57 protein-coding genes, 1 tRNA gene and 4 pseudogenes (1 of these 62 cut by a window edge) are annotated in these 55,573 nt (G+C 61.5%); 35 read left to right on the forward strand and 27 right to left on the reverse strand.

Going from position 1 to position 55,573, the window contains the following annotated elements:
* From CIT31_RS24045 to CIT31_RS24075, 7 genes and pseudogenes are all read left to right on the forward strand, one after another.
* A partial coding sequence (locus CIT31_RS24045) for an alpha/beta hydrolase (RefSeq protein ID WP_133116202.1) occupies positions 1–795 on the forward strand: 795 nt, incomplete at its 5' end.
* A 162-nt stretch (positions 796–957) separates the two neighbouring features.
* Complete coding sequence (locus CIT31_RS24050; RefSeq protein ID WP_095520662.1) at positions 958–1,833, forward strand: peptidyl-prolyl cis-trans isomerase; 876 nt, start codon at positions 958–960, stop codon at positions 1,831–1,833.
* 47 nt (positions 1,834–1,880) lie between these two features.
* The gene (locus CIT31_RS24055; protein ID WP_095520783.1) at positions 1,881–2,873 is read left to right on the forward strand and encodes a HupE/UreJ family protein; all 993 of its coding nucleotides are present in this window, start codon (positions 1,881–1,883) and stop codon (positions 2,871–2,873) included.
* 21 nt (positions 2,874–2,894) lie between these two features.
* Positions 2,895–4,010: a hypothetical protein gene (locus CIT31_RS24060; protein WP_095520663.1), complete on the forward strand. Its 1,116-nt coding sequence runs from the start codon at positions 2,895–2,897 to the stop codon at positions 4,008–4,010.
* A 56-nt stretch (positions 4,011–4,066) separates the two neighbouring features.
* On the forward strand, positions 4,067–6,010 hold the full coding sequence (locus CIT31_RS24065; protein ID WP_425350645.1) for a DUF3604 domain-containing protein: 1,944 nt from the start codon (positions 4,067–4,069) through the stop codon (positions 6,008–6,010).
* Between the two features lie 140 nt (positions 6,011–6,150).
* Positions 6,151–6,939 (forward strand): porin family protein, encoded by a 789-nt coding sequence (locus tag CIT31_RS24070; RefSeq protein ID WP_095520664.1) that lies wholly within the window; start codon positions 6,151–6,153, stop codon positions 6,937–6,939.
* 229 nt (positions 6,940–7,168) lie between these two features.
* Positions 7,169–8,319 (forward strand): annotated as a pseudogene (locus CIT31_RS24075) (IS5 family transposase); the annotation flags it as partial.
* Positions 8,320–8,364: 45 nt separating this feature from the next.
* On the opposite strand, the gene CIT31_RS24080 reads toward CIT31_RS24075, so the two are convergent.
* The 8 genes from CIT31_RS24080 to CIT31_RS24115 form a co-directional block, all read right to left on the reverse strand.
* Complete coding sequence (locus tag CIT31_RS24080; RefSeq protein WP_095520665.1) at positions 8,365–9,432, reverse strand: BMP family ABC transporter substrate-binding protein; 1,068 nt, start codon at positions 9,430–9,432, stop codon at positions 8,365–8,367.
* Between the two features lie 51 nt (positions 9,433–9,483).
* Positions 9,484–10,404 carry an ABC transporter permease gene (locus CIT31_RS24085; RefSeq protein ID WP_077377988.1) on the reverse strand — a complete coding sequence of 307 codons (921 nt, stop codon included), beginning with the start codon at positions 10,402–10,404 and terminating at the stop codon, positions 9,484–9,486.
* The gene (locus CIT31_RS24090; protein WP_095520666.1) at positions 10,404–11,516 is read right to left on the reverse strand and encodes an ABC transporter permease; all 1,113 of its coding nucleotides are present in this window, start codon (positions 11,514–11,516) and stop codon (positions 10,404–10,406) included. Before CIT31_RS24090 ends, CIT31_RS24085 begins: the two co-directional genes overlap by 1 nt.
* Positions 11,513–13,090: an ABC transporter ATP-binding protein gene (locus CIT31_RS24095; protein WP_165778540.1), complete on the reverse strand. Its 1,578-nt coding sequence runs from the start codon at positions 13,088–13,090 to the stop codon at positions 11,513–11,515. The genes CIT31_RS24090 and CIT31_RS24095 overlap by 4 nt, the downstream gene beginning before the upstream one ends.
* A gap of 219 nt (positions 13,091–13,309) precedes the next feature.
* Positions 13,310–14,287 (reverse strand): quinone oxidoreductase family protein, encoded by a 978-nt coding sequence (locus CIT31_RS24100; RefSeq protein WP_095520667.1) that lies wholly within the window; start codon positions 14,285–14,287, stop codon positions 13,310–13,312.
* A gap of 51 nt (positions 14,288–14,338) precedes the next feature.
* The gene (gene pcsA, locus CIT31_RS24105; protein WP_095520668.1) at positions 14,339–15,175 is read right to left on the reverse strand and encodes a phosphatidylcholine synthase; all 837 of its coding nucleotides are present in this window, start codon (positions 15,173–15,175) and stop codon (positions 14,339–14,341) included.
* Positions 15,172–15,786: a DUF1326 domain-containing protein gene (locus CIT31_RS24110; protein WP_095520669.1), complete on the reverse strand. Its 615-nt coding sequence runs from the start codon at positions 15,784–15,786 to the stop codon at positions 15,172–15,174. The genes pcsA and CIT31_RS24110 overlap by 4 nt, the downstream gene beginning before the upstream one ends.
* 12 nt (positions 15,787–15,798) lie before the next feature.
* Entirely contained in the window at positions 15,799–16,695 is an 897-nt protein-coding gene (locus tag CIT31_RS24115) for a DUF2182 domain-containing protein (RefSeq protein ID WP_165778541.1), read from the reverse strand.
* Positions 16,696–16,799: 104 nt separating this feature from the next.
* Here CIT31_RS24115 and CIT31_RS24120 point away from each other — a divergent pair, with 104 nt between their 5' ends.
* Both CIT31_RS24120 and hspQ read left to right on the forward strand, forming a co-directional pair.
* A complete protein-coding gene (locus CIT31_RS24120; RefSeq protein ID WP_095520670.1) occupies positions 16,800–18,011 on the forward strand; it encodes a UbiH/UbiF family hydroxylase in 1,212 nt (403 codons plus the stop codon).
* A 228-nt stretch (positions 18,012–18,239) separates the two neighbouring features.
* A complete protein-coding gene (gene hspQ, locus CIT31_RS24125; protein WP_065010060.1) occupies positions 18,240–18,563 on the forward strand; it encodes a heat shock protein HspQ in 324 nt (107 codons plus the stop codon).
* 117 nt (positions 18,564–18,680) lie between these two features.
* Here hspQ and CIT31_RS24130 read toward each other — a convergent pair whose 3' ends face one another.
* Entirely contained in the window at positions 18,681–19,310 is a 630-nt protein-coding gene (locus CIT31_RS24130; protein ID WP_065010031.1) for an invasion associated locus B family protein, read from the reverse strand.
* Between the two features lie 229 nt (positions 19,311–19,539).
* Between CIT31_RS24130 and CIT31_RS24135 the strand changes: the two genes are divergently transcribed.
* The 3 genes from CIT31_RS24135 (at position 19,540) to CIT31_RS24145 (ending at position 24,615) form a co-directional block, all read left to right on the forward strand.
* The gene (locus tag CIT31_RS24135; protein ID WP_095520671.1) at positions 19,540–21,360 is read left to right on the forward strand and encodes an extracellular solute-binding protein; all 1,821 of its coding nucleotides are present in this window, start codon (positions 19,540–19,542) and stop codon (positions 21,358–21,360) included.
* Positions 21,361–21,383: 23 nt separating this feature from the next.
* Entirely contained in the window at positions 21,384–22,064 is a 681-nt protein-coding gene (locus CIT31_RS24140) for a DsbA family oxidoreductase (protein WP_095520787.1), read from the forward strand.
* A 664-nt stretch (positions 22,065–22,728) separates the two neighbouring features.
* On the forward strand, positions 22,729–24,615 hold the full coding sequence (locus tag CIT31_RS24145; protein ID WP_165778542.1) for an ABC transporter ATP-binding protein/permease: 1,887 nt from the start codon (positions 22,729–22,731) through the stop codon (positions 24,613–24,615).
* 153 nt (positions 24,616–24,768) lie between these two features.
* Here the strand turns inward: CIT31_RS24145 and gor are convergent, their stop codons facing one another.
* The 3 genes from gor to rpiA form a co-directional block, all read right to left on the reverse strand.
* Positions 24,769–26,157, reverse strand: a complete 1,389-nt coding sequence (gor, locus tag CIT31_RS24150; RefSeq protein ID WP_095520672.1) for a glutathione-disulfide reductase — start codon at positions 26,155–26,157, stop codon at positions 24,769–24,771.
* Between the two features lie 150 nt (positions 26,158–26,307).
* Positions 26,308–26,883 carry a DUF2059 domain-containing protein gene (locus CIT31_RS24155; protein ID WP_095520673.1) on the reverse strand — a complete coding sequence of 192 codons (576 nt, stop codon included), beginning with the start codon at positions 26,881–26,883 and terminating at the stop codon, positions 26,308–26,310.
* Positions 26,870–27,598, reverse strand: coding sequence for a ribose-5-phosphate isomerase RpiA (rpiA, locus tag CIT31_RS24160; RefSeq protein ID WP_095520674.1), 729 nt, complete (start codon positions 27,596–27,598; stop codon positions 26,870–26,872). The genes CIT31_RS24155 and rpiA overlap by 14 nt, the downstream gene beginning before the upstream one ends.
* A 150-nt stretch (positions 27,599–27,748) precedes the next feature.
* Between rpiA and CIT31_RS24165 the strand changes: the two genes are divergently transcribed.
* The 4 genes from CIT31_RS24165 to CIT31_RS24180 all read left to right on the forward strand — a co-directional run bounded on the left by CIT31_RS24165 (position 27,749) and on the right by CIT31_RS24180 (position 29,719).
* Positions 27,749–28,432, forward strand: coding sequence for a phosphoglycolate phosphatase (locus CIT31_RS24165; protein ID WP_029352490.1), 684 nt, complete (start codon positions 27,749–27,751; stop codon positions 28,430–28,432).
* Between the two features lie 124 nt (positions 28,433–28,556).
* Positions 28,557–28,631 (forward strand) — tRNA-Val (locus tag CIT31_RS24170).
* A gap of 149 nt (positions 28,632–28,780) precedes the next feature.
* The gene (locus tag CIT31_RS24175; RefSeq protein WP_065010026.1) at positions 28,781–29,038 is read left to right on the forward strand and encodes a PepSY domain-containing protein; all 258 of its coding nucleotides are present in this window, start codon (positions 28,781–28,783) and stop codon (positions 29,036–29,038) included.
* Positions 29,039–29,242: 204 nt separating this feature from the next.
* Entirely contained in the window at positions 29,243–29,719 is a 477-nt protein-coding gene (locus tag CIT31_RS24180; protein ID WP_095520675.1) for a hypothetical protein, read from the forward strand.
* A gap of 5 nt (positions 29,720–29,724) precedes the next feature.
* Here CIT31_RS24180 and CIT31_RS24185 read toward each other — a convergent pair whose 3' ends face one another.
* Positions 29,725–31,605: a L,D-transpeptidase family protein gene (locus tag CIT31_RS24185; protein WP_095520676.1), complete on the reverse strand. Its 1,881-nt coding sequence runs from the start codon at positions 31,603–31,605 to the stop codon at positions 29,725–29,727.
* A gap of 213 nt (positions 31,606–31,818) precedes the next feature.
* Complete coding sequence (locus CIT31_RS24190; RefSeq protein ID WP_095520677.1) at positions 31,819–32,565, reverse strand: 3-oxoacyl-ACP reductase family protein; 747 nt, start codon at positions 32,563–32,565, stop codon at positions 31,819–31,821.
* Between the two features lie 99 nt (positions 32,566–32,664).
* Between CIT31_RS24190 and CIT31_RS24195 the strand changes: the two genes are divergently transcribed.
* Positions 32,665–33,279, forward strand: a complete 615-nt coding sequence (locus tag CIT31_RS24195; RefSeq protein ID WP_095520678.1) for a TetR/AcrR family transcriptional regulator — start codon at positions 32,665–32,667, stop codon at positions 33,277–33,279.
* A gap of 53 nt (positions 33,280–33,332) precedes the next feature.
* Here the strand turns inward: CIT31_RS24195 and CIT31_RS24200 are convergent, their stop codons facing one another.
* A complete protein-coding gene (locus CIT31_RS24200; RefSeq protein WP_095520679.1) occupies positions 33,333–34,244 on the reverse strand; it encodes an alpha/beta hydrolase in 912 nt (303 codons plus the stop codon).
* A 47-nt stretch (positions 34,245–34,291) separates the two neighbouring features.
* Between CIT31_RS24200 and CIT31_RS24205 the strand changes: the two genes are divergently transcribed.
* Positions 34,292–34,744: a MarR family winged helix-turn-helix transcriptional regulator gene (locus tag CIT31_RS24205; protein ID WP_029352506.1), complete on the forward strand. Its 453-nt coding sequence runs from the start codon at positions 34,292–34,294 to the stop codon at positions 34,742–34,744.
* Positions 34,745–34,829: 85 nt separating this feature from the next.
* Here the strand turns inward: CIT31_RS24205 and CIT31_RS24210 are convergent, their stop codons facing one another.
* Positions 34,830–35,441 (reverse strand): pyridoxamine 5'-phosphate oxidase family protein, encoded by a 612-nt coding sequence (locus CIT31_RS24210; protein WP_095520680.1) that lies wholly within the window; start codon positions 35,439–35,441, stop codon positions 34,830–34,832.
* 70 nt (positions 35,442–35,511) lie between these two features.
* Positions 35,512–35,865 (reverse strand): gamma-butyrobetaine hydroxylase family protein, encoded by a 354-nt coding sequence (locus CIT31_RS24215; RefSeq protein WP_095520681.1) that lies wholly within the window; start codon positions 35,863–35,865, stop codon positions 35,512–35,514.
* Between the two features lie 199 nt (positions 35,866–36,064).
* On the opposite strand from CIT31_RS24215, the gene moaA reads away from it, so the two are divergent.
* From moaA to CIT31_RS24275, 12 genes and pseudogenes are all read left to right on the forward strand, one after another.
* Complete coding sequence (gene moaA / locus CIT31_RS24220) at positions 36,065–37,060, forward strand: GTP 3',8-cyclase MoaA (RefSeq protein ID WP_065010019.1); 996 nt, start codon at positions 36,065–36,067, stop codon at positions 37,058–37,060.
* 118 nt (positions 37,061–37,178) lie between these two features.
* Positions 37,179–37,524: pseudogene (locus tag CIT31_RS24225) on the forward strand (hypothetical protein).
* Between the two features lie 125 nt (positions 37,525–37,649).
* Positions 37,650–38,570, forward strand: coding sequence for a DMT family transporter (locus CIT31_RS24230; RefSeq protein WP_095520789.1), 921 nt, complete (start codon positions 37,650–37,652; stop codon positions 38,568–38,570).
* A gap of 40 nt (positions 38,571–38,610) precedes the next feature.
* Positions 38,611–39,243 (forward strand): molybdenum cofactor guanylyltransferase MobA, encoded by a 633-nt coding sequence (gene mobA / locus CIT31_RS24235; protein ID WP_095520682.1) that lies wholly within the window; start codon positions 38,611–38,613, stop codon positions 39,241–39,243.
* Positions 39,240–39,749 (forward strand): molybdopterin-guanine dinucleotide biosynthesis protein B, encoded by a 510-nt coding sequence (mobB, locus tag CIT31_RS24240; RefSeq protein WP_095520683.1) that lies wholly within the window; start codon positions 39,240–39,242, stop codon positions 39,747–39,749. The genes mobA and mobB overlap by 4 nt, the downstream gene beginning before the upstream one ends.
* Positions 39,750–39,963: 214 nt before the next feature.
* The gene (locus CIT31_RS24245) at positions 39,964–40,746 is read left to right on the forward strand and encodes an ABC transporter substrate-binding protein (RefSeq protein WP_095520684.1); all 783 of its coding nucleotides are present in this window, start codon (positions 39,964–39,966) and stop codon (positions 40,744–40,746) included.
* 116 nt (positions 40,747–40,862) lie between these two features.
* Positions 40,863–41,576: an ABC transporter permease gene (locus tag CIT31_RS24250; protein WP_095520685.1), complete on the forward strand. Its 714-nt coding sequence runs from the start codon at positions 40,863–40,865 to the stop codon at positions 41,574–41,576.
* Positions 41,573–42,406: an ABC transporter permease gene (locus CIT31_RS24255; protein ID WP_029352525.1), complete on the forward strand. Its 834-nt coding sequence runs from the start codon at positions 41,573–41,575 to the stop codon at positions 42,404–42,406. The genes CIT31_RS24250 and CIT31_RS24255 overlap by 4 nt, the downstream gene beginning before the upstream one ends.
* A gap of 64 nt (positions 42,407–42,470) precedes the next feature.
* A complete protein-coding gene (locus CIT31_RS24260) occupies positions 42,471–43,340 on the forward strand; it encodes an NAD(P)-dependent oxidoreductase (RefSeq protein WP_095520790.1) in 870 nt (289 codons plus the stop codon).
* 8 nt (positions 43,341–43,348) lie between these two features.
* Complete coding sequence (locus tag CIT31_RS24265; protein ID WP_065010013.1) at positions 43,349–44,050, forward strand: DNA alkylation repair protein; 702 nt, start codon at positions 43,349–43,351, stop codon at positions 44,048–44,050.
* Positions 44,013–44,591, forward strand: coding sequence for a GNAT family N-acetyltransferase (locus CIT31_RS24270; protein WP_095520686.1), 579 nt, complete (start codon positions 44,013–44,015; stop codon positions 44,589–44,591). The genes CIT31_RS24265 and CIT31_RS24270 overlap by 38 nt, the downstream gene beginning before the upstream one ends.
* 47 nt (positions 44,592–44,638) lie before the next feature.
* Complete coding sequence (locus CIT31_RS24275; RefSeq protein ID WP_095520687.1) at positions 44,639–45,208, forward strand: DUF3299 domain-containing protein; 570 nt, start codon at positions 44,639–44,641, stop codon at positions 45,206–45,208.
* Between the two features lie 11 nt (positions 45,209–45,219).
* On the opposite strand, the gene CIT31_RS24280 is transcribed toward CIT31_RS24275, so the two are convergent.
* The 4 genes from CIT31_RS24280 to CIT31_RS24295 form a co-directional block, all read right to left on the reverse strand.
* Entirely contained in the window at positions 45,220–45,711 is a 492-nt protein-coding gene (locus tag CIT31_RS24280) for an Lrp/AsnC family transcriptional regulator (protein WP_006333679.1), read from the reverse strand.
* A 119-nt stretch (positions 45,712–45,830) separates the two neighbouring features.
* The gene (locus CIT31_RS24285) at positions 45,831–46,448 is read right to left on the reverse strand and encodes a uracil-DNA glycosylase family protein (RefSeq protein WP_065010010.1); all 618 of its coding nucleotides are present in this window, start codon (positions 46,446–46,448) and stop codon (positions 45,831–45,833) included.
* Between the two features lie 16 nt (positions 46,449–46,464).
* Positions 46,465–47,076, reverse strand: coding sequence for a glutathione S-transferase (locus CIT31_RS24290; RefSeq protein WP_095520688.1), 612 nt, complete (start codon positions 47,074–47,076; stop codon positions 46,465–46,467).
* Positions 47,077–47,176: 100 nt separating this feature from the next.
* Positions 47,177–47,800, reverse strand: coding sequence for a thermonuclease family protein (locus tag CIT31_RS24295; protein ID WP_095520689.1), 624 nt, complete (start codon positions 47,798–47,800; stop codon positions 47,177–47,179).
* 75 nt (positions 47,801–47,875) lie between these two features.
* On the opposite strand from CIT31_RS24295, the gene CIT31_RS24300 reads away from it, so the two are divergent.
* Entirely contained in the window at positions 47,876–49,396 is a 1,521-nt protein-coding gene (locus CIT31_RS24300) for a sensor histidine kinase (protein ID WP_095520690.1), read from the forward strand.
* Between the two features lie 4 nt (positions 49,397–49,400).
* Here CIT31_RS24300 and CIT31_RS24305 read toward each other — a convergent pair whose 3' ends face one another.
* Positions 49,401–50,396 (reverse strand): nicotinate-nucleotide--dimethylbenzimidazole phosphoribosyltransferase, encoded by a 996-nt coding sequence (locus tag CIT31_RS24305; protein ID WP_095520691.1) that lies wholly within the window; start codon positions 50,394–50,396, stop codon positions 49,401–49,403.
* A gap of 182 nt (positions 50,397–50,578) precedes the next feature.
* On the opposite strand from CIT31_RS24305, the gene CIT31_RS24310 reads away from it, so the two are divergent.
* Positions 50,579–50,812: a DUF1289 domain-containing protein gene (locus tag CIT31_RS24310; protein WP_095520692.1), complete on the forward strand. Its 234-nt coding sequence runs from the start codon at positions 50,579–50,581 to the stop codon at positions 50,810–50,812.
* A gap of 7 nt (positions 50,813–50,819) precedes the next feature.
* Positions 50,820–51,524, forward strand: a complete 705-nt coding sequence (locus CIT31_RS24315; RefSeq protein ID WP_095520693.1) for a TIGR02281 family clan AA aspartic protease — start codon at positions 50,820–50,822, stop codon at positions 51,522–51,524.
* A gap of 24 nt (positions 51,525–51,548) precedes the next feature.
* Here the strand turns inward: CIT31_RS24315 and CIT31_RS24320 are convergent.
* A pseudogene (locus CIT31_RS24320) lies at positions 51,549–52,287 on the reverse strand (SDR family oxidoreductase).
* A gap of 33 nt (positions 52,288–52,320) precedes the next feature.
* Positions 52,321–52,503, reverse strand: coding sequence for an SDR family oxidoreductase (locus CIT31_RS35320; RefSeq protein WP_245316439.1), 183 nt, complete (start codon positions 52,501–52,503; stop codon positions 52,321–52,323).
* Positions 52,504–52,777: 274 nt separating this feature from the next.
* Between CIT31_RS35320 and CIT31_RS24330 the strand changes: the two genes are divergently transcribed.
* On the forward strand, positions 52,778–53,791 hold the full coding sequence (locus CIT31_RS24330; RefSeq protein WP_245316440.1) for an AraC family transcriptional regulator: 1,014 nt from the start codon (positions 52,778–52,780) through the stop codon (positions 53,789–53,791).
* Positions 53,792–53,809: 18 nt separating this feature from the next.
* Here CIT31_RS24330 and dusA read toward each other — a convergent pair whose 3' ends face one another.
* A complete protein-coding gene (dusA, locus tag CIT31_RS24335) occupies positions 53,810–54,805 on the reverse strand; it encodes a tRNA dihydrouridine(20/20a) synthase DusA (protein WP_206073407.1) in 996 nt (331 codons plus the stop codon).
* Positions 54,806–54,907: 102 nt separating this feature from the next.
* Between dusA and CIT31_RS24340 the strand changes: the two genes are divergently transcribed.
* Positions 54,908–55,189, forward strand: a complete 282-nt coding sequence (locus CIT31_RS24340) for a pyocin activator PrtN family protein (protein WP_095520694.1) — start codon at positions 54,908–54,910, stop codon at positions 55,187–55,189.
* 177 nt (positions 55,190–55,366) lie between these two features.
* Here CIT31_RS24340 and CIT31_RS35915 read toward each other — a convergent pair.
* Positions 55,367–55,517: pseudogene (locus CIT31_RS35915) on the reverse strand (short-chain dehydrogenase); the annotation flags it as partial.
* Between the two features lie 16 nt (positions 55,518–55,533).
* Positions 55,534–55,573, reverse strand: partial view of a proline racemase family protein gene (locus tag CIT31_RS24350; RefSeq protein WP_095520695.1) — the end only. The gene runs 995 nt beyond the window's last position; only the last 40 of its 1,035 coding nucleotides appear in the window; the start codon falls outside the window, past its right edge — the gene reads right to left on this strand; it ends in the stop codon at positions 55,534–55,536.

A 55,573-nucleotide genomic window follows, 5' to 3' on the forward strand; every position in this document is an offset into this window, starting at 1 on the left:
ATCCTGGTCACATGGCCCTCCCGAGGCAGTGCGCTGGCCTATGGCTATGATCGCGAAAGCACCAACTACACGCGAAATGCCCTCGAACTGCTGTTCCAATATCTCGCACGCGATCCCCAGATAAAGGAAGTTTCGATCCTCGCCCATTCGATGGGCAACTGGCTGGCGTTGGAAGGCTTGCGCCAGATGGCCATCCGCAATGGCGGCCTGCCGGCGAAGTTCAAAAACGTCATGCTGGCGGCGCCTGATGTCGATGTCGACGTGTTTCGCACCCAGATTGCCGACATGGGCAAGCAGCACCCGCAGTTCACCCTCTTTGTCTCGCAGGACGATCGCGCGCTCAAAGTGTCGCGACGGGTCTGGGGCAATATCCCCCGGCTCGGATCGATCGATCCGGAACAAGCTCCATACAAGGAGGAACTCGCCAGCAACAACATAACCGTCATCGATCTGACGAAAATCAAATCCGGGGATCGTTTGCATCACGGCAAGTTCGCGTCGTCACCGCAGATCGTGCAACTGATCGGGGCGCGTATGGCCGGCGGCCAGACGTTGACCGACAACAGGGTAGGCCTGGGCGACACGATCATTCAGGCAACGACCGGTGCGGCGGCAGCGGCGGGCAGCGCGGCAGGGCTGGTGATTGCGGCACCCGTTGCAGCGGTCGATCAAAACAGCAGAGAAAATTTAGGCAATCACATTGGCGCCTTGACGGGTTCCCAGACCAGCCAGAAACCGAGTGCTGGCAAGGAATGTGCCCTGTCGGCACCGTCGACGAAGAAGTGCGAGAGGTAGTGCTTTGAAGGGGCACCCGCAGATCTATGTCGCCGTTACACCGTTGTTGCGCTGTTACGTGCTTGCCCACGTAACTTACATTCCGTCCCGGTTCTTTGGGACCTACCATCCATGCAGGAGCGAAGGAAGAGGTATGCGGCGGCGGGGGAAGCAGGAAAGCGTATGATGTTGCTCAGGGAACCTCTCCTGCATTTCGCCGTCATCGGCGCGATGTTGTTTGGCGGCTATTCCTGGCTGAACGACAAGGAAGCTGAAGCCACAATCGTCGAACCGGTCCGGATCGGCGAAGGCGACGTGCGCTGGCTCAAGCAGACCTGGGCGAGCCAGTGGCTGCGCGAGCCGACAGCCGATGAGCTCAAGGGTCTTGTCGACGATCTGCTGAGCGAGAAACTGATGGCGCGCGAAGCGCAGCAGATGGGTCTCGAACAGGATGACACCATCGTTCGCCGCCGCCTGGCGCAAAAGCTGAAATTCCTCGTCGAGGACACGGCCCGGCTTGCCGAGCCGATCGAAGCGGAGCTGCGGCAGTTCTATGGCCTCAATCTTGCGCACTTCGAGACGCCCGGAAGACTCTCGTTCCGGCAGGTCTATTTCAACCCGGAGCATCGCAAGGATGCTGCGGCGGACGCGACCGCCGCGCTGGGTGCGCTGTCAGCGAATACAAAGGACGGTTCGACCGCGGGCGACCGGCTGCTGTTCGGCGACAGCTTCGCCGATACCGACGAGTTGGCACTGTCCGGAATGTTCGGTGCCGATTTTGCGCGCGAGGTGTTTGCACTCGAACCGGGCGGATGGCGGGGCCCGGTGAAATCCGGCTATGGCTTCCATCTGGTCCTCGTCACGCAACGCACCGCGACTGCGCCGAAGCCCTTCGAGACGGTCAGGGATGCCGTCCTCGCTGAGTGGCGCTCTGCGAAGCAGACCGAGTTCAGCCGAGATTATCTGATCGCGCTGCGCAACAAGTATGGCGTGGAGCTGGACGACAGCACGAAAGCGACGCTCGGCCCAGAGACCACTCCGAAGGTGGCCGCGCAATGAACCCGCTGACCAAATGGTCTGCGCTGGCGCGTGGTGCCCGCGCCGCGATGGAGTGCGTTCGGCTGGTCGTGCTGGCAGCGGCCGTCGCCATGCTGTTCCCGGAGGTTGCCTCGGCGCATGAGGTGCGCCCCGCCTACCTCAGCGTTCAGGAACAGGCGCCGAACGAGTTCAGCGTGCTGTTCAAGACACCGATGCAGGGTGACGCGCGTCTGGCGCTGTCGGCAGCATTCTCGGGCAAGGTCGAGAACCTCACGCCGGTCGTCTCGCGCCCGACCGGCGACGCAATGGTGCAGACCTGGCAGATGCGCGCGGTCGAGCCGTTGGAAGGCCAGGTGGTATCGATTGACGGGCTGCAAAACACGATGACGGATGCGCTCGTGCGCGTCGAGTTCGCCAGCGGCGACGTGTGGATCGAGCGGCTGACGCCCGGCGCCCCGGAAGCGACGATACCTGCAACTCCAAGCCGCTGGTTTACGGCGGCCATCTATCTCAAACTTGGCGTCGAGCACATTCTGCTCGGCTTCGATCACCTCCTCTTCGTGCTAGCCCTGCTCATCATCACCGCGGGTACGTGGCGGCTTATCAAGACGATCACCGCCTTTACCGTCGCGCATAGCATCACGCTCGCGCTGGCGACGCTCGGCTTTGTTCACATCCCCTCGCCGCCGGTCGAGGCCGTAATCGCGTTGTCGATCGCGTTCGTTGCCGTCGAGATCGTCCACGTGCGCCAAGGGCGCAGAAGTTTAGCCGCCCGCGCACCCTGGCTGGTAGCCTTCGCATTCGGGCTTCTCCACGGTTTCGGCTTTGCCGGGGCCCTGAGCGAGATCGGATTGCCGCCCGGGCAGATTCCGGTGGCGCTGCTGTTCTTCAACCTCGGCGTTGAAATCGGACAGCTTCTTTTTGTCGGAGCCGTACTCGCCCTGGTTGCACTGATCCGGGTCCGCAGGCGGTCGCTGCCGACCTGGCTGGATCTTGTACCGCCATACGCTATCGGCACGATTGCAATGTTCTGGGTGATCGAACGTGTCGCGACCTTTTAAGATTGTCAGGAAGGACGGCATATGAACACCTCGCGCAGGGATTGGCGAACCAGGCTGACAAGCGCAGCACTGGCATCGCTGATATGCATGATTGCCGCGGCGCTTCTACTGACCGCGACGCCGGCGCATGCCTGCGAGCTCTGTATGCCCTATCCTCAAGTGACGAATGCCGACCAGGTCGTCGGGAGCGGCACGGCGGTCTTCGCGCGCGAGAATCCGGCAAGACCTTTCTCTTACGTGGTGCTGGAAACATTCAAGGGACGCTACGACGGCAGCGCCATCCCTCTGTTCCTCGATTCGACGACGGCCCGCGCCCTCCAGCTGTATCCGGCTCTCCAGGTTATTCTTGTCCAGAACGGTCCCGGCGGGACCTGGAGGGCGCTTGGCATGGCGGGGCGCGAGTATCAAAGTGTAATGCGCCAGGTGGCCCAATGGGACAAGAGCTCGAAGACGCCGGCCGAACGCGCGGTGTTCTTCGCCACTTACCTACGGCACGAAGATCGCAGGCTCGCCGAACTGGCCTTCCTCGAGGTCGCGCGCGCGCCCTACGCAACGCTGCGCGATCTCAAAACAAGAGTTGTGCGTGACGACATCTATCGAATCGTCAACGACTTGTTTCATGTCGAATGGCATGGGCTCTACATCCTCATGCTCGGCATGTCGGACCGCCCGGACGACATCGCCTTCGTTCGCGGAAAACTGAAGACCGCGGCGAAGTATGGGCTGACGATCAACCTCGGTGCCTATGCCACTGCTCTCATCGAAATGACGGGCGCGGACGGGGTGACGCAGCTCACGGAAGAATACTTCGTCGAGCCGGCCCGAAGTAATGCTGAGCTGCTCGAAATCGTGAAAGCACTGTCGGTACAGGGGACGGGCGGGGCCGTCGAACTGCGGTCCGCGATCGTCGAAGCTTACGGTCGCCTGCTCGCACACCACCCCGAGCTTGCCGGGAATGTCGCAAATGACCTGTCCGATTGGAAAGTGGTTCGTTTCGTGCCCCGGCTGCGTGAAATTCTGAATGCGGGCGTTGGCCTGGACGAAGCATCGCATTTCGCGATCGCTATGTACCTTTCAAGCGCTGATCAAGGCGGGAGTTCCAAGGCCGTGTTCACGCGGTGCGGCGGTCTCCGATGACCAGTTTTCCAGGGAATAATTCGCTTTGGCATGCGCCAAACAGTTGGAGGAGGACTATGATGAGAACGCTCGGACTTTTGTACTTTGTCTCGGTTGCCGCTCTTGGAGCTGCCAGCGTGATAGGTGCGCTGCCAGCAGCAGCGCAGGATTCCGGCACCCTGGACAAGGAAGCGGCAGAGAAGGTCTTTCCCGCCAAAAAGCCCTATTCGCCGGCGGCCGGCCGAAATTTCCCGACGCGGCCGCTGTTCGGGGACACTCACCTCCACACCTCATTCTCCATGGATGCCGGCGCCTTCGGTGCGCGTCTCAGCCCTCGCGACGCCTATCGTTTCGGCAGGGGCGAGGAGGTTACGGCATCCTCCGGGCAACTGACGAAGCTGTCGCGGCCACTCGATTTTCTGGTCGTCGCCGACCATTCGGACAATATGGGCTTTTTCCCGGATCTGCTTGCGGGAAAGCCCGGACTTCTCGCCGATCCGCTCGGCCGGAAATGGTACGACATGATCCAGTCGGGCAAAGGCGCGGAAGCTGCGATCGACATCATCGTCTCCTTTGGCGCCGGCAAGTTCAAGGGACCGATCCTCTATTCCCCCGACTCCGCCCCCTATCGCTCGGCATGGCAGGAGACCATCGACGCAGCGGAGGAAGCAAACGAGCCGGGACGCTTTACGGCGATCATCGGCTACGAGTGGACGTCCAACACGGGCGGCAACAATCTGCATCGCAACGTCCTGTTCCGCGACAATGGGGACCGCGCCGGACAGGTCGTCCCATATACGGTTCTTCCCCCTGGTAGCGACAATCCGCGCGACCTGTGGAAATGGATGTCGGCCTATGAGGAAAAAACCGGCGGCGACGTACTGGCGATCGCGCACAACGGCAATCTCTCCAACGGTATCATGTTCCCGATCGTGGAACCGGGCGTTAACAAGCCCATCGACCGGGAATATGCCGAGACCCGCGCCAGATGGGAGCGGCTTTACGAAGCCACCCAGATCAAGGGCGATGGAGAGGCGCATCCTTTCCTGTCGCCGAACGACGAGTTCGCGAATTTTGAGACGTGGGACAAAGGCAACCTCGACCTGACGGTCGTCAAGACGCCCGATATGCTGGAGTTCGAATATGCACGCTCGGCGCTGAAGAATGGGCTCAAGTTGGAGAAGGAACTCGGCATCAATCCATACAAGTTCGGCATGATCGGCTCGACTGATGCGCACACCGGGCTGGCTGCCGTCGAGGAGGACAATTTCTTCGGTAAGACCTCGAGCAGCGAGCCCAGCGCCGAGCGGGCTACGCACCCGTTCGTCAAGACCGAGAAGGCTACCATCATGGGCTGGGAGCAGACATCGTCCGGCTATGCCGCGGTGTGGGCCACCGAGAACACGCGTCATGCCATTTTCGACGCGATGGAACGCCGAGAGACCTATGCGACAACGGGTCCGCGCATGGCAGTCCGCTTCTTTGCCGGTTTCGATTTCGTCGCCGCGGATGCCAATTCGCGGAGTCCGGCAGTCGTCGGCTACTCAAAAGGCGTGCCGATGGGCGGCGATCTCACAGCCGCGCCGGAAGGCAAGGCGCCGACCTTCCTGGTTGCGGCGCTGAAGGATCCAATCGGCGCAAACCTCGATCGCTACCAAATCGTCAAGGGATGGCTCGATGCCGCCGGCGAAGTGCAGGAAAAGGTCTATGACGTTGCGTGGTCGGGCGACCGCAAGCCGGGCGCTAACGGCAAGGTGCCTTCGGTCGGAAGCACTGTCGATGTCGCCAATGCCACCTGGACCAACACGATAGGGGCGCCGGAACTGGTCGCCGTCTGGGTCGATCCCGAGTTCGATCCGACCCAGCGGGCGTTCTATTACGGCCGCGTGCTGGAAATCCCGACGCCGCGCTGGACCGCCTACGACGCCAAATATTTCGGCGTAAAAATGCCGCCGGAAGCGACGATGGAGATGCAGGAGCGCGCGTACACCTCGCCGATCTGGTACAGTCCGGCGGGCTGATCGAGACGAATCGTACAGGCAGCAGCATCCGGGCTCGCTTCGTCGAATCCCCGGGCCGCGCCGGTTGTCTAGCAGTGCATCTGGATTCGATGCGGGGAGCGAGCAATAATGAGTTTCGTTGACAACACGAGGAGGGGAAATTGAAATTGAACGTGCTCGCGGCTGCTGGTTGCAGCCTGGCTATTTCGATCAGCGTGGCTGCTGCTGCCGATGCGGTCTATCCCGGGGCCGAGACGGTCGAATATCAGGCCCCATCGGGCTGGACATTCTCGGTCGCCGGCTATGGTTGGCTGGCTGGGCTTGAGGGCACAGTAGGGGCGGGCGGCCGGACAGCCCATGTCGACGCCAGCATCGGCGACATACTTTCGAACTTCGACATAGCAGTCATGGGACTGGCCGAGGCGCGATACGAGCGGTTCGGCATCTTCACTGACTTCAACTATGTGCGGCTGTCGGGCTCCTCGGATACCCCATTCGGCATTCTGGCCAGCAGTGCGGACGTCACGAGCCAAAGCCTGATGTGGACGACTGCGGCAGAGTATCGGCTTGTCGATGCGCCTGAGGTGAGTCTCGATGTGTTAGCAGGCTTCCGGCTCTACTCGCTCAAGAACGAGATCGATTTCAATGGCCCCGGCCTGCTCGCCGGCGTCTCCTTGTCGGACCAGCAAACCTGGGCCGATCCCATCGTAGGTCTGAAGGCCCGCTACTCTTTCACCCCGCAATTGTACCTTACGGGTTGGGGATTCCTGGGGGGTGGCGTCTCCGCCGACGTGACCTGGGACGTCATGGCTGGCGCTGGCTATCAATTCACCGACTCGTTCTCTGCCGTGCTCGGTTACCGCGCCTCGGGCGTCGACTACGAGAATGACGGCTTTGTCTACGACACCGTGCAGCAGGGTCCGATACTCGGTGCAGTGTTTCGCTTTTGACGCATCAAGGGAAGCGCTCCTTCGGTTGAGTGCTGGACGTCAGGACCTGGCGCTACTTGCCCGTCAGCCGTGAAGAACTCGGAATGCTTTGATTTCGTTTAACAATTTCCCCTGATTTCGGGTTTCAGATTGCCGAATTTCGTGGCTTTGCGTGGCGATTTCCGGCAAATTGTAATCGTGTCTGTACGCGTGATTCGACTGTTCTTGCGAAGCAGCGAAGGAGCTAGCGATGCGGCCGAAGGAACGGCGCGAGAGCGGCCAGACGGACCTGTTGCGATCCCGGCTCGACCACATCCTCAATATGGATCATGCGCTGGTGAAGCTGGCCAAGACGATCGACTGGCGCTTCCTGGAAGAGCGGCTCGGCGAGGTCTATGGCGACGATCCTGGCCGGCCGCCTTTGCCGACCCGGCTAATGGCGGGATTGGCCATTCTCAAGTCGATGCACAACCTGTCCGACGAAAGCCTGTGCGAACGCTGGCTGGAGAATCCCTACTACCAGCTGTTCTGCGGCGAGGAGTTCTTCCAGCACCGCCTCGCTTTCGACCGCAGCTCGCTGACGCGCTGGCGGCTGCGCATGGGCGAGGAGCGGCTGATGGCGCTGCTCCAGGAAAGTCTTGCAGCGGCGGCCAGGCTGGAGGCGGCCAAGCCGTCGGACTTCCGCGCGGTGATCGTCGACACCACCGTGCAGGAAAAGGCCATCACCTTTCCCACCGACGCCAAGCTGATGCATCGCGCCCGCGAGCGGCTGGTGAAGCTGGCCAAGAGGCAAGGCATTGCCCTGCGCCAATCCTATGTGCGGGTCGGCAAGATCGCGCTGATCAAGCATCAGCGCTATGCCCATGCCAAGCAGTTCAAGCGGGCCAACCGGCAGCTCAAGCGCCTGCGCACCATGCTGGGAGCGGTGATCCGCGACATCACCCGCAAGCTCGTCGGGCGGCCGGAACTGATGCAGGCCTTTGCCCTGCCGGGCGCGTCAGGGATCAGCGCCAGCGCGAGCGGGGCAAGAAGGTGTATTCCCTGCACGCTCCGGAGGTCGAGTGCATCGGCAAGGGCAAGCCCCACAAGCCCTACGAGTTCGGCGTCAAGGTCTCCGTCGCCACCCCGCTGCAGCGCAGCCGCGGCGGCCAGTTCGTCGCCCATGTCAACGCGCTGCCCGGCAATCCTTATGATGGCCACACGCTGGCCACCATCATCCCCGCAATCGAGGACACCATCGGCGTCAGCCTCGGCAAGATCGTCACCGATGCCGGCTATCGCGGCCACAACGCTCCGAAGGGCAAGATGTTCAAGGTCCATGTCGCCGGCTACAAGCGCGGCCTCACCAAGGCCGTCAAACGGGCGCTGCGACGATTTCGGGCTGTTGCTAAAACGAAAGGGCGCTGTGCGGCGCCCTTCCTGTCAAGATTTCGGCCCAGCTTGCGCTTACTGCGGCAGCTTGTCGTCGACGCCCTTGACGTAGAAGTTCATGCCGAGCAGCGTCGGATCGTCGGCGACTTCGCCTTCCTTCAGCCACGGCGTGCCGTCCTGCTTGGCGATCGGCCCGGTGAACGGGTTCCATCCTTCGACGATCTTCTTCTCGGTGGCTTCCGCCATCGCCTTCACGTCGTCGGGCATGTTGGTGTAAGGGGCCATCTTAACGGCGCCGTCCTTGATGCCCAGCCAAACATTGCCGGGTTTCCAGGTGCCGTCGAGTGCAGCCTTCACCCGGCCGATATAATACGGGCCCCAATCGTCGACGATCGAGGTCAACTGCGCCTTGGGGGCGAACTTGATCATGTCCGAAGACTGGCCGAAGCCCTGCAGTCCGCGCTCTTCGGCGACTTGCAGGGGAGCGGTCGAGTCGGTGTGCTGGACGATGATGTCGGCACCCTGGTCGAACAGAGCCTTGGCGGCATCGGCTTCCTTGCCCGGATCGAACCATGAATTGATCCAGACGATCTTCGCCTTGAAATCCGGCTTGATCGACTGGGCTCCGAGCATGAAGGAATTGATACCCATCACCACTTCGGGAATCGGGAACGAAACGATGTAGCCGGCGACGCCCGACTTCGATTGCTTGGCGGCGATCTGGCCGAGGATGTAGCGGCCTTCGTAGAAGCGTGCGTTGTAGATGCCGAGATTTTCGGCCGTCTTGTAGCCGGTCGCGTGCTCGAACATCACGTCGGGGAATTTTTTGGCGACCTTCACTTCGGGGTCCATGAAGCCGAAGGAGGTGCCGAAAATGATCTTGCATCCTTCGCGCGCCAGGCGCTCGAAGGCACGATCGGCATCGGGACCCTCGGAGACGTTCTCCAGATAAGCGGTCTCGACCTTGTCGCCGAGTGCCTTCTCTACGTCCAGGCGGCCCTGGTCATGCTGGTAGGAATAGCCAAAATCGCCGATCGGGCCGGTATAGACCCAACAGGCTTTCAGCTTTTCCTGCGCTTCGGCGGTCGCCGCCAGCGACAATGCCGCCGCCGCGGCCATCAGCGCAATAAGCAGTTTTTTCATCGTGTTACCTCTCTGAGTTAAGCCTTGGAGCTTCCCGTTTGTCTTTTATCGTCAACGATCCGGAACGAATGGCTGCCCCAAGGAAGCCGGTGTGTTCATCATCGTCAAACGCTTGTTGCGTGAGATTAGAACGAGAACCACGATGGTTGCCAGATAGGGCAACGAAGAAAGCAGTTGCGAGGGAACCGGAATGCCAAAAGCCTGTGCATGAAGCTGGCCGATCCAGACCGCGCCGAAGATATAGGCGCCAGCCAGCACCCGCCATGGCCGCCATGATGCGAACACGACCAGCGCCAGCGCGATCCAGCCGCGTCCGGCGGTCATGTTCTCCACCCATTGCGGCGTATAGACCAGCGACAAGTGCCCCCCGGCAAGGCCCGCACAGGCGCCGCCGAAGATCACCGCCAGGTAGCGGTATCGGATGACCTTGATGCCAAGCGCATGGGCCGATGTGTGGCTGTCGCCGATCGAGCGCAGCGTCAGTCCGGTGCGGGTCTTGAACAGGAACCACATGACGGCGGCGGTCAATGCAATCGAGATGTAGAAGATCGGGTCCTGGCCGAACAACAACCTGCCGATGACGGGCATCGCTGTCAGGCCGGGAATGTCGAGGTTTGGCAGCCTCGCGCCGGGCTGGCCGACAAAGCTGGTGCCCATCATGCCGGAAAGGCCGAGGCCGAGCAATGTCAGCGACAGGCCGGTCGCCACCTGGTTGGTGGCCAGCGACAACGTCATGACGGCGAACAGCAGTGAAAACACCGCACCCAGGGCGATCGCCGCCAACAACCCGATCCATGGCGATCCGGTGAGATAGCCGGCGCCGAAACCGCCGACCGCCCCCATGATCATCATGCCTTCGACGCCGAGATTGAGCACGCCGGAACGTTCGACCACCAGCTCGCCGATCGCCGCGATCAGCAAAGGCGTCGCCGCGGTTGCGATGGTCAAAAGAATGTTGACGGTGATGTCCATCAGCGGGCCTCCTCCAGCTTCGGCGCGGATTCAAGCGTCGGCGCAGCCAAGCCGATCAGGCGAATGCGGTAGTGAATGAGCGTGTCGCAGCCGAGCACGAAGAACAGGAGCATGCCCTGGAACACGCGCGCCACCTTGTCGGAGATGCCGACCGCGCTTTGCACTGCCTCGCCGCCGAGATAGGTCAGCGCCAGCACCAGGCCCGCCGCGACAATGCCTAATGGATTGAGCCGGCCGAGGAACGCCACGATGATGGCGGCAAAGCCGTAGCCGGGCGAAATCACCGGCTGCAGCTGGCCGATGGCGCCGGAGACTTCCGAGATGCCGGCAAGTCCGGCCAGTGCCCCCGACAGCATGAAGGCGAAGAACACCATCCGGTTGATGCCGAAGCCGGCGAAGCGCCCTGCCCTGGGGCTAGAGCCGAGCACGCGGACCTCAAAGCCTTTCAGCATGCGGCTCATCAGGATCCAGACCAGCACCGCCGCGACCAGCGCGAACACGAAGCCCCAATTGGCCCGGCCGGAGGCCGGCATCAGTTCCGGCAATATCGCCGAGTCGTTGAACTGTATCGTCTGCGGGAAATTGAAGCCCTTCGGATCGCGCCACGGCCCGCGCACCAGCCAGTCGAGGAACAGCTGCGCGACATAGACCAGCATCAGGCTGGTCAGGATCTCGTTGGTGTTGAAGCGCGCCTTGAGCAGGGCGGGAATGGCGGCGTAGGCCGCACCGCCGACCATGCCGAACAGCAGCATCAGCGGCAGCACCAGCGGGCCTTCAAACTGCGGAAACAGCACCGGAATGCTCGAGCCGACGATGCCGCCCAGGATGAACTGGCCTTCCGCGCCGATGTTCCAGATGTTGGCTCTGTAGCAAACCGACAGGCCGACCCCGATCAGGATGAGCGGTGCCGCCTTGATCGCCAGCTCGTGCAGCTGCCAGACCTGACTGACAGGCTCGAGGAAGTAGATTTGGAACGCCTTCAAGGGATTGACGCCAAGCAGCGCGAACAGGATGGCGCCGGCAATGATCGTCAGCACGAACGCAATGAAGGGCGACAGCGCCGAGAACAGCATCGAGCGCTGCGGCCGTTTGACGAGTTCGAGGCGCATCATGACGTCTCCAGAGCGTGTTCGGCGTGGCCCGGCTCGGCCCCGCCCATCAGCAGTCCGATCTTTTCGAACGTGGCCTCGGCGATCGGCAAAGGCTTCGACAACTCGCCATTGTGCATCACCGCGATCGCGTCGGATATCTCGAACAATTCGTCGAGATCCTGGCTGATGACCAGCACTGCCGAGCCGCTGCGCGCCAATTCGATCAGCGTTTGCCGAATGTGGGCGGCCGCACCGGCGTCGACGCCCCAGGTCGGCTGATTGACGACCATGACGCTTGGCCTGCGGTCGAGTTCGCGGCCGACAATGAATTTCTGCAGATTGCCGCCTGAAAGCGCTGCCGCTTCCGGGTCCGGAGCGCTCTTGCGCACATCCATCGCCTTGATGATGCGTTGGGCAGCGGCATAGATCGCATCGCTTTTGACCATTCCGCCGGCGCCGACAAACACCTTGCCGTCGGTGGCATGGCGCGACAGCAGCAGGTTTTCCGAAAGCTTCATGCGGGGTGCTGCACCGTGGCCGAGCCGCTCTTCCGGCACGAAGGCAGCGCCCATCAGCCGCCTGCCGGTGATGCTGAGGCCGCCGGCGTCCTTGCCGCGGATGCGTACCGAGGCGGCATCCTGCTGCGACACCTCGCCGGAAACGGATTCGAAGAACTCGCCCTGGCCGTTGCCGGCGACGCCTGCAATGCCGATCACTTCGCCGGCGCGTACGGTCAAGTTGATGTTTCTGAGCGGGATCGAGAACGGCGTTGCCGGCTTGCGGCTGAGCGCGCGGATTTCAAGCAGCGGCTGCGCGGTCTCGATACCCTGGGCCGGCGCGCGCACCACGGCCTGCACGTCGTTGCCGACCATCATGCGGGCCAGCGATGCCGCGGTCTCCTTGCGCGGATTGCAATGGCCAACCACCTTGCCGTGGCGCAGCACAGTGGCGCGGTCGCAGATACGCTTGACCTCTTCCAGCCGGTGCGAAATGTAGAGGATGGACTTTCCTTCCGATCGCAGCCGTTCGAGCGTCTCGAACAGCTTGTCGGCTTCCTGTGGCGTCAGCACCGAGGTCGGCTCGTCGAGGATGATGAGTTGCGGCGTCTGCAGAAGACAGCGGATGATCTCGATGCGCTGGCGCTCACCGACCGAGAGGTCGCCGACCAGCGATTGCGGATCGAGCGGCAGGCCGTAGCTATAGGAAAGCGCCCTCGCCTTCGCGGCAATCGTGCTGATCGGCGAACCGTCGTCCAGCGACAGCGCGATGTTCTCGGCCGCCGTCAGTGCCTCGAACAGCGAAAAATGCTGGAACACCATGCCGATGCCAAGCTTCTTCGCAAAGCCGGGATTGGTGATCGTGACCGCCTGGCCGTTCCAGAAAATCTCGCCCGAATTGGGCTCCAGCGTTCCGAACAGCATTTTGACGAGCGTCGACTTGCCGGCGCCGTTCTCGCCGAGCAACGCATGGATCTCGCCTTTTGCGACGGTGAGATCGACATGGTCGCACGCTGTCAGTGTGCCGAACGTCTTGGTAAGGCCACGAACCTCAAGCAGGTTTGCGTCGTCCTGATTTGCACTCACAGTGCCTCCCATCTGGTTTGCCAGATATGTTCTGTGTTCCCGCAGGCATGGTATGCGCGGCCTGCTGTCGTCGCAAAGCGGCACCCGTCTTGAAAGAGCTTCAAGAATTTCAGCGGAAACCTAACGCATCGGCCCGAAAATCGAAATCGATTTTCGGAAAGCACGATGCGTAGATTCAAAATCTTGGAGCGCGCTTTTGTGCGTCCAAGTGGACACACGTCGCCCCAAGGCTCAGGGGATAAGAATGGTTGTCCCGGTCGTCCTGCGGCCTTCAAGGTCGGAATGCGCTTTGCCGGCGTCCTGGAGCGCGTAACGCTGATTGATCTTGATCTTGACCGCGCCGCTGAGCACGATTTCGAAGAGTGCGGCGGCGGACGCCTCCAGATCTTCGCGCCTGGCGTTGTAGACGAACAGCGTTGGACGGGTTGCGAACAGCGAACCTTTTTGCGCCAGCAAGGACATGCTGAACGGCGGGACCGGTCCCGACGATTGACCGAAGCTGGCGAACATGCCGAGCGGCTTCAGGCAGTCGAGCGAGGCCGGAAAGGTGTCGTTGCCGACCGAATCATAGACGACGTCACACTTCTTGCCGCCGGTGATGGCGAGGACGCCGGCGACGAAGTCCTGCTCGCGGTAGTTGATGACGTGGTCGAAGCCATGCGCCTTGGCGAGCTCGATCTTGTCGGCGGAGCTGGCGGTGCCGATCACGGTTGCGCCAAGATGCTTGGCCCATTGGCCGAGGATCAGCCCGACACCGCCGGCCGCCGCGTGAAACAGGACCGTGTCGCCCGCCTTCACCTTGAAGGTACGGCGCAGCAGATATTCCGCCGTCATCCCTTTCAGCATCATGGCGGCCGCCTGTTCGTCGCTGATGCCGTCCGGCACCTTGACGACGCGATCGGCGGCGATCACGCGCTGTTCGGCATAGGCGCCAGTCGTCACGGCGTAGGCGATGCGATCGCCCGGCTTCAGCCAGTCGATATCCGCGCCCACTTCCATCACCACCCCGGCCGCCTCGCCGCCGGGTATCAGCGGGAAACCGCCTGGCGGCGGGTAAAGGCCGGAGCGATGATAGACGTCGATGAAATTGAGGCCGATCGCCGTGTGCTTGACCAAGATCTGCCCCGAGCCGAGTTGGCCCGGATCGGCGTCCTCATAGGTCAGGACTTCCGGACCGCCATGGGCGTAGATGCGTATTGCTTTGGACATTGATGAGGCTCTCTTGGGACCAGATTTTCTTGGGACCAGACTCTCTTGGGATCAGGTTTTCTTGGCGCCGAGCGTTGGAAAGAGCTGCATGATACCGCCGATGCATGCGAGGTAAAGTCCGGTGACCGTGATGCCGATCTTGGTGAAGACACTCACCTGCTCGCCCAATACGCCGATCTGGTCGTAGAAGGCGGCAAGAGCTGCCTGCGCCAGCGCCAGCGCTCCGAAAGCGCACCATAGCAGCGTCATGCCAAGGTTGATCGGCCGCAGCCGCACCACCCGCACCGGGTGGATGAAATTGATCGGCACAAAGGTCAGGATGCCGGCCACCACGACCACGGCGAAGGAAACCCATTGTCCCGGCTCGATGACGAACAGCGTGAACACCACCATGTTCCAGACCACGGGAAACCCCTTGAAGAAATTTTCCTTGGTCTTCATCCCGGTGTCGGCATAGTAGATCGCGCTCGACACGACGATGATCGCCGCCGACAGGAACGACAGGCCCTCACCCATGAAGCCGCGCTGGTAAAGCGCGAAGGCCGGTATCAGCACATAGGTGACGTAATCGATGATGTTGTCGAGGAGTTCGCCCGACCACGTCGGCAGGATTTCCTTGACCTCGAGTTTCCTGGCGATCGGCCCGTCGATGCCGTCGACGAACAGCGCCAGCCCCAGCCACCAGAACATCGCCGTCCAGCGCTGCTCGCTCGCCGCCACCAGCGACAGGAACGCCAGGAACGAGCCCGACGCGGTCAGCAGATGGACCGAAAACGCGCGCGCCTGCGGCCATGTGACTTTCTTCTTCGGCCGCGGAATCCTGTCAGCGATTTTCCTGGCCGTGATTTTTCCGGCCGTGATTTTTCTGGCCGTTGTTTTTTTGCTCACGGGCCCCGCCAGTCCAGCTTGCAGATTTCGGCCGAGCGGCCGGCAAAATTCCAGTTGCGGCCGAAGGCCCGCATCTTGCTCTTGTCGGACCTGGCGACGATGATTTCCGGTGCGATCCAGTACTCCGAATTGCTGATCACCGTATCCTTGTCGCGGTCCTTGCCGGAAATCGGCGTTACGGCTCCATCGATGATCTTCGGGATCTGGAAGATCCGCGTCCTGTCGCGCGTCTCATAGGTGATCGGCGCCTGCTCGACGCCGAGGAACTTTCCGACCAGGATGGAGAGCAGCGAGGTGGTTCCGCCAGCCTTGCCAGTGAAAATCCTGGTCAGCGCCTTTACCGCGTAGACTGAGGCGCGCTTGTCGATGAACAGTCCGGCGGTCCAGTTGCCGCGGCTCATATAGCCGGGGATTTCCATGACCAGCCCAAGGTTGAGGCCGGATAGGTCGACCTCGCCGAAATGGCCGGCATCGATGCGGAACCCCGCCCAGGTCTGACAATAGCCCTCGGTCGGCGGGTGACTGCCAAGGGACAGCACGCAAGGGCAAAAAACCGTGCAATTGCAGGAGAGCACCAGCTCTCCTTTCATTGCCCAGCCTTGATCCGCCATCGAATTCTCTCCCTATGCCGAGACTACTAGCAGGGCGGTTGCCCAGACAAGCAGTATCGCACCGGCGACCCGGGTTGGCAGCCTGCCCGCCGTCTGTTTTTCGATCAAGGTGAACAGGCCGATCAACGCCAACCAGAACACGTTCATCACACCGACGGCGAACATCACCAGCATCAGCGCCCAGCAGCAGCCGAGGCACCAGACGCCCTGCTCCATGCCGAGCCGGAAAATGCGGCCGGGCCTCGCGCTCCAGTTCGAAAACAGGATCGAGAACGGGCTTTTGCATTTTGTCAGGCAGGCTTCCTTCAGGCCGCTGAACTGATAGAGGCCAGCAACCAAAAGCGCAGCCGCTCCTGTCGCTCCGACCACCGGATCGAGCATCTGCACAGATGAGGCGAAGGCGTGAACGATGAGTGTCAGCGCCGCAAACACTGCCGACGCAGCCAACCACACGCTGAGGTAGCCGGCGACCAGGATCAGCGGATGGACGACCGCTTCGCCCTTGATCCGCGCGGTATCGGCGATCTCGCAATAGGTGCGGATCATCGGCGCCGCCGAAGGCAGCATGGTGGCGACCGCCATCAGGAACCACATGACGATGAGCGCTCCGGCCTGCGCGCCGACGCCCCCGTCGAGCGGCGCAGGTGCAAGACAAAGGCTGAAGAAGCGCTCGAGAAGGTCCGGCAGCGGCAGCCCCGGCAGATGCCTGAGCATCGTGTCGCCGGGTGCATCGATGCCCGGAACCCGGCTTTCGGCGCCACGTATGGCCATGGCGCCAAGAAGCAGCCATGCCAGGACGACGCCTGCGCCCAAAACGATGTTCACCGCCAGTCGAGGATTGCGCGAGACGCTCGCCGCGGCCCGGCCGAAACGGTCGAGATGACTGAAATCATGGTCTTGGCCGATCATGGCAATCGAATGGGCCGAATCGCCGCGTTGATCAAGCCGTATGATCTGACCTATATGCTTATCAGGTCGGACCGACCGCCTCGCATCACAATCCGGAAGCGAACTTGGACCATCAGCAGACAGCACGGATACTGGTTGCCGGCAGTGGCCCGGCAGGGCTGATCGCAGCGCTTGGTTTTGCGGATGCCGGCTTTCCCGTGACGCTCGTCGGACCTGAGGCAAATGGCCAAGACGGCCGAACGACGGCCTTGATGAACCCAGCCCTGAATATCCTCGAACGGTTGGGCGTACTCGATGAGGTGAGGTCCAAAGCCGCACCGCTGAAGGTTATGCGCATCGTCGATGCAACCAGCCGGCTGATCCGCAGCCCGGTGGTCATTTTTCGTGCCAGCGAAATCGGCGAGGAGCAGTTCGGGCTGAACTTACCCAACAGCGCTCTCAACCCCGCACTTGCCGGGGCTGTAGTCGCGCATTCCGGCATCGAATGGCGAAAATCGATGGTGGAGACCTGGCGCCTCGACGCCGATCGTGCCCATGCGATCCTGTCTGACGGCAGCGAGGTTGCAGCATCGCTGGCGGTCGCTGCCGATGGCCGTCTGTCGCCGGCCCGCGAGGCTGCCGGCATCTCGACGTCCGCCCGGTCCTATCGGCAGGCGGCACTGATTCTCAATTTCGGCCACCGCAGCGACCACGCTTTCACCTCGACCGAATTCCACACCGAGACCGGCCCGTTCACCCAGGTTCCCCTGCCCGGCAACCGGTCCAGCCTTGTCTGGGTGGTAGAGCCGGAAACGGCGAAGGAACTTGTGGCGCTGAACGATGCGACGCTTTCAATGCGGGTCGAACAGCGGATGCAATCGATGCTGGGCCGGGTGTCTGTCGAGCGCGGCCGGCAGATCTACGCGCTTTCGGGCGTGACGCCGCGGTGCTTCGCGCGCAACCGGGTGGCACTTGTCGGCGAAGCCGCCCATGTGTTCCCGCCGATCGGCGCGCAAGGTCTCAATCTTGGTATCAGGGATATCGATGATCTGATTGGAATTACTTGCGAAAACAGGGTTGACCCCGGCGCCGTCAAGGCACTCGCAGCCTATGATTTCAAGCGCCGGCCCGACATCCTGGCGCGCAGCAATGCGGTCAACCTGCTCAACAAGTCGCTGCTCTCGGACATGCTGCCAGCACAGATGGCGCGCAGCGCTGGTCTCGGCGTGCTCGGCGGCTTCGCGCCGCTTCGCGCCTTTTTCATGCGCGAGGGGCTGCGGCCCGGCAGTGGTTTTGCGGCGCTCGCCGGTGGCTTAAGGAAACGAGTCCGGCAGTAGCACGCCCCTCGGGCGGGCTGGCCCGTAGCTTGACGTGGCGTCAAGCGCTTCGGCATTGATCAGGCACTTCGGTATTGAATTGATGCGGCGTCTGCGTGAAGGAGGGTCAGGCATCAGCCATAAGTCGGGCTCGATTTTTTGAAGCGTAATGCGTAAATTCAAAGTCTTAGAGAGTCTTTGCGCAGTCCAAGGATGCGGCACTCCTAGGACTTAGTGGTGAGTACGATGATGAAAACAGCCAAATTCTCGATCGGACAGGTGGTTCGCCACCGGCTGTTTCCGTTCCGCGGCATCATTTTCGATGTCGACCCGCAATTCGCCAACACCGACGAATGGTACGAGGCGATCCCTGCGGACGTGCGGCCGGCCAAGGACCAGCCCTTCTACCATTTGCTCGCCGAGAATTCGGAAACGGAATACATCGCCTATGTGTCTGAGCAGAATCTCCTCGAGGATCAGTCTGGCGAACCGGTGCGGCATCCGGAGATCGGCGAGATGTTCGACAAGAGGCCGGACGGCCGCTACGAGCCAAGACGCCAGTCAAGACATTGACCTGACGGGATTGCGGGCCTGCTAGGATCAAGAAATGGCCGGCCGGAACAAAAAAGCGGGGCATGACCCCGCTTTTTCCTTGGCTCGAGAAATTGTCTTATTTGCTCTGAGGGGCGATCAGTTTGAGGTCTTCGCCTTGTCCTGCTCTTCCTTGAGCTTCTTGGCGAAGTCCTGATTGTTCTTGGCTACGAAATCCTGAAGCTTCTTCTGCCGATCCTCGATGTCCGACTGCTGCAGCGGCGGCCCGTCGAAGGCGCCGCTGAAGCCGGTCAGCGCGATCTTGATCGGGTTCGGCTGGTTCTGGAAATTGACCGAGGTCAGCGTCAGGTTCGAACCCTTCTTGAAGGAGGCGACGAGCTGGTCGGTCAGCGGCACTTCCGCCACGCAGCGGTCGGGGAAGCAGATCACATAATCGAGCTTCTGCGCCTTCCCCGTATCGATTTGAAGGCCAATGCCGGGAGGAACCAGGCGACCGGTCGGAACCGTCACCTGGAACACCTTGCGGTTTATCTTGCCCTTCAATTCGATCAGGCTGACGCCGGTAACGAGCTGGCCGTTACCGGCAGTGGTGATGTTCTGGACATTGCAGATGTCGACGTCTTCCTGCTTGGTGCAGGCTTTGAACCAGCCCTGCGGAATCTGCTGTTGCTGCTGCGCAAGAGCTGCTGGAAGTTGTGCGCCCAGAAAGCCGACCACGCCAGCGGCCAGGACCGACAGGCGGTACGCGTTGCTGTTCAGGCTCGTCATCGTGAACTTCCTCTCAAATGATCCCAGGACCGGCTTCTTCGCGCCGTGTGGTCCAGCTACCTGTTGCCGAAATGAGGCAACAGAATGACTCGGACGGCGTGTTACACTGCAAGCGGTGGCGAATCCAGCCCGATACTCGCAATTCTTGAACGCGCGATTGACCGGGAGGCGGCCGGCTCATGTTAGGGTGCGCTCCGAATCATCAAGCCGACCCAGTAAGGAGACGGTCATGGGCCGCGTTCTTGTTTGGCTGATCGCCGCGATCTCGTCTATCACACTTTCGCTTCAGCCAGGTGTATCGGAGCCGAAACACGCGATCGCCATGCAAGGCGAGCCGGCGCTGCCGGCCGACTATACGCATTTCAACTACGTCAATCCCGATGCGCCGAAGGGCGGCAGCATCACCTATTGCGTCGTCGGTAGCTTCGACAATCTCAACCCGTTCATCCTGAAAAGCCTGCGCACGACGGCACGCGGCATGATCGATAGGATCTTCGGCAATCTCGTCTTCGAGCCGTTGATGCAGCGCAATGACGATGAAGCCTTCAGTCTTTATGGCCTGCTTGCCGACACCGCGGACATGGATCCGGAGCGCAGGAGCATCGAATTCCACCTCGATCCGAGGGCCAAGTGGTCTGATGGCCAACCGATGACTGCGGAAGACGTGCTGTTCACTTACGACGTCTTTACCGAGAAAGGCCGGCCACCCTACAGCGCCCGAATGAGCATGGTCGCCAAACTCGAAAAAATCGGCGACCGCAGCGTGCGCTTTACATTCAATGACAAGGCGAACCGCGAGACTCCGTTGGTTATCGCGATGACGCCAATCGTACCGAAGCACGCTTTCGACAAGGAGACCTTCGACCGAACCACGTTGAAACCTGTGATCGGCAGCGGCCCGTACACCGTGGCGCACGTGGCGCCTGGCCAGCGCATCGTGTTCAAGCGCAACCCAAATTATTGGGGCAAGGACATCCCCGCCAAGCGCGGTTTCGACAATTACGACCAGATCACCATCGAATATTTCCTCAATGCCAACGCCAAGCTGGAAGCTTTCAAGAAAGGCATCTGCGCCATCGCTGACGACAGCGATCCGGTCAAGCGCGAGCGCGATCTCGACTTCCCGGCCTTCCACAAGGGCGACGTGATCGCCGAAACGTTCGACACCGGCATCCCGCCAGTGGTGACCGGGTTCCTGTTCAACACAAGACTGGAGAAGTTTTCCAATCCGGTGGTTCGACGCGCGCTCGGCATGCTCTACGACTTCGAATGGGCCAACAAGAACTTGTTTGGCGGCAAGTACATGCGCACCATGAGCTATTGGCAGAATTCCGAGCTTTCCGCGCTCGGCCATCCGGCCGACGACAGGGAAAAAGCGCTTCTGGCACCTTACCCCGGCCGTGTGCCAGCCGATGTCATGGACGGCACCTGGCGGCCACCCGTCACCGACGGCTCGGGCCAGGACCGCAAGGTGCTGAAAGCTGCCTTCGACATATTGAAGGGCGCGGGCTATGCCTTGCAGGATGGAGTGATGCTCGATCCCGAGGGGAAACCCTTCGGCTTCGAGATCCTGACCGCCTCGCAGAACGAGGAGCGCCTTGCCGCCATCTACCAGCGCACGCTGGCGAAGATCGGCATCGCTGTCACCATCCGCAGCCTTGACGGCGACCAGATCCAGTCGCGCAAGCAACGTTTCGATTTCGATGTGCTGATCGGCACCAGCGGCTTCGAGAACTCGCTGTCGCCGGGCATCGAGCAGCTCGGTCGCTGGGGATCAGCTGCCGCCAATGCCGAAGGGTCATTCAACCTTGCCGGCGTCGCCGATCCGGCGATAGATGCCGCACTAGAGGCGATGCTCGACGCCCGCAGCCGCGAAGATTATGTTGCCGCCGTCCGCGTCCTCGACAGGTTGTTGATCTCCGGCAACTACATGGTTCCGATGCAGCACAACACGCAGCAATGGCTCGCCTACTGGAGCTATCTGGAACATCCGCAAAAGACGCCCATATCAGGTTATCGGCTGCCGACATGGTGGCGCAAGCCGAAATGACCTCTTCGGAACAGGAGATCAAGATGAGCGACGAGAAGTCGATTACCGTCGATGTGGTCTCCGACGTCGTCTGCCCCTGGTGCTTCATCGGCCAGAAGCGGCTCGACAAGACGATCGCCGCGGCAACCGATGTCGAGGTGCACATTCGCTGGCGGCCGTTCCAGCTCGATCCGACCATCCCGCCCGAAGGCAAAGATCGCCGCGAATACCTGGTGGCCAAATTCGGCAGTGACGAACGCATTCGCGAGATCCACGCCCGCATCGAGCCACTGGGAGAGGCCGAAGGGATCAACTTTGCCTTCGCCGCCATCAAGGTCGCGCCCAACACGCTTGACGCGCACCGCGTCATCCGCTGGGCTGGTGCCGCCGGCGAGGTCGTGCAGAACCGGCTGGTGCGACGTCTGTTCCAGTTGAATTTCGAGGAAGGCGCCAATCTCGGCGATCATGTGGTGCTGATCAACGCCGCCCGCGAGGCCGGCATGGATGCATCCGTGGTCGAGACGCTTTTGCCGACGGACGCCGATGTCGAGGCGGTGCGCACAGAAATCGCCACTGCTTCGCGCATGGGGATCACGGGCGTGCCGTGCTTCCTGCTTGAGGGCAGGTATGCGGTGATGGGCACACAAGACGCCGACACGCTCAGCGACGCCATTCGCCAGGTTGCGGCGGCCAAGGCGCGGGGCGAGTTGGAGAAAGCGAACTGAATAGGCGCTACTCCACCGTTACCTTGGCGCGGCCGACGAATAATCAGTGCCCGTTGCTGCTGGTGCGGGTCAATCCCTTGGTTGACGACTTCCCCTTGCTTGGCGGCTTGCGGCTTGCAAGAAAGCGACCCCTTGCTGCAGCTGTTCCCATAGGCAAGCTTGGCGGCATCGATGCATTGCGCTGCAGACAACGCGATTCCGGTTACTTTCCGGGCGCCGCCAGGTCCGACATGGCCAACAAAGACGTGTCGAAGACGGCACGTTCTTGCGCGCATCCGTCTTCCGCAGCATAAAGTCGGCTGATCGACCACGCTCTTGCCTTCACAAAACTGTGGAAAGAGCTTCCCTAAGGGAAGATGCCGGCCTTCGCATGCGTGGATCAGCAACCCATTGAATTTACGCAAACAATATTCCTTTGGGAACGACAGGCCATGACATTGCAGTCCTGAATTCTGTTGCTTAATGGCAACGGCGAGCGGATCAATTCTCCGCAGGCAGAGAAAAGATAATGGAAAATGATCAATTGGTGTTACTCTCTGTAACAATAACTAAAAGAGGTTTGGGCGGGATAGTGATTCGGGTCGGTAGACCAGAGCGACATTCAATATCGGAAAAATGGCTCCGCGGTGCCGCAAGGCCGCCGCTCCTGACACCGGTTTCCTCGATGCGCAGCTTCTGGGGACTGATGCGGGCCTACTGGTTTTCAGAACGCTGGGTGGAGGCCTGGACGCTGACCCTGGTGATTGCCCTGGTCACCGCGCTGTCCAGCAAAGCCGACGTCTGGTTTACAGTGGCTGCAGCAGAGCTGGCGACGTCGATCGCCTTTTTCCACAATGCCGCGAATACCACGCCAATCAAGACAGTGCTGACCAACGCCGGTTTGCTCGTGTTGCTGGTCGTGCTCAAGGACTTGGTTATTGCCGGCGTTCGCAACCTTGTTTCTAAAACATTGCATCGCAAATGGCGTGGCTGGTTGGACGGCCGCTTCAATGAGTCCCTGCTCGACACCAATCATACGCATTTCCATGCCCAGCATGGGTCTTCCGGGAACGCAGCTCCCGATAACATTGACCAGCGCGTGCAGGAATCCATTAAGGCCATGACCGGCGGAGCCATCGGGCTTGCTATGGGTGTGCTCGGCGTCTTCACTTCGCTCTACTTTGTCGGCGGAGAATTGCTGAGAAACTCCGTGGAGGTGAAAGGGCTGGAGTTTCTCGGTAGCTACGGCAGCGCCATCCTTGCTCTCTTGGCAATCGCTATCTACGTGCCGTTCAACACCTGGATCGCGGTGAAACTCGGCCGAATGCTGGAGTGGCTCAACGTCAGAATGCAGCAGGCTGAAGGCAACTACCGCGGCGAGTTGATCACGTTCCTGCGCCGCAGTTTTCACGTGGCCGCATCGCAAGGCGAGAATGTACAGAAGACTGTGCACAGCCAGCGCTATGCCGACATTGACCGTACCTGGGCAAGATTGAACGTCGTCAACACCGGCTACGCTTCTTTCGAGCTGATCTACAATTTCATCGGCGCCAAGATTGTCGCTTACGGCCCTGGACTAGTGCCCTTCATTTACAACGGCCTCGACCTCAAGGGTTATTTAACAGCTTCCGAACAGGTCAATGCGCTGATTAGCAAGTGTTCATGGTTCATTCATGTGATGCCGGAGATCGCCACCTTGCGCGCCAACAGCCAGCGCGTCATCGAACTTGCGCAGGCAATCGAGAACGTCCAGCACCCGCAAGAATTCTACAGCCTGACCGGCCGCTCCGAGTTCCGCTACGACCGCCAGAACCCGGTGTTCGGCCTGACGATCCAGAAGCTGGAACTGGCGCATGGAGGCGAGGACGCAACGCCATTCCTGAGTGCTGCGAATTTGCGCTTCCGGCGTGGCGAGTGGACGTTCCTGAAGGGCGAATCGGGCTGCGGCAAAACCTCGCTGATCAAGGCGATCAACGGTCTGTGGCCCTATGGCCGCGGTACCATCGTCTTCCCGGAAGGGGTTGAAAGTTTTTATGCCGCCCAGGAGGTCAAGCTGCAGCAGGTCTCGCTGAAGCAACTGGTCTGCCTGCCCGCCTCAGAGCACGACCACACCGACGCGCAGGTTGCATCGGCTCTGCACAGAGCGGGCCTTGGCGATTTCATCGGACACATGGCCGATGAAAGCCGCGAGGGAATGAGCTGGGACCAGGTGCTTTCGGGCGGCCAGAAACAGAAGCTGGTTGTCGCTCGCATCGTGCTGCAGCAGCCGGGGCTGCTGTTTCTCGATGAAGCGACCGGCGCGCTCGACCCCGAAGCGAAGATCGCCTTCCATCAAGCGATCAAGGACAATTGTCCAGACGTCACGGTGATCTCGATCATGCACGAGGCCGTGCCGCCAAGGTCGCTTTCAGGCGCCGAATTCTATCACAGCATCGTTGCCATCGCCGATGGCGTCGCGACCAAAAAGCCGCTGGCGCCGAGCTTGCCGGTCGAGCTCACCACCATCCTCGAGCACCCAAGGCCGGTCGAGGAAAGATGGCTGCGCTTCCCTCGCCGCATGAGGCAGAAATAGCCGCGAAACAACATCGCTGCCCAGTGTCGCCGGTGATCCTGCCTGCCCGCTGAAGCCGGCAGTGTCGGGGCGATCACCGGCTCGCCCCCGGTTAGCAGTGTTTCGAGGAGCTTAAGGACATCGGCGGCTGTTCCGTCCGGGCGAAAGCAAACGTCAGACGCGCTCGCCGTCCTTCACCCGGTAGGTCGGCTTGTACATGGTGACGAGTTCTTCCGCCGCGGTCGGATGCACGGCCATCGTGCGATCGAAATCATCCTTGGTCAGCCCCGCCTTCAGCGGAATGCCGAGAAGCTGCGCCATCTCGCCGGCATCCGGCCCGAGGATATGGACACCGAGCACTCTTTTCGAGGTGCCGTCGACCACCAGCTTAATCAGCATCTTTTCGTCGCGGCCGGACAGTGTGTGCCGCATCGGCCGGAAGGTGGCGCGGTAGATCTCAACGTCGGAAAAACGCTTTATCGCCTCATCTTCCGACAGGCCGACTGTGCCGATCTCGGGCTGCGAAAACACTGCGGTGGCGATCGTATCATGGTCGGGCGCGGTCGGGTTGCCCTTGAAGGCGGTCTCGACGAAACACATCGCCTCGTGGATCGCCACCGGCGTCAATTGCACGCGGTTGGTCACGTCGCCGATCGCCCAGATGTTGTCGATGTTGGTGCGCGAATATTGGTCGACATTGATAGCGCCGGTCTTGGTCATCTCGATGCCGACGCCCTCAAGACCCATGTTTTCGGTGTTGGGGAGACGCCCGATGGCGAGCATGACCTGATCGACAGTCAGTATCTTGTCGCCAGTGACGACAGCGTCGAGGCGCCCGTCTGGGCGCTTCCTGACCCATTCGGATACGGCATGGCAGAGGATTTTTATCCCCTTCTTTTCCATCGTTTCGTGCAGCATACGCCGGAGATCCATGTCGAAGCGCGAGAGAATCTCCTTGCCGCGATAGACCAGCGTTGTGTCGACGCCGAGGCCGTGAAAGATGTTGGCGAATTCGACGGCAATATAGCCGCCGCCCTCGATCATGATCGCCTTCGGTAATTCCTTGAGGTCCAAGGCCTCATTGGAAAAGATGCAGTGCTCGTGGCCGGGCAGAGCCGGGTGCGGCGCTGGGCGGCCGCCGGTGGCGATGAGAATCTGGTCGGCGGTGACGGTGCGGTCGTTGCCGAGAAGATGCACCACATGCGGATCGACCAGCATGGCGCGCGACTGGAACGTCTCGCCGCCGACGCCTTGGACATTCTTCCTGTAGATGGCTTCCAGCCGGCTGATCTCGCGATCCTTGTTGGCAACCAATGTCTGCCAGTCGAAGCTCGCCTGCGGCACGGTCCAGCCATAACCTGCGGCGTCGGCAAAATGTTCGGGAAATTGCGACGCATAGACATAGAGCTTCTTCGGCACGCAGCCGCGAATGACGCAGGTGCCGCCATAGCGGTATTCCTCGGCAATGCCGACGCGCTTGCCGAGTGCCGCCGCCATGCGCGCCGCCCTCACCCCGCCGGAGCCGCCGCCGATGACGAAAAGATCGTAGTCATAGACGGCCATGATGCGGCTCCTTGCCCTTCAAATGTCTGAGACAGGTAGGCTGCAAACCGCCAAAAGAAAAGCCCGGACCATCACGCCGCGCACGCTGTCGGACGCGCAATGGAGGCCGGGCTTTCCGGTCCGCAGCGATAACGCCGCCGGACAATATTCTCAGTTCTTCGGTGCTTCCGGTTCCGTACCAGCCGCAGGAGCCGCGGCATTCGCCGGTGCCGCCGGCGCTGTAGCCTTCGCTGCCGCGGCCAGCGTTTCGCCGACCTGTTGTGCGAGATCGCGAGCGACGCCGTTCTGCCAGATGTCGGCGGCCTTGAGCAGGTCACGCGTCACGGCCGGGCCGCTGTCGAGCAGCTTCTTGCCGGAATCGGAACTGTAGAAAGCGGCGATTTCGGTAAGCTCTTTTTCGGAAAATACCTTGGCATAGGCTAAGGCCGCTTCCTTCTCGAGATCGGCGCGGCGCGAGGCCAGCGCCAGAGCCTTTTCGCTAACCGTTCTGCCGATCAGCTCCTGCATGTCCGGGTTCTTTTGGATAAGCTGCTGCTGAAGCGCGGCGGCGGCCTGCGGCAGGATGTTGTCGAACGGGTCCGTTGCGTGGATCGCCGCGACCGCAGCGCGGGCCGCCTTCAGATGCCCGTCGGTGACGTCCTGCGAGAACGCCGGCGATGAAAACGCAAAGACGGCTGAAGCTGCCAGAACGGCAGAAAAACGGCGAACCCGGTTATGCAACGTCATGATCGGTAGAACTCCCTGGTTTTCGGGCGGCATGGACGGTTTGGACGCCGTCGCCGGCTATGATGGCCGCTGATGCCAGCCCGATGAAAAGACCATGCTCGACCACGCCCGGAATGGCATGGAGAGCATTCGAAAGCGCTCTTGTATCCGGAATGCGGCCAAAAGATGCATCGAGGATAAAATGGCCGCCGTCTGTAACAAAAGGCTGGCCCCCCGTCATCCTCAATGTGACGGGACCGGAAAGACCGAGCTTTCCGGCCGCCGCGGCGACGGCGATTTCCGTGGCACGCAGACCGAACGGGTTGACCTCGATGGGCAGTGGAAAACGGCCGAGCGTCTCGACCATCTTCGAACGGTCGGCAATGACGATCATGCGGGCGGAAGCCGCCGCCACGATCTTTTCGCGCAGCAGCGCGCCGCCGCCGCCCTTGATCAATGTCAGCGCCGGATCGATCTCGTCGGCGCCGTCGACGGTAAGGTCGAGTTCCGGCGTTTCCTCCAGCGTCGACAGCGGCACGCCAAGCTCGCCGCAAAGGATGGCGGTGCGCTCCGAGGTCGGCACGCCGATAATGGTGAGGCCGTTGGCGACCTTCTCGGCAAGCAGCCGAACGAACTCCTCGGCCGTCGAGCCGGTGCCGATGCCGAGCCGCATGCCATCAGTCACATGGGCAAGTGCCGCCCGTGCGGCTTCGACCTTCAGTTGCCTCGCATCCATGCCTGCCCCGGATTTCGCTTGTTTCGGCGCTCCTAGCATCTTTGCCCGTCCGGTCAAAGGCTTTGCCCTGTGGATTGACCAAGCACCGCTTGCCTGGATGGGCTGCAGCGGCTATCGCCTGCCGGCAGCGTAATCGTCACAGGACAGGCCATGACCCGACCGATCATCGTGTTCGACCTCGACGGGACGCTGATCGATACAGCGCCGGACCTGCTCGACAGCCTCAACCACAGCCTTGCCGCCAGCGAACTCGCAGCCGTCGATGAGGCCGGCTTCAAGCGCTTCGTCGGCCATGGTGGACGGGTGATGATCGAGCGCGCGCATGCCGCGCAGCAGAGGTCGCTGGAAAGCCAGGAGCATGATCGCTTGCTGAAACTGTTTCTCGATCATTACACCGACAACATCCCGGGTAAATCGCGCCCCTACCCCGGCGTCGTCGAGACGATCGCCCGATTCGAAGCAGCCGGTTATCTCCTGGCCGTCTGCACCAACAAATACGCAGCCAACTCGGTGGCGCTGATCGAGGCGCTCGGCCTGGCGAAGCATTTCGCGGCGATTTGCGGCCAGGACACGTTTGCGTTCCGCAAGCCCGATCCGCGCCATCTGACCCAAACAATCGTGCTGGCCGGCGGCGATCCGCACCGCGCACTGATGGTCGGTGATTCGCAGACCGACATCGATACGGCGAAAGCCGCCGGCATTCCCGTGGTCGCGGTCGATTTCGGTTATACCGACCGCCATGTGCGCGAATTCGAACCGTCGGCGGTGATCTCGCATTTCGACGCACTGACGCTTGGTCTGGCCGAACGCCTGATCGCCGCTGCGGGGCGCTGAGCGAGGCGACCGGGTCGCTCCCGGCGGGATTGCATTCGGTCTTCGTCGGAACGCCAGGGCATCGCCTTGACTTCCCCGGCCGGCCTCCCTTATATCGCGGCGCGCTTGGCCTTCGGGCAAGAGCGGGCGATTAGCTCAGCGGGAGAGCACACCCTTCACACGGGTGGGGTCGCAGGTTCAATCCCTGCATCGCCCACCAACCTCACAGCTTTCGAGGCTGCATCCGATTCCGTTCAGGGGACAACAATGCGGCGCGTCGGCACGGCGCTAGATGTCACGCCCCTTGCCCAATCCGGAACAAACCTGCATGGCCGCGAGTTTCTACTCCTCGAAGAGTGAGGGAAAGCCATGTCCAGACTTGTTTTGGCGACAGGTGTCGCAGTCCTCCTTCTCGGCGGACCGGCCTTTGCCGCAGACGGCAGCCCGTTGCCGCCGCAGAATGCCAGGAAACTGTCGGAAATAATCGCCAAGGTCGAGCAGCGCGACGACTTTCGCTACGTCGACGAGGTCGGCTGGGACAGCGGCGCCTACACCGTCACCTATTACACGACCGATAAGGCGAAGGTTGAAATCACCTACGATCCGGTGACAGCCGAGCCGAAATAGATCGCGGCCACCCTTCCTCCGGGCGATACGTGCGGCCGGAACTTCCGGCAACCAGGTTACAGCGCAGCCTGGCGACGACCCTCGGAAGCGGGCGGCGGCGTGGCTTCACCAAGAGCGGGGCCTGCACCTTTTCGGCATCCCCTTGCGCCGAAGCGGCTTTGATGGCTGACTGCGGCGTGATCATTGAGCCGCACGGGGGTGGGCATGGCGACGGCAAAGCATGTGGCGAAACGCGTTCTGATGGTGCTCGCCGGCTATTTCGTTGCGGTGCTGGTTGGACTGATTGCAGTAGTGACGATCTATGGTGCATTGAGTTCGCTGCCTGATGCACCGGCGTATTTCGATTTCATGGGGCTCTCCCCCATCGCGGCGCTGGTCGTGCCACCGCTCGGCATGTTCATCTATTTCCTGACGATCGTACTAACCGGCCTGCAGACGCTGATCTTCGCGCTGATCGCCGAATTGTTTTCGCTGCGCAGTTTTTGGCTGCATATGGCCTTCGGCGCCGCAGCAGCGGCTGCCGGCTTCGTCCTGATCTGGCCGAGCGCGCCGGAAGACCTGAGCCCCGAGCGCTGGGCCGATATCGGCATCATCGCCGCCGCCGGCCTTGTCGCCGGTTTGGTCTACTGGCTGATCGCCGGGCGCGAAGCCGGGTTCCGGCGCCCGCTCTCCCTGCGTTAGCGTCCTCAGCTCGCCGGCGAGCGCACCGCTTCCGTGCTGTCGAGTGCCTGCTGCAGCCGCGTGTCGCGGTCGTAGACGTCGCTGAAATATTCGACTTTGCCGGACATGTCCGGCCAGGCGGTGAAATAGGCGACATAGACCTGGATCGTGCGCGTGACCTTTTCGGTCGAATGGCCGTGCTTCAGCTTCTCCGCGACATAGTCGACCGAGGTGCCGAGCACGGCCGCCGCCATGCCGCGCGGATCCTGCAGACGAACGCAGCCATGGCTGAGCGCGCGCATATCACGCTGGAAAAACGACTTTTGCGGCGTATCGTGCATGTAGATTGCGTGCTTGTTGGGGAACAGGATCTTCAGTTCGCCCAGCGCATTGGCCTCGCTCGGCAGCTGGCGCACGCCATAAGGTATTTTCGCGCCATAGGCACCCCAGTTGACCGAGGAGGAGGGAATGCGTTTGCCGCGCGCGTTGACCACTTCGTAGCCGGCGCGGTCGAGATAGCCGGGATCCCTGCGCAGCCGGGGCAGCATCTCGTTGACGAGGATCGACTGCGGCACACCCCAATAGGGATGGAAGTCGACCTGCTCAACCTGGTCGTAGAAGAAGGAAGTCTGGTTCGTGGTCTTGCCGATGACGGCGCGGGTCTTCAGCTTCTCCTCGCCATTTTCGATATAGCTCGCCGTAAAGGCCGGCTGGTTTATGAAGACGCGCGGACTGCCGAGATCGGATGGCAACCAGCGCAATTCTTCCAGCGCGACCTGCACCTTTTGAATCTTGTCGGCCTTGGACGTCCCGACCAGCGCTGCGACGGTGCGCGGACCGATGACGCCGTCGCCCTTCATGCCAGCCTTTTTCTGCACCGCCTTGATAACCGGCACCAGTTCCGGATCATAGACCTCGCTGGTGGCGAGCCTGGCCAATGTCTCGCCATAGGCGCCGCCCATCTCGTCGTCGAGATTGCGCGCGATCTTCGCCAGAAGCTTCGGCAGTTCGGGGCTGGTCTGCCCCGGTTTCAGCAACAGCTTGGGGTCAACGACGATCTCGTCTTCGGCGCTGGCCTGAAGTGATTCCAGTTCGATGCGCAGCGCCTGATATTCGGCGTTCTGCGGATGCCGTGATTCGAGATAGGTGCGCACTTGCTGAGTGCGCGCCAGCGTTTTCAGCACGCCTTCCATGTCGAGCGGCTTGGCCGGGAAATCATAGTAGCCGGTGATGCGATTGGGATCGACGCGGCCGCTTTGCGCGTCGTGGACATAGCGCAAGACGCGCGCCGACAGTGCCATCTCAAAGCGGACGAACCCCTTCAGCCGCGCATCGGCGCCGCCGGTCGATGCGCCGGCGGCGGGCACTTCAACCGAATAGTCGGCCGGCGTGAGGCCATAGCTCGTGGCCTCGCCAAGCACCCGCACCGCATCCTGCGCGCGACCGTTTGGGCCGGTCCCGGTCACCCAGATGAAATCCGGATTGGCCGAGTAATAAGCGATCAACGCCTTGGCAATGTCAGGTTCGGCATAGAGCTCGTAGTCGCCGAGCCCGGCAATCGCTTCGCGGAAGGCGTCGCTGGTGAGCGACGGTACAAAGGCAGCGTCCTGTGGTGCCACCGGCTGTGGTGCTGCCATCAGTGTCGCAAAATCGACACGCACCAGCCGGTCGGCCTTATAAGTGTAGTAGGACGGGCTGTTGATCCTGGTGCCACCACCAGCGAATTCTTTCGGCTTCGGTCTGTGCTTCGGCGGCGGAGGGAAATCACCTTGGGGCGCGCGCCTGATGCCACCGCCGAAAAGCCTCTCGAAAAGCCCTTGCGCGTCCGCCTGCGGCACGCCGAAGGTCAGCATTACCGTTACAACCGCAAGCGGCATCACGGTTGCTTTGTTTCCGAGGAATTTCATGGATCACCCGCTCCGGCTGCAACCGGCTCCCGTTCCGCATCGCTTGACGGTCTCGCCCACCGCACGGCGGGATGTAAGACGCGACCACATCGATTCATACCGATTTCGTTAAGCTTCCATAAATTTCGGCTCTCCTGTTGCAGAACAGTTTCACAAACCGTGACAACTAAAGCGAATTGGGTCCGCTCCGGTTCCAGGGAAATAGTGCACGGGTCAGGCGTGGGCGCCGCTGTCGATAGTCAGTGCGGCGCCTGTCACGAAGCGCCCTTCGGGACCTGCCAGCCAGGCGACCATGCCGGCGATTTCTTCAGCCTTGCCGAAGCGGGGCGTCGCCATCTTCTGTCGCTGGTGCTCGGCGCGCGGGCCACTGGCTGGGTTCATATCGGTATCGGTCGAGCCAGGATGAACGACGTTGGCGGTGATGCCGCGCGAACCGAGGTCGCGCGCCAATGCCTTGGTCAAGCCGACCAACGCCGCCTTGCTGGCCGAGTAGGCGCTGAGGCTGGTGTCGGTGACACGCTCCGCCAGATTGCTGCCGATCGAGATGATCCTGCCACCCTCGCCCATGTGCACGGCTGCCGCCTTCGAGGCCACGAACGGGGCTCTGACATTGACCTCCATAGTTTCATCAAAGTCGGCGAGCGCCAACGTGTCGATCGGCGCGACGCGCCAGATACCGGCGCTGTTGACGAGGATGTCGAGCCGCCCGAAAACTCTCACTGCCTCGCTGACCGCCTCTCGGATTGCGGCGGCGTCGCGATTGTCGGCCTTGAGGGCAATGGCGCGACCGCCGGCTGCCTGAATATCCTCGACGACAGCACGGGCCTGCTCCTGACCGGTCACGTAAGTGAGTGCGACGCTGGCGCCGTCGGCCGCGAGCCTTCGCGCAATCGCTGCGCCGATGCCGCGGCTGCCGCCGGTGACGAGCGCGACCTTGCCGTTCAAGTGTTGCGATGACATTTGTTTCTCCTTTTTTTGTAATGATCGATACATAAATGTCTGCCAGCCTTGCCGAGCGCGTCAACAGATTTATGTATCAATCAACACAGAAAGGATGCCATGCCCGAACGAGGCCGCCCCCGCACCTTCGATCGAACCGCTGCCTTGCGGCGTGCAATGGAGGTGTTTTGGGCAAAGGGTTACGAGGGCGCATCGATGAGCGAGCTGACCGCCGCGATGGGCATCAACTCGCCCAGCCTCTACGCCGCCTTCGGCAGCAAGGAAGCGCTCTTCCTCGAAGCGGTCGAGCTCTACACGCAGGTCGAAGGCACCGATATCTGGTCCGCACTGGAAAAAGCGCCGACAGCGCGCGAGGCGGTCGAGCGCTTCCTGCGCCAGACGGCCAAGGCCTATTCGCAGACCGATCGTCCGCAAGGCTGCCTGATCGCACTTGGCGCTCTGCACCAGGATTCAAGCCGCGGCGCCATTTGCCATGACCTGCGCCGCCGTCGCGCTGAAAGCCGCGCAGCTTTGCTGAGTCGGCTGGAACGTGGCGTGGCGGAAGGCGAATTGCCGGAAAATTTCGACTGCCGCACTGCCGCGACCTTCTATGCGACGGTGCAGCACGGCATGTCGATCCAGGCGCGCGACGGCGCATCGCGCGCCGCCCTTCTTGCGACGGTGACCGGGGCTATGGCGGCGTGGAAGGTCCTGGCTGGCACCGACACGGTGTGACAAACGATGGCGGCCGAACTCGTGTTCGGACAGGACGAAACAAGATGTTCAGGTCAATGCAGCAGCGACGGTTCCCGGTGTTCGGCAACGAAACCGATCGCACGCTCGACCACGCCCCTATCGGCGAGAATGCGGCGATGGCCGAGCCCATCGGCCCAGTAAAGCCGCACATGGTCGCCGGCGCCAGCATAGAGCCTTGCATGGTCGGCGGACACTTCGCGGTCGTCCGGCGCATGGATGACCAGCGTTGGCACCGGCGTGCTGGCAAGCTGGCGGTCGCCGACGAATTCGTGCAGCGGCCGGCCAGCGATACGTTCGACCCGGTCGGCCATGGCGGCCTGCGAGCGTCGGCCGACACTGAGCATGCGGCTGAAATCATCGAAGATCGCCGGCAGGGAACTCGGCGCCGCGATCAACACCAGCCGCTCGGCCGCCAGCGGCGGAATGTTCTTGACCGAACCGACGACGGCATTGGCGGCGACGGCACCGCCGAAGGAATGGCCGACGACCGCCACGAACGGGCCAAACCATTCGCCGGTGAGGCGTGCAGCTTCGACAGCGCTGACCAATGTGAGCCGGCGGCCCTGCGATTGGCCATGGCCCGGCAAGTCGAGCGAGACAACCTTGTAACCGGCGTCGCGATACCCTTCGATCAGCGTGCGCATATATTCGGTGCGCGAACGCCAGCCATGGATGACGAGCACCGTGCCGGCGGCCCGCCTGCCCGGCTCGGGCCTGAACTCATGCACCATGACGCACCCGTTTTTGGCCTTCAGCCGATGATGGCGCGCCTCGGCCATGAAGCCGGCGGCACGGTCGACGGCGCGCCGCTCGCCGTCGCTGAGAACCTTGGCGTTCGGCGTGCGGCAGAACAGTTCGAATGCCGCGCGCCCGGTGAGGCGGGGAGCCACGTGTTCGGCAGCGGCAAACACGCCCCGGATGACCTTCAACCCAAATGATGCCATAGTGGCGATCCATCCATTCGTTCAAGCATGAACATAATAGTTCAAACATGAACATTAAACAAGAGCTGCCCTGGGACAACCCGCGTTTTCGCAACTGGGTCGCGGTGGCGCGCGCTTGCCATGTGCTGGAGCGCACGCTGGCGGCGAAGCTCGCGCCGCTGGACCTGAAGCCGGCGCAGCTCGACGTGCTGATGAACCTTTACCGCCATCCCGGCATGTCGCAGCACGATCTCGCCCGCCGGCTGCTGGTCGGCCGCTCCAACATCACCATGCTGCTGCCGCAACTCGAGACACGCGGCCTGCTGCGCCGCGAAGGCGATCAGAAAGACAAGCGGGTGCTGCGGCTGACCTTGACCGAAGCCGGCACGGAACTGCTGATGCAGGCGCTGAAGGTCCATATGGCGCTGATCGAGAAAGCGATGAGCCAGTCGACGCCGGAGCAATGCGACATGATCGGCGAGCAGATGCGCAAGATTGCCGACGTCCTCAAGGAAGCGTGACTGGAGCATCGGGCCCAAAAGTGGAAACCGGTTTTGGGAAAATCCGATGCTCAAACAAAAGGATGGAGCTCGCGGAACGATCCGCTCACCACATAGACTTTTTCGCGCGCTCCGGCCATTCCTTGTCGTAAGCCTCGCCGTCGATGCCTTTCCGGCTGGTGATTTCCAGGATCTTTCCGGGTGTCGGCAGTGATTTTGGGTCGACATGCCTCGCCGGGTTCCACAGTTCCGACCGGACAATGGCGCGAGCGCACTGGAAATAGACCGAATCGACCTTGATGACCGTGACCGAGCGCGCCGGCTTGCCGTCGACGCTGAACGAGGCACAGAGCGCGGCATCCGTGGTGATGTGGGCGCGGCCGTTGACGCGCAGCGTCGTGCCGGAGCCTGGGACCAGGAACAACAGGCCGACGCGCGGATCGCGAATGATGTTTTTTAGCGAATCGGCACGGTTGTTGCCGCGCCGGTCCGGCATCATCAGGGTTTTCGGATCATAGATGCGAACGAAGCCGGCGAGATCGCCGCGCGGCGAGCAATCCAGCCCTTCCGGCCCGCTGGTCGCGAGCGCGGCAAAAGGCGAGGCCTCGATGAAGGCGGCGTACTCGGGAATCACATGGTCGAGTTCCTTGACCAGCGAGGTCTCGCCGGGCAGGCCATACAGCGCTTCGAGCTGTTCGACCGTGGTTATGATGGACATTCTTGCCTCCGGATAGTCCAGCCGCCGTTACTCCCGATCCATGATGTTCTGACGACAGGATGGCCGCCAGCTAACGATCGCGGCTGAGGCCCTTTTCCGCCAGCTCGGCTAAGTAGGCATTCCAGCGGGCCTCCTGCTCATGACCCAGCGTATGCAGGTAATTCCAGGTGAAGATGCCGGTATCGTGGAAATCGTCGAAGGTGATGCGGACGGCATAGTTGCCGACTGGTTCGATCTTCAGGATCGCAACGTTGCGCTTGCCGGGAACGGTCACACGCTGTTCGGGCGAATGGCCCTGCACTTCGGCCGATGGCGAGGCAACGCGCAGAAACTCCGCCGGCAACTCGAACGGCTGATGGTCAGGGAACGTCACGGTAAGCAGCCTGCGGTCCTTCGAGACCCTCAGTTCCTTCGGCGCCGTCATGGTGATAGGTCCCGCATCATCTGTCCTTTCCCTACGCCGCTTCGCGCAGCGGGAAAAGGCCGCTTCGAAACTTCCGACACAATCTGTCGGTGGCGCGATGTGACCTAGGATCGAAACTTCTTATCTTGAATGGCAGGTTGGATCGTATCACATAGCCATATATAACGATGCCGTTCGCAGCCACGGGAAATGCACTAGCATGGACATGATCGATCCTTTTGGTCGCACGATCAGCTATCTCAGGGTGTCGGTCACCGATCGCTGCGACTTCCGCTGCACCTATTGCATGGCCGAAGACATGGCGTTCCTTCCAAAGAAGGATCTGCTGTCGCTGGAAGAGCTCGACCGGCTGTGCACGGTTTTCATCGAAAAGGGTGTCAGGAAACTGCGTCTTACCGGCGGCGAGCCGCTGGTGCGCAAGAACATCATGCATCTAGTGCGTCAGATTTCGCGTCATCTCGAAAGCGGCGCTCTGGAAGAACTGACGCTGACCACCAACGGCTCGCAGCTTTCGCGCTTTGCCGCTGAACTCGCCGATTGCGGGGTCAAGCGGATCAACGTCTCACTGGACACCCTGGACCCGGAAAAATTCCGCCAGATTACCCGCTGGGGCAATCTCGACAAGGTCATGGAGGGCATCGACGCTGCGCAGGCAGCGGGGCTGAAGGTAAAGCTCAATGCGGTGGCGCTGAAGGATTTCAACGACGCCGAGCTGCCGGAGATGCTGCACTGGGCGCATGGCCGCGGCATGGAGTTGACGGTCATCGAAACCATGCCAATGGGCGAGATCGACGCCGACCGTACCGACCAGTATCTGCCGCTGTCGCTGCTGCGTGCAGCGCTGGAGCGGCAGTTCACGCTGTCCGACATCCCCTACAAGACCGGTGGTCCGGCCCGCTACGTCCATGTCGCCGAGACCGGTGGCAGGCTCGGCTTCATCACGCCGATGACGCATAATTTCTGCGAAAGCTGCAACCGCGTCCGGCTGACCTGCACCGGCACGCTCTATATGTGCCTCGGCCAGGAGGACGCCGCCGATCTGCGTGCACCGTTGCGTGCATCCGAAGGCAATGAACTGGTCGCCGACGCCATCGATGAAGCCATTGGCCGCAAGCCGAAGGGCCATGATTTCATCATCGACCGCCGGACCAATCGCCCGTCGGTGTCGCGGCACATGAGCGTCACCGGCGGCTGATCTTCTCGATCACACCCAGAAAAAGACTGGTCCGCAACCGGTTGCCGATTTACTGGCGAAACGTTCCAGCCTAGCCTCCTGCTCGGGAGCGGATCCTCGCTCGGTGGGGGAGTACAACATGCGCAAATTCAGTCTTTCTCTTGCATTGCTTGGGCTCGCGGCCGTGCCCGCGGCCGCCCAGTCGATCGGCGGTCGCCGGCACCAATTTTGACGGATCGTCCTATGGCGGCGAGGCAACCATCACGCTGACCAGCGAGACGACCTGCGCAATCCACTGGGAGACAGGCGGCTCGTCCTCGGACGGCATCTGCATGCGAAACGACGATGCCTTCTCGGCAGGCTATGTCATGGGCAAGGCGGTCGGCCTTGTCGTCTATAAGGTACAGGAGGACGGCTCGCTGCACGGCCTGTGGACGATTGCCGGCAAGGAAGGCAATGGCACCGAAAAGCTGACGCCAAACTAAGTTCTGCTGTCCTGGAACATCAGACATCGCTGGGCCACGCGAAAGGCTGTGGCCCAGCCCTTTGACGTTGCTGTCTTATGACCGGCTGCTACAGGCTTGATGCAAAAGCGCAACCGGTAACGCCTTTGCTTCTTTCCCCAAATCTTCGCGGCGCGCTGTTCATGGTGGTGGCCATGATTGGTTTCACCCTCAACGACGCGATCACCAAAGTCTCGTCGGAATCCATGAACATGGCGCAGGTCATGCTGATCCGCGGCGCCTTCGCTTCGCTTTTCGTAGGCCTGCTTGCCTGGCAACGCGGTGCGCTTGCCCTGCCCGGCTCGATGCTGCAGCCGATGGTTGCGGTGCGCGTCGCCGGCGAAGCCGGCGCTACTGTGTCGTTCCTGGTTGCTTTGGCGCATCTGCCGATCGCCAACGTCTCGGCCGTGCTGCAGGCGCTGCCGCTGGCGGTGACGATGGGCGCAGCACTTGTGTTCAACGAAGGCGTCGGCTGGCGGCGCTGGCTGGCCATCGCCATCGGCTTTGCCGGGGTGCTGATTATCGTGCGGCCCGGCTTCGAGGGATTCAGTGTCTATTCGCTGCTGGCGCTGGCCTGTGTCGCCTGTTGTGCGGTGCGTGACCTCGCCACCAAGCGGATACCGCAAGCCATTCCGACATTGCTGGTGTCGACTGCCACGGCACTCGCCATGACCGTGCTCGGCGCGGCGCTGCTTTTGCCAATGGGCGGGTGGACACCGATGACGGGAGAAAGCACGGCGTCGCTGGCATTGGCGGCAGTGCTCGTGGTCATCGGTTACCAGTTCATCATCATGGCGATGCGGGTGGGCGACATCTCGTTCATCGCGCCGTTCCGCTACACAGCCCTGCTCTGGTCGATCCTGCTTGGCCTGTTCATTTTCGGCGACGTCCCCGACCTGCCCATGATCCTCGGCGCCGGCGTCATTGTCGGCTCCGGCCTCTACGCACTTTACCGCGAACGGATCGTCGGCCGGCAAAAGACAGCCGCCGAAAGCGCTGGACCGGACATGGCGCCGGACGGCATATAGACTTGCCGTTCGCGACGAGTGACCGCATGGACGATAGACGATGACTAAAGACATTGCCGGCATCATTCTGGCCGGTGGCCAGTCGCGGCGAATGGGCGGCGGCGACAAGGGCCTGCTTGCGCTCGGCGGCCGCAGCCTGCTGGACCATGTCGTTGCTCGCTTTGCTCCGCAGGTCGGTCCGCTGGTGCTCAGCGCCAATCGCGACCCGGCACGGTTTGCCGGGGTTGGGCTTCCAGTGGTTGCCGACACGGTAAAAGGTTTTGCCGGACCGCTCGCCGGGATACTGACCGGCCTCGAATGGGCTGCCGCGAACACGGCCTGTGAGGCAGTTGTCACGGCTGAGGGCGATACACCGTTCCTGCCCGAAAATCTGGTCGAGCGGCTGGCCGCGGCAGTCGACGAACGTCCCGGCGCGATCGCCGTCGCCTGTTCCGGCGGCAAACGGCATCCGACATTCGCGCTCTGGCCGCTGGCGCTCCACGACGCCTTGAGGCGTTTTCCGGTCGATGAAGATGTCAGGCGGGTTTCCGCTTCCATCGACCGGCATGACTTTGTCGATGTGGAATTCTCGATGCTGATCTCGGGAGGCCATCTGCACGACCCTTTCTTCAACATCAACACGTCAGACGACCTTGCCCGGGCCGAACGTCTGTTGCAGAGCATGAAGGCATGATGAGACGCGTCTTCGGTATCACCGGCTGGAAGAATTCCGGCAAGACGACACTGACCGAAAAGCTGGTCGCCGAACTCGTTCGGCGTGGCTGGAAAGTCTCGACGGTGAAACACGCCCATCATGATTTCGACATCGATAAACCGGGGGCGGACAGTTTTCGCCACCGGCAGGCCGGAGCCACTGAAGTCGCCATCGTGTCTGACAGGCGCTGGGCGCTGATGCACGAATTGCGCAGCGAGGACGAGCCGACGCTTGAGGCGATCCTGTCGCGGCTCGGCACCTCCGACATCGTTCTGGTCGAGGGCTACAAGCGCGAGGCGCACAGCAAGATCGAAACGCGGCGGCTGGAGACTAAGGACCGGGCACCGCTTTCGGCACATGATCCGCATATCATCGCCATCGCCGCCGACTTCGCCATAGCGGACGAAAGCGTGCCTGTCTTCGATCTCGACGACACGAAATCGATGGCCGACTTCATCGAGCGCGCGACAGGTTTGACGCGCTGAGGGTCTGCCGAAGGAGCATTCGGCCGCCCCCTATTTCCTCGTTGGTATCCCTGCCCCAACGTCAGCATTGTCTGGGAATGCGAAACCCCGCAAGCAACGGTTTTCAGTTGCTTTTTCTTGGGAAAGAATGGGAGTATCGCGTCAGCGGGCGGTCAAAAGAACCGCCCACAGAGCCGTTTGGAACGACGGCCGGGAACATACAGAGAGGACCATCATGCGTACTGCACTGCGAATAGCGCTCGCCGCATCGGCCGCGCTGCTGACATTGGGCGTTGCCCAGGCTCAGGAGAAAACTTTGAGGATCGGCACCGAGGGCGCCTATCCGCCGTTCAACAACCTGACCGCTGATGGCCAGCTCGTGGGCTTCGATATCGATATCGCCAAGGCACTTTGCGACGAGATGAAGGTGAAGTGCACTTTCGTCGCGCAGGACTGGGACGGCATCATCCCGGCGCTTCAGGCCGGCAAGTTCGACGCCATCGTCGCCTCGATGTCGATCACGCCGGAGCGTGCCGAGAAGGTCGACTTCACCAACAAATACTACAACACGCCGCCGGCGATCGCCGCGCCCAAGGACAGCGACATCAAGGGCGTGACTAAGGAGGACCTGGCCGGCAAGACGATCGGCGTGCAGGCGTCCACCACCCACTTCAATTATTCAACCAAGGTTTATACCGATAGTACAATCAAGCCGTACCCGACCGCGCAGGAATACCAGCTCGATCTCGCTAATGGCCGCGTTGATGCGGTCAACGACGATATCACTGTTCTCGAAGGCTGGCTTGCCACGCCGGACGGCGCCTGCTGCAAGCTGATCGGTGCGATCACGCCCGATATCGAGATCCATGGTCCGGGCGCCGGCATCGCGGTACGCAAGGGCGATACCGAGTTGGTCAATCAGTTCAATAATGCGATCGACGCCATCCGCGCCAACGGAAAGTACAAGGAAATCAACGACAAGTACTTCAAGTACGATGTCTACGGCGGCGAGTCCTAATCCTTCCGGATTGACAGCGAACGGCGGGACATTCCCGCCGTTCGCACAAGGAGCGGCGCAGGAGGAGTGACGCCGCGCTGCTCTCAAGGAACCCATAGAGGAGAACAGGCAGGCGGATGCAAAGCGTTTGGACGCTGCTCAGTTGGGGACCCGAGGGCTGGCTCGACGACATTGCCTACGGCGTTTTCATCACCGTCTCGCTTGCTGCCGCGACCCTGCCTGTCGGTCTGATGATCGGCTTTCTGGTCGCATTGGCCAAGCAATCCAATGAGCCGTCGCTGCGGCTGGCCGGCAATATCTACACCACGATCTTTCGTGGATTGCCCGAGCTGCTGACCTTGTTCATGATCTTTTACGGCGCGCAAATCGGCATCCAGCAGTTGATGCGCCTGTATAACCCGACCGCTGCGGTCGAAGTGAACGCATTTGTTTCCGGCATGATCGCGCTCGGCGTCGTCTTCTCATCCTACGCCAGCGAGGTCTTCCTCTCCGCGTTCCGCGCCATCCCGAAGGGACAGTATGAGGGCGGCTATTCGGTTGGCCTGTCGGGCTGGCAGACGATGCGACTGGTGGTGCTGCCGCAGCTTATTCGTATTTCCCTGCCGGGCCTTGCCAATCTGTGGCTCATCCTGCTCAAGGATACAGCGCTGGTTTCCGCCATCGGTCTTGCCGACATATTGCGGCAAGCCGGCGTCGCCGCTCGCGTCACCAAGCAGGCATTCCTTTTTTTTGGAGTCGCTGCTCTTATCTATTTGCTCCTCGCCATCATCTCGTCCTTCGGCATCAATGCCATTGAACGCAGGGTTGGTCGACAACAGGTGCAGCGATGAGCGCGGCAGCAGCCGACGTGGCGACCAAGGTCGAAAAACCGCCAGCAATACCGCGCGGCTGGTCCCGGCAACGTGTATTGGGATATGCGTTGGTCGGTCTCTGGATCGTGCTCGGCATCGGCATGATTGTATACTTGGTCGAGGCTTGGAATTCCGAACTCTTCCAAAAATACGCCCCGGGTTACATCTCTGGCCTGGGCGTGACTCTCACGCTTGTCGCTGTGTCGATCGTGTTGGGCGCCGTCCTTTCAGTTCCTGTCGCCTACGCGCGGATGTCCAGGAACCGGATCCTGTCCAGCTTTGCCTACGCTTATGTCTACTTCTTCCGCGGCACTCCGCTTTTGACCCAAGTCTTTCTTATCTACTATGGAGTGGGTTCGTTTCGACCGGCACTTGAAGCTGTCGGTCTGTGGGGCTTCTTTCGCGAAGCCTGGTACTGCGCCATTTTCTCGTTCACCCTCAATACGGCAGCCTATCAGGCTGAGATCCTGCGCGGCGCAATCGAGAGCGTCCCCAGGGGTCAGTGGGAAGGCGCTGCCTCGCTTGGTCTGCACAAACTGCAAACACTGCGCAAGATCATCCTGCCACAGGCGCTGATCGTGGCGCTGCGTCCCTATGGCAATGAGATCATCCTGATGATCAAAGGCTCCGCCATCGTGGCCCTCATCACCGTCTATGATCTGATGGGCATTACGAAGCTCACCTATTCGCGCACTTTCGACTTCCAGTCCTATATCTGGGCGGCGATCATCTATCTGATCATTGTCGAGATACTCCGCCACGCGGTCGAGTGGGTAGAACGGCGTATTACCATCCATCTGCACCGCTGACTCCCATAGCTTTGCCTGATCCGCTAAGAAGGCCGGAAAACACGGCTTGAAGGGATTCGAAAATATGGCATCGGTGGCATTTCTCGGTCTTGGCGTCATGGGCTATCCAATCGCCGGACATCTCAGGAACAAGGGCGGCCACGACGTCACCGTCTACAACCGCACCAAGGCAAAGGCCGAGCAATGGGTTGCCCAGCATGGCGGGAGTGCCGCCAACACGCCGGCAGAAGCGGCCGACGGCAAGGACTTTGTCTTTTCCTGTGTTGGCAATGACGACGATCTCCGCGCTGTGACGATTGGAGCCGAGGGTGCATTCCAGACGATGGAGAAGGGAGCCATCTTCATCGACAACACCACGGCCTCCGCTGAAGTCGCGCGCGAACTGGCCGAGAAGGCGGTATTGGGCGGTTTCTCGTTCCTCGACGCACCAGTCTCCGGCGGTCAGGCCGGCGCCGAAAATGGCGTGCTGACCGTCATGGTCGGCGGCGAACAGAAAGCTTTCGAACAGGCGAAGCTTGTCATCGATGCCTATGCCCGTATGGTCGGGCTGATGGGCCCGGCCGGCTCGGGCCAGCTCACCAAGATGATCAACCAAATCTGTATCGCCGGTCTTCTCCAAGGGCTGGCCGAAGGCATCCATTTCGGCAAGAAGGCCGGGCTCGACATCGAGAAAGTCATCGAGGTGATCTCGAAGGGAGCGGCCGGCTCATGGCAGATGGAGAACCGCCACAAGACGATGAATGCCGGCAAATATGATTTCGGCTTCGCTGTCGACTGGATGCGCAAGGACCTCGGCATCTGCCTGGCGGAGGCCGACCGCAATGGCGCCAAGCTGCCGGTGACGGCACTTGTCGACCAATTCTACAAGGATGTGCAGGGGATGGGCGGCAAACGCTGGGACACGTCCTCTTTGCTGGCGCGATTGGAAATGTAGGTATTGTCGTGGCCGAGCTGTCACCTCAAGCCAGCGCCGAGGAAATTGTCGACCACCTGCGCTCGGTCGGCTCGGAGGAGAACCGCCTTGGCATGCTGCGCTACGGCATCAAGATCGAACGTGCGCTCGGTATCTCGCATGGCGTGCAGCGGCAGATTGCCAAGAAAATCAAGCGCAACCATGAGCGTGCCTTCGAGCTATGGCAGACAGGCATCGTGGAAGCGCAGTTCATCGCTTCCGTCACGGCCGATCCGAAGCGGTTCACTGCCGCGGATGCAAGACGATGGGCGGCGACTTTCGACTCATGGGATATCGTCGACGGCGTCTCCGATCTCTTTGTCGATACTGATTGCTGGAGGGAACTGATCGCCGAATTCGCAGTCGACGAACGGGAATTCGTTCGACGCACGGCTTTTGCCATGATGGCCTGGTCGGTGGTCCACCGGAAGAATGAACCAGAGGCGACCTTTCTCGACTTCCTGTCGATCATCGAAGTGCACGCCACCGACGGCCGCAATTTTGTGAAGAAGGCGGTGAACTGGGCGCTTCGTTCGATCGGCAAGCGATCGATGAATTTGCACGGCGCTGCCCTTGCCCTGGCACAAAAGCTGGCTGTTTCGACCGACAAGACGGCGCGCTGGATCGGCAAGGATGCTGCAAGGGAACTTTCCGATGCCAAAACGCTCGAGCGGCTCGCCAGGAAAGGCTGATTGGGGCGAAATCCACTTTACTGAGGTGACGCGATCGACGCGCGCCGATTTCGAAAATCTGTTCGAACAGGCGGGCGGCCCGAAATATTGCTGGTGCATGGCCTGGCGCAATCTCGATAACCGTGAGCACCTGGGCAACGACGAGAGGAAACGCGCCATGATGGCGCTCATCGCGGCCGGCACACCGGTCGGCATTGTCGCTCATGCGGAAGGCAAGACAATAGGCTGGTGCTCGGTGGCGCCGCGCGAGACCTACCGCAAGCTGTCGCCGCAACAGGACGACAGCCAGGCGGGCGTCTGGTCGATCGTCTGCTTCTATGTGCCGAGGGCATTGCGCAGCCGAGGGCTGGCAACCGCACTGCTCGACGCGGCCATCGATCAGGCCTTCGCCAAAGGCGCCAGGACGATCGAGGCCTATCCGGTCGACCAGGCATCGCCGAGTTACCGTTTCATGGGCTTCCGAGACATTTTCGTGGCCCGCGGATTCCACGAGATCGGCATGGCCGGCTCGCGCCGGCATGTGATGCGGCTCGAACGTTGACGCTGTCGGCGACGGCAGCTTTACTCCTGTCAAATGGAGAGCACACGATGAGCAATCGACTCAAATCGACAGTGGCGCTGGGGGCCGTGCTGATTTCCATCGCGGCGGGCAGCGCTTCCGCCGAAACCGCGCGGATATTCTGGAAGGATCTGCGTCCGGCGACCCAGCCCGCTGCCGAAAGTGTCGGTTTGCCGATGATCGCGGCAAAAATGCCTGATCATGGCGAGACGCTGTCTCTCAATCTGCGGGACAAGACCGTCCAACTGGCGGGGTACGCGCTGCCGGTCGATCGCGAGGGCGATCTCGTCTACCAGTTCCTGCTGGTACCGTGGACGGGTGCGTGCAGCCACATGCCGACGCCGCCGCCCAATCAGATCGTCCTCGTCACGCCCGCGCATCCCTACAGGATGTCGAAGGCTTACCAGCCGGTTTCCGTGACCGGTGCCCTGAAGCCGGGCATGGAGAAAAGTCAGCTCTTCATTCTCGACGGCGCCAGCGTCATCCAGTCGGGCTACGCGCTGCGCAAGGCGGAAGTGGTGGATATCGATGTGGTGCCGGACACCATCATGCAGCCGGCAAACTCGCCGTGGCATTTTCTCAACAAAAAGAATAACTAAGCAAAAAATCCTCAGGCAGCGTTGGCGCCCGATTCCTTGTCCAGCACCATGTAGTCCAGCGGCATTTCGGTCGTGTACTTGATCTGCTCCATGGCAAACGACGACGAGACATCACGAATCTCGATCTTGGCGATCAGCCGCTTGTAGAAGGCGTCGTAAGCAGCGATGTCGGGCACCACCACGCGCAAGAGATAGTCGACGTCGCCGCTCATGCGGTAGAACTCGACCACTTCCGGAAATTCCTGGATGACCTCCGAAAAGCGCCGCAGCCATTCATGGCTGTGCGAATTGGTGCGGATCGACACGAATACGGTGACGCGCACATTGACCTTTTCATGATCGAGGATGGCGACGCGCCGCTTGATGACGCCCTCCTCCTCAAGCTTCTGGATGCGACGCCAGCACGGCGTGGTCGACAGGCCGACTTTCTTGGCGACATCGGCGACCGCGAGCGTCGCGTCCTCCTGCAAGAGACGGAGGATTTTTCTATCAAGGCGGTCCATTTGGTGCTCCCACGGGGATAGACTAGGAATAGATTGGCTATAGTCCTTCTTATGATGGCCATTCACAAGAAAGAATTTCTGCCAAATGGCACAAAAGCAAGTGATTTCTTGCTCACGCCTCAGCCGAGGCGATAGCGGATTTCCGATCTCAGAAACGGCAGCAAATCCATTTCAAACCACGGATTGCGCTTCAACCAGCCGGTGTTGCGCCACGACGGATGCGGCAGCGGCAGCACTTTCGGGTTGCTGGGCGCACCCCAGATGGTGCGCCAATCCATCACCGTCTCCGTCAGCGAGGGCCGGCGCGCGGCGCCCATGTGCCAGGATTGCGCATAGCTGCCAATCGTCAGCACCAAGTCGATGCGCGGCATCAGTGCCATCAGCGGCGCACGCCAGGCCGCTGCACATTCGCGGCGCGGCGGCAGGTCGCCGCCCTTGGCATCCTGACCGGGAAAGCAAAAGCCCATCGGCACGATGGCAAATTTTGTCGTGTCGTAGAATTCTTCGTTGCTGACGCCCAGCCAGTTCCGCAACCGATCGCCGGAGGCGTCGGTGAACGGCATGCCTGACATATGCACCTTGGTGCCCGGTGCCTGGCTGGCAATCAGGATTCTGGCGCTTGACGACGGTCTGAGCACCGGGCGCGGCTCGTGCGGCAACGGGCGGCCGACCGGGTTTTCGACGCAGATACGGCAGGCGCGTACCCTCGCCGCGAAGTTTTCCAGCTCTTCGCTCAATCTCGGGAACTCATTCTCAGGCGGCGGCGCTCGGCCGGCTGGAGATCGCCTGATGCCAGCGCAGCACGTTGGCACAATCTTCCGGCACCTTGATACGCGCCGGCTTCATGAAGTCGATGGCAACCAGCCCGGTGACGTCGGCGATCGAATAAGCATCGCCGGCGACGAATTCCCGGTTCGCCAACTCGTCGTCGAGGAGTTTCAGGAATCCGACGGCTTTCGGCTTGTTGGCCTCGCCCCATTCGGGGATTTGTGGAACCTCCCATTCCTTCATCGCCGGATGGATGTGCCGGAACGCGGCAGCGGCGCAACCGAGCAAGTTGAGCTCCATGCGTCTTTGCCACATCTCGACTAGCGCCTTGCCGAGCGCGCCGCGTCCGAACAACGCTGGTTCCGGGTGCAACTCCTCGAAATAGCGGCAGATGGCGACCGATTCGGTGATGACGGTGCCGTCGTCGAGTTCGAGCACCGGCAGGCGCTGCAGCGGGTTGCGCGAACTGACTGGCTGCTTTCTGTGCTCCAGCGCGCCCATGTCGACGGGCACCAGAGGAACCTCAAGCCCCTTTTCGGCAAGGAAGACGCGAACCCGCCGTGGATTGGGCGCCCGGCCGCCGTCGAAGAGTTTCATTCCATTTCTCCTATCGGATCGGCCCAAAAACGGGATCGATTTCCGGAAAGCACGATGCGAATCTGATCAGGTCTGTTGCGACAAACTATAAGGTTGACCATCACCGGAAGCGAAAAATTTCTCGCAAGGCATCGCCAATCGAAGCCAAACGACCGTGCTTTCTTTCGACCACTTCGTGATCGCGGCTCTCGCGCCAATCGTGCGGCTCGTCGAAAGTGCCGGCCCAGATGCCGGCCTTGCCGGAGCGGGCAGCGGCTTCCTCAGTTTCGAAATCCCCATAGGCAACCGCCCAGCCGGCCTCGACCTGGGCGCGGTTGAGATCCTTGCCGCCGGCGTTGCAGTCGCCGAGCAGCCGGCGGTAGCGGTCGTGCTGCCAGCCGGTGCAGGAGACGGATTTGTCTGATATCAGGCGAACCAGCGACTGCCGCGCCAGCTTGCCGCAGGGATAGTCGGCGCCGTCCTTGCGGCAAAATTGGGAATATTCCGGCGCATCAATACCGCGCATGCGGATGCGCTCGGAACCGAGCGTGATCGTATCGCCGTCATTGACGACGGCGGCACCCTCAGTCTTGCGCGTCTCGATCCGGTCAAGGCGCGCCGCCAGAAGGATCAGCAGACCGAGGACAAGCACGGTCAGTGCGTAGTCCACCAGCCGGCGCCAAAGGCTTCGCGGCCGCGGCGGGACGTATCGCTGTCGCGGCCGCCGCGGCCACGAACGGCTCATATGGCAAACCGTTGGTTAATCATTCGAACGTAGCTTAACAATTTGAAACCGCTGCCCGCATAAATTGAAGTCTTCATGCCCTCGCAACGCTCGACCACAGCGGACAAGTTTATAGTGGACCGCCGGAAACCCCATCGCAACAGCGATGTGGCGCGGGCGGTGCGCAAGACGCGCGACCGTCTTTCGCAGCAGGTCGGAAATCCCGATTTCGACCGCGAGCTTTTGAAACTCCACGCCCGTGCCATGGTAGGAGGTGCGGTTATCGTGCCGCTTCTCGTCCTGGCGACCGCCGCGACGGGTCTGTTTGCTGGAGTGGGTAAGGAAATTGGCGTCTGGGCCCTTTTTACACTCATCTGCTACGCCATCGTCGTGTTCATGGCGAGCCGCGTCGACCGAACGGAAGCTGCCGAACTCAACCCGCTGCAAACGCACGGTGATTTCCTGATAGGCCATTTCCTTTGCGGCCTGGGCTGGGCCTGGTTCGCCTGGCTCGGTTGCGATGCTTGCCAGGTCGAGCAGTTCCAGCTGATCAAGGCGGTGGTGCTGCTGCTGGCCATGGCGGCGACCGCGATCACGGCGTCATCGCTGCGCGGTGCGTTGCTGGCGACCTTCGCCGTTCCGGTGGCGGCCTATGCCTATGCCGGCGCCAGCCAGTGGATGCCGGCAGAACTGATCATGGCCGGGTTGCTGATCGTCTCGCTGCCCTTCTTCGCCTATGTGGCGCGCCAGCTCAATCGCTCGTCCTTGATGTTGCTCTCGTTCCGCTCCGAAAAGGATGCGCTGATCGCCGAATTGGACACCGCAAAATCGATGTCGGACGAAGCGCGGCGACGGGCGGAGGACGCCAATCTGGCAAAGTCGCGGTTTTTGGCCTCGATGAGCCACGAGTTGCGGACGCCGCTCAACGCCATTCTCGGGTTCTCCGAAGTGATGGCGAACGAGGTGCTCGGCCCGATGAGCAACCCGACCTATCGCGACTATGCTCGCGACGTCCATGACTCTGGCCAGCACCTACTCGACCTGATCAACGAAATCCTCGACCTGTCGCGCATCGAAGCCGGCCGCTACCAACTCAACGAAGAGCCGATGATGCTGCTTTCCGTCGTCGAGGATTGCTGTCACATGATGGAGCTGAAGGCGCGCAACAAAGACATCCGTATCGTCCAGGATTTCGAAAGCGCCTTGCCGCGCCTGTTCGCCGACGAACGCGCGGTGCGACAAATCGCGCTCAATCTTTTGTCGAACGCCATCAAGTTCACCGGAACTGGCGGCGAGATCCGCGTGCGCGTCGGCTGGACGGCGGGCGGCGGCCAATACCTTTCCGTCAAAGACAATGGGCCTGGCATACCGGAAGACGAGATTCCGGTCGTGCTGTCGGCCTTCGGTCAGGGCTCCATCGCTATCAAGAGCGCCGAACAAGGCACCGGGCTTGGCCTGCCGATCGTCCAAAGCCTGCTCGCCATGCATGGCGGCGAGTTCGAACTCCATTCCAAACTGCGCGAAGGCACCGAGGCGATCGCCATCTTCCCATTGAGCCGGGTGATGGAGGAATTGCCGGCGCTGCCGACTAAAGCCGTTGCTGCGCGCCGGCGATAGACGCTTAATGAACCGCCGCCGCCATGCCCGAACTGGTGAGCGCAGCGGCTTTGACCAGGCCCGCGGCAAGTGCCGCCCCTGCCCCCTCGCCGTGGCTTACGCCGAGATCAAGCAGCGGGCGCAAGCCGAGTCGCTCGGCGGCCCGAGCATTCGCAGGCTCTGGCGACAGGCTGGCAAGAAGGCAATGGTCGAGCGCGGCGGGGTTGGCAGCATGCAGCGTCGCGGCGGCGGCGGTCGCCACCAATCCATCGAGCAGTACGGGTATCTTCTGCATCCGGGCGGCGAGGATGGCGCCGGCAATCGCTGCGAACTCACGGCCGCCGACTCGCCGCAACGCTTCCAGCGGGTCCCTGAGACCCGTGCCGTGGAAGCTTAGCGCGGCATCGACCACTTTCGCCTTATGCGCCCGCATCGATGCATCGGCGCCCGATCCGGATCCGACCCAATCGGCGCCCTTGCCGCCAAACAGTGCGGCAAATAAAGTCGCTGCAACGGTGGAATTGCCGACGCCGAGGTCGCCAAGGCAAAGCAGATCGGTGCCGCCGGCGATCGCCTCCATACCGAACGCCATGGTGGCAGCGCAGCCGCGCTCGTCAAGTGCTGCGTCCTCAGTGATGTCGGCGGTCGGAATGTGCAGCGCAAGATCGAACACTTTCAGCCCGAGATCATTGGCGATGCAGATCTGGTTGACCGCCGCACCGCCCGCCGCGCAAAGCTCGACGGCGTTCGCCGTGGCAACGACGGGCCGCGGCGAAATGCCGTGCCGGGCGACGCCATGATTGCCGGCGAAGATCGCCACCAGGGGCCGGTTCACCGCCGGCGGCGCGCGGCCACTCCAGGCGGCGAGCCACGCGGCGATGTCCTCGATGCGGCCGAGCGAACCTTTGGGTTTGTCGGCCTTGGTAAATAGCGCACGGACGCGGGCTTCGGCTGCCGTGTCGGCCGGCGGAAGGGTCGCCAGAAGATTGCGAAAATCGTCGAAGGGCAGCGCGCTGGTCATGGCGTTGGTGATCGTTCCCAGAGTTGGTGAGCGGCATAGCCGCCTTGCTCGGCCGGCACAACTGCCTGCATTGACGCGAAAGCGGTTGCCGGCGGCGCATTCCGGAGGGCTTGCATTGGCCTTGCCGTTACACCATGTGGAGGCGAGACAAGGGATTCCTGACGGAACCCTGAGAGAATATCATGACGGCCATCGAATCCCCATGCATCCTGGTCTGTTCGATCGATATGAAAACCGGCTTCTGCTTCGGTTGCGGCCGCACGCGCGAGGAAATCGGCGCCTGGATCGAGATGACCCCTGAAATCCGCCGCAGCGTCATGGCCGAGCTGCCGGCCCGGCTGGAAACGGTCGAACGCAGACCGCGTCGGGAAACGCGCCGCGCCCGCCTCGCGCGCGAACGTGACGCTCTCTCGTGAGCCACATATGAACCGATTTTTCTGGGTTTTGATGATCGTGATCGGGGCAGGCGTTGTCCTGCTCATGCTCAACGATTCCGCCGGCAGCACATTCGGCGTCGAGAATTATGATTTCAGCCGGCTGATCTGGCTTGGCGCATTGGTCGCGCTCATCGGTGCCGGCCTGCTCAGATCAGGCAGACCCTTAGGCGCGATGGCCCGCAACCTCGGCACCTGGGCCGTCATCGTGCTCGCACTGATCGCCGGCTACCAGTACCGTTATGAATTGCAGGATTTCGCCAGCCGGGTAACGGCTGGCCTTGTCCCGGGCAGTCCGCTGGCATTGGGCCTGGAAGACGGCCACGCCACGGTGACCCTGGACAAGGCCGGCAATGGCCATTTCGAAGCGCGCATCATGGTCAACGGCACGCCGGTCCGAGCCGTGGTCGATACCGGCGCAACCAGCACGGTGCTGACCGCGCAGGACGCGCAGGCGGCCGGGTTCAATCCAGCCGCTCTCAATTTCACCATACCGGTTTCCACCGCCAACGGCATGGCACGCGCCGCCGCCGTGAGAACCGACGAATTGGCGATCGGCGGGATCGTACGCAAGGACATGCCGGTCATGATCGCCGCGCCCGGCATGCTCGGCCAGAGCCTGCTCGGCATGAATTTCATCGGCTCACTGTCCGGTTTCGACGTGCGCGGCGACCGCATGATCTTGCGCGATTGAACAGTCGGGCTGCTTCGGCGCCGCTCAATGAGCGTTGAGCATCTCGACCGCTTGATCAAACCGGCCGTCCCGCTCCGCCCAGCGCAGGAAGCCCACGCGCTCCACCAGTACCTCCTTGGGCGTCGGCTCCCGGCTGAACAACGCCATCGTCTCGTCAATGAACGCATCGAGCGGCATATACTCGTCGCGCGTCGACTGGCCGAGCGTGAGTTCAGTGCGCGGGCGGCGCAAGCTCGATCACTTCGACCCTGCCCCTGAGCTGCTCGCGCAACGACACCGTATAGGAACGGATCGCCGCCTTGCTGGCATTGTAGGTCGGCGTGCCACTCAGCGGCACGAAGGCCAGGCCCGACGAGACGTTGACGATCACGGCATTTTGCCGGGCCGCCAGATGGTCGATTAGCGCATTGGTGAGGCGGATCGGCCCGAACAAGTTGGTGACGATCGTCTCCTCCGCGTCGCGCAGATCGCGGGTCCTGGTCAGATTCTCGCGGCGCATAATGCCGGCATTGTTGATGAGCACGTTGAGCGCCGGGTGCTCGGCGACTACGCGCTTGGCAAATGCTGCGATTGCTTCCGGATCTTCAACATTGCCGACCATCGCGTGCATGCCTTCACGCCCGGCGATCGTCTGCTCGAGCGCCTCTTTGCGCCGTCCCGCGACGATCGCAGTGTTTCCAAGCGCATGGAAGCGCAGCGCCAGTTCCCGCCCGATCCCAGACCCGCCGCCGGTGATGAGGATCGTATTTCCGTTCATTTTCATCGTTCTGTGCTCCATCTATTCCAGCCAATCGGGTCAAACGATCCCGCCGTTTGCGAATACCGTCTGCCCGTTGATCCAGGCACCGTCCCCGCTGCAGAGCGCCGCGATTGCGTCGGCAATGTCGGAAGGCTCGCCGATGCGCTGATGTGGCGTGCGCGGCGAAGCCGGCGATCTGCTCCGGCGTCTTCCTGTCAGTGAACAGGGTGGCGTCGACAACGCCCGGCGCCATCGCGGTCACGGAGATCATGCGCCCGCGAAGAGCCATGGCGACATTCGCCAGCACGGCTCGTCTCGGTGACACGTTCTGTCCAGACATATGAATTCCCTTCCTTGTCGAGCGGGCTTGTTCGGTTGGGACATTTCCTACCGGGCGATGCGGTCGACAGCTTGCCAACGCATGCGCACAACTTGCTCGATCCTGCAGCCCAGGTGATGTTTGTCCGCCCGCATGCCAGGATCGCCAGGATCGCGCCGCTGCAGGAGACATTGCATGGACGTCCTCAAACATGCCGTTCACACCTATGCCGCCCGCCATGCAAACCGAGATGGCCCGGCGCTGACGCCAGTGCCGGGTCTGCGGATGATGTGCGTCGAGTCACCACATCGCGACTTGCATTCGGTCTATCAGCCGCTGGTTTGTCTGGTTCTGCAGGGCGCTAAGCTGATGACCGTGGGCAGGGAGCAGCAAGTCTTCACCGCCGGGCAGTCCGTGATCGTGAGCGCGGACATGCCGGTCGCCGGACGCATCGTGCAGGCAAGCCAGCGCGAGCCTTATCTGGCCGTCGCGGTCGAGCTCGAGATGACGCTCCTGCGCGAGGTCGCGGCGCAGTTGGGCAGCGTGCGTGCGCAGCGCCCGTCAGAGACACGCACCTTGTTCGTTGAGGACACCAAAGCCGCGATTCTAGATTGCGCAGTGCGGCTGATGCACTTGCTGGACCGACCGGATGCTACGTCGCTCCTGCGCCCCGGAATTATGTACGAGCTGCATTATTGGCTCCTCTCCGGTCAGCACGGCGCAGCCCTGCGGTCGCTGGCGGATCCGGACAGCCACGCGAGTCGTCTCGCGGCGGCCATCGCGATTCTTAGAGCCGAGTATCGATCGCGTGTTCCCGTCGAGCGTTTAGCGGCAGCAGCGGCAATGAGCCTCACGGCCTTCCACAAGCACTTCAAGCACATGACGTCGCTGACGCCGGGACAATACCAGAAGCGCCTTCGCCTAATCGACGCACGCCGCCTCATGCTCGATAAAGGTTTTTCGGCAACCAGCGCCGGGTTCGAGGTGGGCTACGAGAGCATCTCGCAATTCACCCACAATATCGCCGCACATTCCAGGCGCCGCCGAAGCGCGATGCGCTGCGCACTCGATCCATGTCGCACGCGATCAAAGAAGAAATGCAGGACGCCGAGCGGGCGAGCTCTGCTTAGCTTGACTAGGTCTGCCCGAGCTATCGACGGTCCTCTGGTTGCTGAACAGACCGCGGAAGACACGCAAGCGAACGCATAATCTTGCTCGACTGAACAGTCAGGCTGCTTCGGCGTCCGTCCCGCTAAAATCGACTGCAGCGAAAGCCGCCTTCAGCACATCCGGTCCGGCGCCGGGCCTTGTCGCATCGGTCGAAAGGATCTGCCGGTAACGGCGCGCACCGGGCAGACCGTGGAACAGGCCGACCATGTGACGGGTGACATGGCCAAGCCGCCCGCCCCGCTCAATATGGCGCGCCGCATAATCCGCCATGGCATCGATCAGCGCGGCAAAATCGAACGGGTTGGGTTTGTCACCGTAAAAAGTGGCGTCGACGCCTGCCAGCATGCCCGGCGTGTGATAGGCGCTGCGTCCAAGCATGGCACCATCGACATGATCAAGATGGCGAAGCGCTTCGTCTACCGACTGAATGCCGCCGTTGATGCCGATGAATTTGTTCGTATTTTTGGCCTTCAGCCGATACACCCTGTTGTAGTCGAGCGGCGGGATGTCGCGGTTTTCCTTCGGGCTCAGTCCTTCCAGCCACGCTTTGCGGGCATGCACCCACAGCGCATCTGCGCCGGCCGCGAAAACGCCGTCCGCCAGCGCATCGAGCGCCGGCTCAGGATCGTGCTCGTCGACGCCGATGCGGCATTTGACGGTGACGGGGATGCCGACAGAGGCTTTCATCGCCGCCACGCAATCGGCGACCAGAACCGGTGCTTTCATCAGGCAGGCGCCGAACGTACCCGACTGGACGCGGTCGGATGGGCAGCCGACATTGAGGTTGATCTCGTCATAGCCGAAGGCTTCGCCGATGCGGGCCGCCTCGGCAAGCTTCTGCGGATCGGAGCCGCCGAGCTGCAACGCGACCGGATGTTCCGTACCATCGAAGCCGAGCAAGCGCTCGCGCTCGCCGTGGATGACCGCGTCGGCGACGACCATCTCGGTGTAGAGCAATGCCCGGCGCGTCAGCTGGCGATGGAGGAACCGGCAATGCCGATCCGTCCAGTCCATCATCGGCGCGACGGCGAATTTTCGATATTTTTTAATCATTTATCTACAGTTTTTAAACCACGCTGAGATTGGACGGACTGACATTGCCGGCCTCTATGATATGTGACTCATTTCATTCTGTTTTTCAAAGCGTAACCATCAATGTCACTCAACACCGCTTTTCTGCTCATGGCACAATACAATGGTAAGGCCATCATTCCGCTCGATGAGGTCCGTCGCGATTTCTTTTCGCACCTGACGCTCCCGAAATTTCTCCGCAAGCTCAGTTCAGGCGACATTGCCCTGCCGCTCATGCCAATAGAAACAAGTCAGAAATGTGCCAAGGGTGTGCATTTGCAGGATTTGGCAGACTACCTTGATAAGCGCAGACAGATGGCCCAGAGGGAGTTTTCCCGGATGAGCGGTTGGAAAAAGCAGATGTAGTGCTGAGGAAGCGTCCGCTTCGCGCCCAATGTCGGCCGTTGAGGTCAGCTTCGCCACCGCCTGAAAGCAGACATCGCCGGCGACTACGCTCGAGGTCGCGGTTGGCGCCAGGAGCAGACGTACAGTCTTCAAAACAGACGACAACTTGGCAACAGAAAGCGGCCGCTGACTGATCAATGCGATTGCCTGCGCGCCAGTAAAATCGGCGAGCGATCCCCACATGAAAGCGGCCTCATCCGATGCACGGAAAGCAACCAGGATGGCAACTTCCTCAGGTTGCCGATGCCCCGAACGACACCAGCTTCTCGAGATCAGCAATCGTCCGACCGTCGACCTGCTCCTCCTTAACCCAGCAGATCCACCTGCGGGCCCCAACTGTCCGAC

The organism is Mesorhizobium wenxiniae (genome assembly GCF_002284535.1).
GTDB lineage: Bacteria > Pseudomonadota > Alphaproteobacteria > Rhizobiales > Rhizobiaceae > Mesorhizobium > Mesorhizobium wenxiniae.

Excerpts from the sequence above, each read along its gene's own strand:
- CIT31_RS24205 (WP_029352506.1), top strand. The coding sequence starts at position 34,292 with ATGAACATTAAACAAGAGCTGCCCTGGGACAACCCGCGTTTTCGCAAC.
- CIT31_RS24050 (WP_095520662.1), top strand. The coding sequence starts at position 958 with ATGATGTTGCTCAGGGAACCTCTCCTGCATTTCGCCGTCATCGGCGCG.
- CIT31_RS24130 (WP_065010031.1), bottom strand. The coding sequence starts at position 19,310 with ATGACGAGCCTGAACAGCAACGCGTACCGCCTGTCGGTCCTGGCCGCT.
- CIT31_RS24340 (WP_095520694.1), top strand. The coding sequence starts at position 54,908 with ATGTCACTCAACACCGCTTTTCTGCTCATGGCACAATACAATGGTAAG.
- moaA (WP_065010019.1), top strand. The coding sequence starts at position 36,065 with ATGGACATGATCGATCCTTTTGGTCGCACGATCAGCTATCTCAGGGTG.
- CIT31_RS24280 (WP_006333679.1), bottom strand. The coding sequence starts at position 45,711 with ATGGACCGCCTTGATAGAAAAATCCTCCGTCTCTTGCAGGAGGACGCG.
- CIT31_RS24195 (WP_095520678.1), top strand. The coding sequence starts at position 32,665 with ATGCCCGAACGAGGCCGCCCCCGCACCTTCGATCGAACCGCTGCCTTG.
- CIT31_RS24100 (WP_095520667.1), bottom strand. The coding sequence starts at position 14,287 with ATGTCCAAAGCAATACGCATCTACGCCCATGGCGGTCCGGAAGTCCTG.
- hspQ (WP_065010060.1), top strand. The coding sequence starts at position 18,240 with ATGAAAACAGCCAAATTCTCGATCGGACAGGTGGTTCGCCACCGGCTG.
- CIT31_RS24310 (WP_095520692.1), top strand. The coding sequence starts at position 50,579 with ATGACGGCCATCGAATCCCCATGCATCCTGGTCTGTTCGATCGATATG.
- CIT31_RS24080 (WP_095520665.1), bottom strand. The coding sequence starts at position 9,432 with ATGAAAAAACTGCTTATTGCGCTGATGGCCGCGGCGGCGGCATTGTCG.
- CIT31_RS24090 (WP_095520666.1), bottom strand. The coding sequence starts at position 11,516 with ATGATGCGCCTCGAACTCGTCAAACGGCCGCAGCGCTCGATGCTGTTC.
- CIT31_RS24330 (WP_245316440.1), top strand. The coding sequence starts at position 52,778 with ATGGACGTCCTCAAACATGCCGTTCACACCTATGCCGCCCGCCATGCA.
- CIT31_RS24250 (WP_095520685.1), top strand. The coding sequence starts at position 40,863 with ATGCAAAGCGTTTGGACGCTGCTCAGTTGGGGACCCGAGGGCTGGCTC.
- CIT31_RS24295 (WP_095520689.1), bottom strand. The coding sequence starts at position 47,800 with ATGAGCCGTTCGTGGCCGCGGCGGCCGCGACAGCGATACGTCCCGCCG.
- CIT31_RS24275 (WP_095520687.1), top strand. The coding sequence starts at position 44,639 with ATGAGCAATCGACTCAAATCGACAGTGGCGCTGGGGGCCGTGCTGATT.
- CIT31_RS24290 (WP_095520688.1), bottom strand. The coding sequence starts at position 47,076 with ATGAAACTCTTCGACGGCGGCCGGGCGCCCAATCCACGGCGGGTTCGC.
- CIT31_RS24140 (WP_095520787.1), top strand. The coding sequence starts at position 21,384 with ATGAGCGACGAGAAGTCGATTACCGTCGATGTGGTCTCCGACGTCGTC.
- CIT31_RS24190 (WP_095520677.1), bottom strand. The coding sequence starts at position 32,565 with ATGTCATCGCAACACTTGAACGGCAAGGTCGCGCTCGTCACCGGCGGC.
- CIT31_RS24180 (WP_095520675.1), top strand. The coding sequence starts at position 29,243 with ATGGCGACGGCAAAGCATGTGGCGAAACGCGTTCTGATGGTGCTCGCC.
- CIT31_RS24315 (WP_095520693.1), top strand. The coding sequence starts at position 50,820 with ATGAACCGATTTTTCTGGGTTTTGATGATCGTGATCGGGGCAGGCGTT.
- rpiA (WP_095520674.1), bottom strand. The coding sequence starts at position 27,598 with ATGGATGCGAGGCAACTGAAGGTCGAAGCCGCACGGGCGGCACTTGCC.
- CIT31_RS24200 (WP_095520679.1), bottom strand. The coding sequence starts at position 34,244 with ATGGCATCATTTGGGTTGAAGGTCATCCGGGGCGTGTTTGCCGCTGCC.
- CIT31_RS24065 (WP_425350645.1), top strand. The coding sequence starts at position 4,067 with ATGATGAGAACGCTCGGACTTTTGTACTTTGTCTCGGTTGCCGCTCTT.
- CIT31_RS24085 (WP_077377988.1), bottom strand. The coding sequence starts at position 10,404 with ATGGACATCACCGTCAACATTCTTTTGACCATCGCAACCGCGGCGACG.
- CIT31_RS24110 (WP_095520669.1), bottom strand. The coding sequence starts at position 15,786 with ATGGCGGATCAAGGCTGGGCAATGAAAGGAGAGCTGGTGCTCTCCTGC.
- CIT31_RS24300 (WP_095520690.1), top strand. The coding sequence starts at position 47,876 with ATGCCCTCGCAACGCTCGACCACAGCGGACAAGTTTATAGTGGACCGC.
- CIT31_RS24305 (WP_095520691.1), bottom strand. The coding sequence starts at position 50,396 with ATGACCAGCGCGCTGCCCTTCGACGATTTTCGCAATCTTCTGGCGACC.
- CIT31_RS24245 (WP_095520684.1), top strand. The coding sequence starts at position 39,964 with ATGCGTACTGCACTGCGAATAGCGCTCGCCGCATCGGCCGCGCTGCTG.
- CIT31_RS24060 (WP_095520663.1), top strand. The coding sequence starts at position 2,895 with ATGAACACCTCGCGCAGGGATTGGCGAACCAGGCTGACAAGCGCAGCA.
- gor (WP_095520672.1), bottom strand. The coding sequence starts at position 26,157 with ATGGCCGTCTATGACTACGATCTTTTCGTCATCGGCGGCGGCTCCGGC.
- CIT31_RS24255 (WP_029352525.1), top strand. The coding sequence starts at position 41,573 with ATGAGCGCGGCAGCAGCCGACGTGGCGACCAAGGTCGAAAAACCGCCA.
- CIT31_RS24260 (WP_095520790.1), top strand. The coding sequence starts at position 42,471 with ATGGCATCGGTGGCATTTCTCGGTCTTGGCGTCATGGGCTATCCAATC.
- dusA (WP_206073407.1), bottom strand. The coding sequence starts at position 54,805 with ATGATTAAAAAATATCGAAAATTCGCCGTCGCGCCGATGATGGACTGG.
- CIT31_RS24185 (WP_095520676.1), bottom strand. The coding sequence starts at position 31,605 with ATGAAATTCCTCGGAAACAAAGCAACCGTGATGCCGCTTGCGGTTGTA.
- CIT31_RS24270 (WP_095520686.1), top strand. The coding sequence starts at position 44,013 with ATGCCAAAACGCTCGAGCGGCTCGCCAGGAAAGGCTGATTGGGGCGAA.
- CIT31_RS24135 (WP_095520671.1), top strand. The coding sequence starts at position 19,540 with ATGGGCCGCGTTCTTGTTTGGCTGATCGCCGCGATCTCGTCTATCACA.
- CIT31_RS24145 (WP_165778542.1), top strand. The coding sequence starts at position 22,729 with ATGCGCAGCTTCTGGGGACTGATGCGGGCCTACTGGTTTTCAGAACGC.
- CIT31_RS24165 (WP_029352490.1), top strand. The coding sequence starts at position 27,749 with ATGACCCGACCGATCATCGTGTTCGACCTCGACGGGACGCTGATCGAT.
- CIT31_RS24095 (WP_165778540.1), bottom strand. The coding sequence starts at position 13,090 with ATGGGAGGCACTGTGAGTGCAAATCAGGACGACGCAAACCTGCTTGAG.
- CIT31_RS24055 (WP_095520783.1), top strand. The coding sequence starts at position 1,881 with ATGGAGTGCGTTCGGCTGGTCGTGCTGGCAGCGGCCGTCGCCATGCTG.
- CIT31_RS24175 (WP_065010026.1), top strand. The coding sequence starts at position 28,781 with ATGTCCAGACTTGTTTTGGCGACAGGTGTCGCAGTCCTCCTTCTCGGC.
- CIT31_RS24210 (WP_095520680.1), bottom strand. The coding sequence starts at position 35,441 with ATGTCCATCATAACCACGGTCGAACAGCTCGAAGCGCTGTATGGCCTG.
- mobA (WP_095520682.1), top strand. The coding sequence starts at position 38,611 with ATGACTAAAGACATTGCCGGCATCATTCTGGCCGGTGGCCAGTCGCGG.
- CIT31_RS24155 (WP_095520673.1), bottom strand. The coding sequence starts at position 26,883 with ATGACGTTGCATAACCGGGTTCGCCGTTTTTCTGCCGTTCTGGCAGCT.
- CIT31_RS24215 (WP_095520681.1), bottom strand. The coding sequence starts at position 35,865 with ATGACGGCGCCGAAGGAACTGAGGGTCTCGAAGGACCGCAGGCTGCTT.
- mobB (WP_095520683.1), top strand. The coding sequence starts at position 39,240 with ATGATGAGACGCGTCTTCGGTATCACCGGCTGGAAGAATTCCGGCAAG.
- CIT31_RS24115 (WP_165778541.1), bottom strand. The coding sequence starts at position 16,695 with ATGATCGGCCAAGACCATGATTTCAGTCATCTCGACCGTTTCGGCCGG.